The 57671-nt window shown below is 44.3% G+C and carries 43 protein-coding genes and 1 pseudogene (2 of these 44 running past the window's edge); 25 read left to right on the forward strand and 19 right to left on the reverse strand.

Annotated features, from left to right (window positions below; translation table 11 throughout):
- From OCV52_RS20430 to dsbD, 11 genes are all read left to right on the forward strand, one after another.
- Window positions 1–542, forward strand: the 3' portion of a protein-coding gene (locus OCV52_RS20430) for a type II secretion system F family protein (protein ID WP_137407147.1). It extends 367 nt beyond the left edge of the window; 542 of the gene's 909 nt are visible here — the last part of the coding sequence; the start codon falls outside the window, past its left edge; the stop codon is at window positions 540–542.
- Entirely contained in the window at window positions 539–1390 is an 852-nt protein-coding gene (locus tag OCV52_RS20435; protein WP_137407146.1) for a type II secretion system F family protein, read from the forward strand. Before OCV52_RS20430 ends, OCV52_RS20435 begins: the two co-directional genes overlap by 4 nt.
- The gene (locus OCV52_RS20440) at window positions 1387–2127 is read left to right on the forward strand and encodes a tetratricopeptide repeat protein (RefSeq protein ID WP_137407145.1); all 741 of its coding nucleotides are present in this window, start codon (window positions 1387–1389) and stop codon (window positions 2125–2127) included. Before OCV52_RS20435 ends, OCV52_RS20440 begins: the two co-directional genes overlap by 4 nt.
- On the forward strand, window positions 2127–2570 hold the full coding sequence (locus OCV52_RS20445) for a TadE/TadG family type IV pilus assembly protein (RefSeq protein WP_137407144.1): 444 nt from the start codon (window positions 2127–2129) through the stop codon (window positions 2568–2570). Before OCV52_RS20440 ends, OCV52_RS20445 begins: the two co-directional genes overlap by 1 nt.
- On the forward strand, window positions 2560–3120 hold the full coding sequence (gene tadF, locus OCV52_RS20450; RefSeq protein WP_137407143.1) for a tight adherence pilus pseudopilin TadF: 561 nt from the start codon (window positions 2560–2562) through the stop codon (window positions 3118–3120). The genes OCV52_RS20445 and tadF overlap by 11 nt, the downstream gene beginning before the upstream one ends.
- Entirely contained in the window at window positions 3113–4318 is a 1206-nt protein-coding gene (locus tag OCV52_RS20455) for a vWA domain-containing protein (protein ID WP_137407142.1), read from the forward strand. The genes tadF and OCV52_RS20455 overlap by 8 nt, the downstream gene beginning before the upstream one ends.
- A gap of 72 nt (window positions 4319–4390) precedes the next feature.
- Window positions 4391–4855, forward strand: a complete 465-nt coding sequence (locus OCV52_RS20460) for a TlpA family protein disulfide reductase (RefSeq protein WP_137407141.1) — start codon at window positions 4391–4393, stop codon at window positions 4853–4855.
- Window positions 4855–5355, forward strand: a complete 501-nt coding sequence (locus tag OCV52_RS20465; RefSeq protein WP_063522939.1) for a DUF4266 domain-containing protein — start codon at window positions 4855–4857, stop codon at window positions 5353–5355. Before OCV52_RS20460 ends, OCV52_RS20465 begins: the two co-directional genes overlap by 1 nt.
- Before the next feature lie 88 nt (window positions 5356–5443).
- Entirely contained in the window at window positions 5444–6670 is a 1227-nt protein-coding gene (locus OCV52_RS20470) for a DUF3570 domain-containing protein (RefSeq protein WP_137407140.1), read from the forward strand.
- Window positions 6660–7637 (forward strand): FAD:protein FMN transferase, encoded by a 978-nt coding sequence (locus OCV52_RS20475; protein WP_137407139.1) that lies wholly within the window; start codon window positions 6660–6662, stop codon window positions 7635–7637. The genes OCV52_RS20470 and OCV52_RS20475 overlap by 11 nt, the downstream gene beginning before the upstream one ends.
- A complete protein-coding gene (dsbD, locus tag OCV52_RS20480; RefSeq protein ID WP_137407138.1) occupies window positions 7634–9430 on the forward strand; it encodes a protein-disulfide reductase DsbD in 1797 nt (598 codons plus the stop codon). The genes OCV52_RS20475 and dsbD overlap by 4 nt, the downstream gene beginning before the upstream one ends.
- Window positions 9431–9502: 72 nt before the next feature.
- Here dsbD and OCV52_RS20485 read toward each other — a convergent pair whose 3' ends face one another.
- Together OCV52_RS20485 and OCV52_RS20490 are read right to left on the reverse strand one after the other, a co-directional pair.
- The gene (locus tag OCV52_RS20485; RefSeq protein ID WP_137407137.1) at window positions 9503–10621 is read right to left on the reverse strand and encodes an oxidoreductase family protein; all 1119 of its coding nucleotides are present in this window, start codon (window positions 10619–10621) and stop codon (window positions 9503–9505) included.
- 11 nt (window positions 10622–10632) lie between these two features.
- On the reverse strand, window positions 10633–10917 hold the full coding sequence (locus OCV52_RS20490; RefSeq protein WP_137407136.1) for a GNAT family N-acetyltransferase: 285 nt from the start codon (window positions 10915–10917) through the stop codon (window positions 10633–10635).
- Window positions 10918–11189: 272 nt separating this feature from the next.
- Between OCV52_RS20490 and OCV52_RS20495 the strand changes: the two genes are divergently transcribed.
- Window positions 11190–11936 (forward strand): PilZ domain-containing protein, encoded by a 747-nt coding sequence (locus OCV52_RS20495; protein WP_137407135.1) that lies wholly within the window; start codon window positions 11190–11192, stop codon window positions 11934–11936.
- A gap of 100 nt (window positions 11937–12036) precedes the next feature.
- On the opposite strand, the gene OCV52_RS20500 is transcribed toward OCV52_RS20495, so the two are convergent.
- A complete protein-coding gene (locus OCV52_RS20500; protein WP_137407134.1) occupies window positions 12037–14397 on the reverse strand; it encodes a Lon protease family protein in 2361 nt (786 codons plus the stop codon).
- A 241-nt stretch (window positions 14398–14638) separates the two neighbouring features.
- Between OCV52_RS20500 and OCV52_RS20505 the strand changes: the two genes are divergently transcribed.
- Together OCV52_RS20505 and OCV52_RS20510 are read left to right on the forward strand one after the other, a co-directional pair.
- Entirely contained in the window at window positions 14639–15133 is a 495-nt protein-coding gene (locus OCV52_RS20505; protein ID WP_008218112.1) for a hypothetical protein, read from the forward strand.
- Between the two features lie 12 nt (window positions 15134–15145).
- A complete protein-coding gene (locus OCV52_RS20510; protein ID WP_061032966.1) occupies window positions 15146–16774 on the forward strand; it encodes an ABC transporter ATP-binding protein in 1629 nt (542 codons plus the stop codon).
- A 389-nt stretch (window positions 16775–17163) separates the two neighbouring features.
- Here the strand turns inward: OCV52_RS20510 and OCV52_RS20515 are convergent, their stop codons facing one another.
- Together OCV52_RS20515 and OCV52_RS20520 are read right to left on the reverse strand one after the other, a co-directional pair.
- The gene (locus tag OCV52_RS20515) at window positions 17164–17703 is read right to left on the reverse strand and encodes a redoxin domain-containing protein (RefSeq protein ID WP_137407133.1); all 540 of its coding nucleotides are present in this window, start codon (window positions 17701–17703) and stop codon (window positions 17164–17166) included.
- A gap of 10 nt (window positions 17704–17713) precedes the next feature.
- Window positions 17714–18466: a hypothetical protein gene (locus tag OCV52_RS20520; RefSeq protein WP_137407132.1), complete on the reverse strand. Its 753-nt coding sequence runs from the start codon at window positions 18464–18466 to the stop codon at window positions 17714–17716.
- 92 nt (window positions 18467–18558) lie between these two features.
- Between OCV52_RS20520 and OCV52_RS20525 the strand changes: the two genes are divergently transcribed.
- The 5 genes and pseudogenes from OCV52_RS20525 to OCV52_RS25690 all read left to right on the forward strand — a co-directional run.
- A complete protein-coding gene (locus OCV52_RS20525; protein ID WP_137407131.1) occupies window positions 18559–19131 on the forward strand; it encodes a MarR family winged helix-turn-helix transcriptional regulator in 573 nt (190 codons plus the stop codon).
- A gap of 754 nt (window positions 19132–19885) precedes the next feature.
- The gene (locus OCV52_RS20530) at window positions 19886–21097 is read left to right on the forward strand and encodes an alpha-xenorhabdolysin family binary toxin subunit A (RefSeq protein ID WP_137407130.1); all 1212 of its coding nucleotides are present in this window, start codon (window positions 19886–19888) and stop codon (window positions 21095–21097) included.
- Window positions 21098–21110: 13 nt separating this feature from the next.
- The gene (locus OCV52_RS20535) at window positions 21111–22382 is read left to right on the forward strand and encodes an alpha-xenorhabdolysin family binary toxin subunit A (RefSeq protein ID WP_137407129.1); all 1272 of its coding nucleotides are present in this window, start codon (window positions 21111–21113) and stop codon (window positions 22380–22382) included.
- A 67-nt stretch (window positions 22383–22449) separates the two neighbouring features.
- Window positions 22450–24855 carry a hypothetical protein gene (locus OCV52_RS20540; protein WP_137407128.1) on the forward strand — a complete coding sequence of 802 codons (2406 nt, stop codon included), beginning with the start codon at window positions 22450–22452 and terminating at the stop codon, window positions 24853–24855.
- Between the two features lie 331 nt (window positions 24856–25186).
- A pseudogene (locus tag OCV52_RS25690) lies at window positions 25187–25383 on the forward strand (hypothetical protein); the annotation flags it as partial.
- Between the two features lie 67 nt (window positions 25384–25450).
- Here the strand turns inward: OCV52_RS25690 and OCV52_RS20545 are convergent.
- Window positions 25451–26464: a LacI family DNA-binding transcriptional regulator gene (locus OCV52_RS20545; protein ID WP_137407126.1), complete on the reverse strand. Its 1014-nt coding sequence runs from the start codon at window positions 26462–26464 to the stop codon at window positions 25451–25453.
- Window positions 26465–26561: 97 nt separating this feature from the next.
- Window positions 26562–29636, reverse strand: a complete 3075-nt coding sequence (locus OCV52_RS20550; RefSeq protein WP_137407125.1) for a GH116 family glycosyl hydrolase — start codon at window positions 29634–29636, stop codon at window positions 26562–26564.
- Between the two features lie 64 nt (window positions 29637–29700).
- Here OCV52_RS20550 and OCV52_RS20555 point away from each other — a divergent pair, with 64 nt between their 5' ends.
- The gene (locus OCV52_RS20555; RefSeq protein ID WP_137407124.1) at window positions 29701–30648 is read left to right on the forward strand and encodes an aldose 1-epimerase; all 948 of its coding nucleotides are present in this window, start codon (window positions 29701–29703) and stop codon (window positions 30646–30648) included.
- Window positions 30649–30770: 122 nt separating this feature from the next.
- Here the strand turns inward: OCV52_RS20555 and OCV52_RS20560 are convergent, their stop codons facing one another.
- The 11 genes from OCV52_RS20560 to OCV52_RS20610 form a co-directional block, all read right to left on the reverse strand.
- Window positions 30771–33185 carry a GH36-type glycosyl hydrolase domain-containing protein gene (locus tag OCV52_RS20560; RefSeq protein ID WP_137407123.1) on the reverse strand — a complete coding sequence of 805 codons (2415 nt, stop codon included), beginning with the start codon at window positions 33183–33185 and terminating at the stop codon, window positions 30771–30773.
- A gap of 108 nt (window positions 33186–33293) precedes the next feature.
- Window positions 33294–34385, reverse strand: coding sequence for an ABC transporter ATP-binding protein (locus OCV52_RS20565; protein WP_137407122.1), 1092 nt, complete (start codon window positions 34383–34385; stop codon window positions 33294–33296).
- Window positions 34385–35734: a GH1 family beta-glucosidase gene (locus OCV52_RS20570; protein ID WP_137407121.1), complete on the reverse strand. Its 1350-nt coding sequence runs from the start codon at window positions 35732–35734 to the stop codon at window positions 34385–34387. The genes OCV52_RS20565 and OCV52_RS20570 overlap by 1 nt, the downstream gene beginning before the upstream one ends.
- A 17-nt stretch (window positions 35735–35751) precedes the next feature.
- Window positions 35752–36600 carry a carbohydrate ABC transporter permease gene (locus OCV52_RS20575; RefSeq protein ID WP_017061568.1) on the reverse strand — a complete coding sequence of 283 codons (849 nt, stop codon included), beginning with the start codon at window positions 36598–36600 and terminating at the stop codon, window positions 35752–35754.
- Between the two features lie 46 nt (window positions 36601–36646).
- Complete coding sequence (locus OCV52_RS20580; RefSeq protein WP_105023945.1) at window positions 36647–37633, reverse strand: carbohydrate ABC transporter permease; 987 nt, start codon at window positions 37631–37633, stop codon at window positions 36647–36649.
- A gap of 67 nt (window positions 37634–37700) precedes the next feature.
- Window positions 37701–38948 carry an ABC transporter substrate-binding protein gene (locus OCV52_RS20585; protein ID WP_137407120.1) on the reverse strand — a complete coding sequence of 416 codons (1248 nt, stop codon included), beginning with the start codon at window positions 38946–38948 and terminating at the stop codon, window positions 37701–37703.
- An 18-nt stretch (window positions 38949–38966) separates the two neighbouring features.
- A complete protein-coding gene (locus OCV52_RS20590; RefSeq protein ID WP_137407119.1) occupies window positions 38967–39974 on the reverse strand; it encodes a LacI family DNA-binding transcriptional regulator in 1008 nt (335 codons plus the stop codon).
- Between the two features lie 446 nt (window positions 39975–40420).
- Entirely contained in the window at window positions 40421–42439 is a 2019-nt protein-coding gene (locus OCV52_RS20595) for a methyl-accepting chemotaxis protein (protein WP_137407118.1), read from the reverse strand.
- A gap of 200 nt (window positions 42440–42639) precedes the next feature.
- Window positions 42640–43929 carry a carbohydrate porin gene (locus OCV52_RS20600; RefSeq protein WP_061032954.1) on the reverse strand — a complete coding sequence of 430 codons (1290 nt, stop codon included), beginning with the start codon at window positions 43927–43929 and terminating at the stop codon, window positions 42640–42642.
- A gap of 373 nt (window positions 43930–44302) precedes the next feature.
- On the reverse strand, window positions 44303–46363 hold the full coding sequence (locus tag OCV52_RS20605; RefSeq protein ID WP_137407117.1) for a prolyl oligopeptidase family serine peptidase: 2061 nt from the start codon (window positions 46361–46363) through the stop codon (window positions 44303–44305).
- A gap of 11 nt (window positions 46364–46374) precedes the next feature.
- Window positions 46375–47292, reverse strand: a complete 918-nt coding sequence (locus OCV52_RS20610) for a LysR family transcriptional regulator (protein ID WP_102426077.1) — start codon at window positions 47290–47292, stop codon at window positions 46375–46377.
- Between the two features lie 233 nt (window positions 47293–47525).
- Here OCV52_RS20610 and OCV52_RS20615 point away from each other — a divergent pair, with 233 nt between their 5' ends.
- From OCV52_RS20615 to OCV52_RS20625, 3 genes are all read left to right on the forward strand, one after another.
- Window positions 47526–49220 (forward strand): L-lactate permease, encoded by a 1695-nt coding sequence (locus tag OCV52_RS20615; RefSeq protein ID WP_137407116.1) that lies wholly within the window; start codon window positions 47526–47528, stop codon window positions 49218–49220.
- 202 nt (window positions 49221–49422) lie between these two features.
- Window positions 49423–50562, forward strand: a complete 1140-nt coding sequence (gene lldD / locus OCV52_RS20620; protein WP_137407115.1) for an FMN-dependent L-lactate dehydrogenase LldD — start codon at window positions 49423–49425, stop codon at window positions 50560–50562.
- Between the two features lie 194 nt (window positions 50563–50756).
- Window positions 50757–53612: an FAD-binding and (Fe-S)-binding domain-containing protein gene (locus tag OCV52_RS20625; protein WP_137407114.1), complete on the forward strand. Its 2856-nt coding sequence runs from the start codon at window positions 50757–50759 to the stop codon at window positions 53610–53612.
- Window positions 53613–53747: 135 nt separating this feature from the next.
- Here the strand turns inward: OCV52_RS20625 and OCV52_RS20630 are convergent, their stop codons facing one another.
- Window positions 53748–54077 (reverse strand): hypothetical protein, encoded by a 330-nt coding sequence (locus OCV52_RS20630; RefSeq protein WP_137407113.1) that lies wholly within the window; start codon window positions 54075–54077, stop codon window positions 53748–53750.
- Between the two features lie 450 nt (window positions 54078–54527).
- Between OCV52_RS20630 and OCV52_RS20635 the strand changes: the two genes are divergently transcribed.
- Both OCV52_RS20635 and OCV52_RS20640 read left to right on the forward strand, forming a co-directional pair.
- Window positions 54528–54851, forward strand: a complete 324-nt coding sequence (locus OCV52_RS20635; protein WP_137407112.1) for a hypothetical protein — start codon at window positions 54528–54530, stop codon at window positions 54849–54851.
- 444 nt (window positions 54852–55295) lie between these two features.
- A protein-coding gene (locus OCV52_RS20640) for an RHS repeat-associated core domain-containing protein (RefSeq protein ID WP_170222429.1) crosses the window boundary here: on the forward strand, window positions 55296–57671 show its 5' portion. 2928 nt of this gene lie beyond the right edge of the window; only the first 2376 of its 5304 coding nucleotides appear in the window; it begins with the start codon at window positions 55296–55298; the stop codon falls past the right edge of the window.

The following is a 57671-nucleotide window of genomic DNA, read 5'->3' on the forward strand; positions in this document are numbered from 1 at the left end:
AATTCGAGAAAAGCATTATCAGTGTGCTTGGTTTAATTTCTAGAGCCGTTTCTGCAGGCTTATCTGTTCCACAAGCTATCGACCAAGTCGCGCAAAATGAACAGGGGTTACTCGGTCGTGAGTTCTCATATATTCGTGACAACTTGGCACTTGGGCTTAGCTTAAGAGACACGTTAGAGGACGCGTGTATTCGCCTTCCTTACCATAGCTTTCGTTATTTCTCTGTTGCTCTCATCCTAAATCAGTCGAATGGTGGTCAACTACGTGACATTCTTCAAGGCCTGAGTCGAACGATGCATGACAACCGAGCGATGAGAAAAAAGGTGAAGAGCTTAACCTCTGAGCCTCGAATGACTGCTCTATTTTTATCTCTATTACCCATCGGCTTAATTGGAAGCATAGCTTGGATAGAACCCACAATGGCCGATCGATTGATCAATACTGAATCGGGACAAAATGTACTTATTTACGTACTGAGTAGCATCTGTTTTGGCACCTTGATTCTAAACTCCTTAACACGCAATAAAAGGTTCTCTTCATGACCTACTTTGCCTCATTGATGATAGGGACAGGACTACTACTGGCCCTGATTGCGCACCTTTATTCATTTAAACGAGATATCGTCAAAAATAGGCTCATGTCTGTTTCTGCTTATTCTAATAAATACTCAACAACCTCAAGCGATTGGGGCTTTCAGGGTCAAGAATCTCGACGTCGAAAGCTGACCCTAATTGGTTTAGGATCACCAAATGCAGAAACTTATTTTCTCGTAATAAGGTTCACCCTAATGACCGTTGGCGCCATGATTTGGCACATGACTCAAATCTCGGAGTCGAACGTGTACTCAATAGCGGAATGTATCGCCATCGCCATCGTCACCGGCATTCTTATCGATCGGATTCTCGATTGGTGGGTAAACCAAATGCTAATGCAAATTAGTCGTGTCGTGCCTGACGCAATTGATTTGATGGTGATCTGTGTTGCATCAGGTTTAACACTCGAAGCGGTATTCCGCTGTGTTGGTGAAGAGATGCGTTCGATCTCTCCTGCATTGTCACGCGAGTGGCTGTTAACCGCGACAGAGATATCGGTTCTCGATTCACCACAAACGGCACTTAACAACTTAGACAAACGAATACAACTGCCTGACATCAACAATGTCGTCACCACGATGAATCAAGCACTTCAATACGGTACACCGCTTGCTGACGCTCTGAAGCTTATCGCTTCTGATAGCCGTCAATACTACTTTCTCGAACTGGAGGAGTGGGTCGGAAAAATACCAGCAAAAATGTCGTTCCCTTTAGTGGTCTTTATTATGTTGCCAGTAGTCGCCATCATCATTGCACCAATTATGCTTAATTTAATGCAAACATTGGGGGGAATATGAGACACACCATTCTATGTTGCCTACTTGCGATACTCACAGGGTGCCAATCAACAAACAAAACACAAAATGAGCACGTAGAGGACATGAAAGTAGCTGAAGTTGCGCTAATGAACGGTAAGCCTGAGAGCGCCATGGATCTCTATCGCAAAATGTTGGTAGCGAAACCCAATGACCCGCAGTTACTACTGTTGATGGGCTCCGCAGCCAATCAAGCCAGTCGTTATGACGAAGCACTGCATTACTTAAAGCGTGCTATCGAGCTTAATCAATCCAGTGCGATTTACCGTGAGTTAGGCCGTTCATGGCTAGCTTTAGGAGAGCTTGAACAAGCAACCTCGGCTCTTGAAGAATCTGTTCGACTGGAGGCTTTCGATGACGTTGCTCAAAATAGCTTAGGAGTCAGTTACTCGCTCAATAAGCAGTATTCCAAAGCCAGAGAGTGTTACTCAAATGCACTTAGCTTAATGCCTTCAAGCAACGAGTACAGAAACAACCTCGCTATGGCTTGGATACTCGATGGTAAACCAGAGCAAGGGATTCGAATTCTGCACCCGATCTTTGTTAGAGGTGAAGCGAGCGTAAAACTCCAGCTTAACCTTGCTTTGGCTTACGCGCTTTCTGGTGACAGCGAGTCTGCGAAAGCGATCGCTCGTGAGCATCTGTCGCAACCGGAATACGCGAACAATAGCTTGTATTACCAAGCCCTAGCCGCACACGCTAAGCGAGGAGAACAATAATGCTCTCTCGTCAGAAAGGTGCGAATAGCGTTGAGTTTCTAATGATCACCCTACCGTTTCTATTGCTGATACTAGGGTTCTTTGACATCTGCCGTCTGCTACTGGTCAACATCATCTTCGATGTCGCCGTTAATGCAGGTGCTCGAGAAGTCAAAACTAGACCAGTTGGCCCTTTATCAAATCAAGTTTTCATCGACACTATCGACAAGTTCCCGCTGATCGATCGCAGCAAGATCAAGTTGTCGCAACCTTTGTACGTTGAAAACCTACCGGACTTAGTTAACGAGAAGGCGGCACCAATAAGCAAAGCAGTATTAGGGGAGTACACGGTGTCTTACGCATCCTCATTCGCTCTGCTGCCTAGCCTTTCAACCCGTTTTTTAGAACGTACCGGCAACATAACAACCTTGGAAAAAAAGGTATTGGTGAGTTATGACGGTTAATAACACACACACCAAAAAACAAGCGGGATCAGCCGCCGTTGAGTTCCCATTTGTCGTGCTCGCGATGATGTTCATTCTGTGGGGGTTGGTTGCTATCTACCGCTTATTCAGTATGCAGACTCAGTTAGACAATGTTACTTACAACCTAGTGAATGCGATTTCTTCAACTCAACTCAAACCAGAGCAAGGGAAGAATGGTTTACCCGAGACTCTGAAAGGTCCATTACTCGTGCTCGCTGAACGTTATCTGCCGAGTAGTATTGCCCGCGGCGATATTGGGATTTTACTTGAAAGTCGTGTCTTTGATACTGCTGCTTCGACGTGGGAATACGAATATCTTTATGCAGGAAGCAACTGCCAAAGTGACCCACCTATTGAGGACCTTACGGACATGCTTGTTGTAGGCAACGGTGATCCTGCATTGAATGGAACACCATCCACTTTGATTCAACTGACCATATGCGTAAAGACACCATTTGACTACGAACGACTTGATCTTCCAAAAAGCCTAAAAAGCTCATCAGTAGTGGTAGGTAAGCACTATGGTTAACTCAATGTTTAGCGGCCTAGCCCGGCAGCAAAAAGGTTCCATCACTCTTTCCTTTCTTGCACTACTGCTCCCTGCACTATTTATCGCTGTTGGCACTCTGATGATCTGCGCGCAAGTGATGGTTTCTAATCGAGCTGCGCAAGCCGCTGACTCTGCCGCACTGGCTTGTGCTTTTGCTGATGAGGCGACTTCGAAAATGATGCGCGCATACCAAAGTTACTACCACCCAACATTGAAAGGTGTGAGTGGATTAACGCCAGAAAACCAAGGCTGCCGAATTAGCCTAGGTTACTCCGTTACACCGCTACTACCGCATTTCAGCTATGAACGCTATGACCAAAATGTGACTGCAACAGGTGGTGGCTTTAAGGGGGTGGTTGAAAGCAAACACTCTACGATTCCAACAGAGCTGGTATTGGTACTCGACGTATCTGGCTCCATGAGCTCAAACATACAGTCACTAAAATCTATTTTGTCGAATGCCTTGAATACAATTCAATCTCAGAGCAATAACGCTAACGATTTAGATTCAGTAAGGATTTCGATCGTTCCCTTCGATTCTGGAGTGGCAACACATCGCCCGCCTTGGTTATCCGAAGAAAGAGCCGGAATCTACTGTATCGATGGACTTAGCTATCGTAATGGCGATTTCTCTGCGGCGCTGACCGTAGATAACCTCGCGACGCTGCATTCAGAGCGACCGGTGAAGTTTACACCGCCAAGTAAGTGGTTAAGCGACTGTAATCAAGAGTCACCAATGCTGCCCTTGACCAATGTCTTTTCCCGCGTCCAAAACTCGATAAACAGCCTGAAAGCAAATGGCGGTACTCGCTCTTATCAAGGTTTGGTATGGGGAGTGAGGCAGCTTATCCCAAGTTGGCAACAAGCATGGGGAATACACGTAAGCACGGTAGCCGAAACTAGAAGAAAACTGGTGTTATTCACCGATGGCGCTGACGAAGGAAACGCGTTCAATCAACTCGTAAACGCTGGGTTCTGCACTAAGGCTATCAAGCAATACGGCATTGAAATGAATTTCATCGGCTATGGCGTCAGCCCAACTCGAATTACTCAATTCGAGAACTGTGCAGGAAATCCTTTACGCGTATTCAGTGCCACCAATACGACACAACTTAACGAGTACTTTTCCGACATTTTGGCGGTTGAATACTCAGCAAGCATCCAACTCACTCGCTAATTCAAACAAAGCGTGTGACTCAAAACATCTGAAATTAAAACAAACAAATTTAAAAACAATATGGAGAAATACATGTTTACACGAGCCCTAGCGTTATTAGCGCTGTGCCTTTCTTTACCTGCAATGGCTTATCAAGAAGGCGATGCTTTATCGCAAGACGTTGTCAAGAAACTGCAACTCAACAACGAGGAGCTCACTATTGTCGACTTCTTTGCTGAGTGGTGCGTTTCTTGCCGTAAAGAACTTCCAGAAGTAAACCAACTCTACAAAGAAGTCAAAGGCACTGGCGTGACATTCAAAGGTGTTGATGTCGATGAGGATGTTGAAGTTGCTCTTGAGTTTCAAAGGCAACTCGGATTGGAATTCCCAGTAGTCAACGATCCAGAGCAAGCATTGATCGCAGAGTTTAAACCTATCGGTATGCCTGCACTTTATTACATCTACCAAGGCAAGGTTATCAAGATTCGCTTTGGCGCAATCAACCACATTGGCGACGTCATTACTGATGACCTAGTGAAAATGGGAGTGCAGTTATGATGTTGATGAAAGCCACTCTTGTTGGATTGCTCGCTATTCCAATGACCACGAACGCGGCTCTTGAACTCGACCTTAGTGGTTTAGGAAAAAAGTCCGTTGAACAGCAAACCAGTAATAACAGCACTAATAGCGATGGCCCTATCGTAGAAGAAGAGATCATTTCCGGCACGGTTTACTCCAGTGGCGGCACGCACTCAAACCAAACCACCAAAAGCGCAACTAGACGCAACATCGACATGGTGACACCAAAGGCAAAACAGCTGGTTATCAAAAAAAAAGAGCCAGAAGAGACTAACAAGCCTTCAGCGTTAGCGTTTGTCGATGAATTTCTTGGTATTGAGCCGGTAAAGCCTTGGGAGAAAGGGACGCTAGCTCAAAAAGAGATGAAACCGGGCGGTCCAGTACCAGAATTCGATGTTTTCTCTGAAAAAGTCTTTGCCTACAAACAGGGCTCTGTGGGTGGCAGCGGTGTTGGCGGTGGCGGCTGCGGCTGTAACTAACCATTAAATCGATCCAATAAACTCAATCGACAAAAACACTCAATCAATAAAAAAATATTCAGTACTTCAAAAACAAAATAAGAACAAAATGAAAAAACTACCAATTACGCTGCTAAGTGCAGCGGCAGTGGCTAATGTGGCATTAGCTGAAGATCATGTCTCTGTGCATTACCTTAACTATGAAGAGTATGACGACAGAGTTTCAGCCAAGGACACCATGGTTTCGATTGAAAAAAGTATCGGCTTAGATTGGACCCTAAACGCAGAAATAAGCTACGACAGTGTTTCAGGTGCTTCTCCAGCATGGGGCCCTACGACGCCTACAGCTTCGGAGGCCGACAAAATAAATCGCGCCCTGAAAACCCAGCAAGCTCAAGACAAAACTGACGAAGTCATCCGTGCGGGTTACGATCCTTACCGAGACAGTTATGAGGTCCAGAAAGTCGGCCTAGAAGACACAAGAAAAGCACTCAGCTTGAGTGCCACCTACCGTGACAGACTGCGTAATGAATGGACCTTTGGTGGCAATATATCTCAAGAAGAAGACTACGAGAGCATTGGTATCAATGGTAAAGGTTTGATTTATGCCGATAGCGCTAAAAACCGTTCGTACAGCCTAGGGGGATCTGCTCTTTTCGACCAAACTCAGGCATTTGGCAAATACGTTATTGGCTCTTCTAATAGCCAGAGCTGGGAAGACATCTTCACTGGCAGCTTAGAAGCGGGGTTATCTCAAACCTTTACACCAAATCTGTACAGCATTTTTACCGCTTATGCTGGCTACCGTAGCGGTTACTTGAGCAACCACTATTTGACGGTTCTTCGCGAAGTCGACATTAATGACGATGGCAAAATAGATGATGACGAAGTGTTCTTGGGGCAAGACTCTAGACCAGATACCCGACTGTCTGGCGGTATTAACCTTCAGGCCTTCTACTCGCTGTCCGATAGCATCAAAATCCGACCACGTTACAAATGGTTCATTGATGACTGGGGCGTGATGTCTCACCAAATTGGCGGCAAATTATCTTGGCGTGTCAGTGAGTGGCTAACCTTAGCACCCGGTTATTTCTGGTATACGCAAGATGCGGCAGATTTCTATCGCGACCCTAGCAGCGCTGACCCTTCTTTTGCCTCGACAGGTTACGCAACTTCTGACCTTCGCCTAGGTAACTTCACCGCGAATGCTTATGAGCTTGGCGCGAGTGTTAAGGTCCATAAAACCGTGCATTTAAATGCGCTGGCGGCTTACTACGAACAGAGCAACGGGTTTGAAGCGCAGTGGTGGGCGGTTGGAGCAACATATGAATTCTAAGCTGCCCTTTGTCCATCGCTTCCATGCCATGACAGTACCATGTGAAGTGCAGATCTTATCGCTTGATTTGACCCACTTCCCAAAGGCGTACGCAAAAAGCATCGCTGATGAGATAGAGCAGAACACACACCGCTTAGAAGACAAATATAACTTCTACAGCGATGATTCATGGCTAACGCGACATATAAATCAGCGTACAACCAGTGAAGTCGAACTCGATTCAGAGTCTGCGGAAGTTTTTGAGCATCTCGACCGATTAAGCCAACTGACATTCGACACGTTTGATACCACCGTTGGCAGCATCAAACATCTTTTACAGCAGAAACCGAAGATGTCACACAGCCATGCCTTTCAAGCCCTCTCTTCCGCGCTGGGCAAGCAGGCATGGGAGCTAAAAGGGGCAATTTGTCTAGAAGAGACGGGCGATCTACAAGGAACAGTCGAACGACAAAGGGCTGTCGTTCGAAAAAGGACAAGGCTACACGTTCCTGATTCACGCACTCGCTTCGATTTTGGTGGCGTCATCAAAGAGTACGCGGTCGACCAAGCGGTAAAGATAGGCAAGCGACTTGGTGCAAGTTCAATGTTGGTGAATTTTGGCGGCGATATCTATGCATTAGGTACAAAGCCAGATGGTTCGCCATTTAACATTGCGGTTCTGAATCCAAGAGACAACAAGACACCTTTTTTTGCCGTTCCGATTACCGACGCGGCGCTGACCACATCAGCCCACAGTGAACGTCAAATGCAGTTCGGCGATAAAGCAACGTCTCATATTTTGTCGAAACAAGACGTAGAAAAGAAGATTCTGTCTGTTACGGCAATAGCTTCTTCCACTTTAGAAGCGGGTGTACTTAGCACTTCCTTGACGCTCAACCCGAACATTTCTGTACCGGAAGAAAGCGCCGTTATTTACATCGACGATCAATTACACATTCACCAAAGCACGGAGTTTTTGCATTCATGAAAAACTACCTACTCACGTTAATTCTATTGTTTAGCAGCTTTTTGCATGCTCAAGACAACGAGTTTCTTCCGGTTGAAGAAGCCTTCCCTGTTACATGGGAAGCCACAGACCAAGGCGCAGTTATCCGCTTTGATACACACTCGGGGTACTATCTTTACCAATCTCGCTTCTCGTTTAAAGAAGAGCCCTCATTATCGACATTAGCTGCTCAATACTCGCTGCCAGGTGAAGAAAAGCAAGACCCTAACTTCGGCAATGTAGTGGTATTTCACGATCCACTTACCGTTACCGTGCCTTACACCGGAAGTGGCAAGCTCACCGTCCGCTATCAGGGCTGTGCAGACAAAGGGCTTTGTTACCTGCCACAAAAACTAGAGTTGGATTTACCTACGCTCAAGGCATTGGCAGACGTCGCTTCTGAGAAGCCATCAAACTCTTTGGTTCAAACGCTAGGTAAGATCAGTGACGATACCAATGGCTTGTCATCGTTTCTCTCTCAAGCCGGTAAGTTGCAGGCACTGCTTGTCTTCTTCTTGCTTGGCTTAGGTCTGTCTCTCACGCCGTGCGTGCTGCCTATGATTCCTATCTTAGCCAGCATCATAGGTGGTGAAAAAGCGATGACAGGAAAGAAAGGCGCAGCCCTTTCTAGCTCGTACGTTCTGGGTATGGCGACCAGTTATGCCATGACGGGAATTCTGGTCACCACATTAGCAAAAGGCATCAATTTACAAGCAGCCATGCAACAACCTTGGTTGCTCAGCATTTTTGCCGCCGTGTTCATTTTACTAGCGTTAGCTATGTTCGGTTTCTATGAGCTTCAACTCCCTGCCGCACTGCAGCAGAAACTCAACAGTGGCTCAGACAAGTTGGGCGGCGGTAAAATTGCTAGCGTATTCGCGATGGGCGCGATATCTGCACTAGTGGTTTCACCTTGCGTTAGTGCGCCACTAGCTGGTGCATTGCTTTATGTATCCACCACTCAAGACTGGATGTTTGGTGGTGCTACCCTGTTTGTCATGGCTCTAGGCATGGGTGTTCCGCTTATCGCGATCGGTGCTGGTGGCGGTCGCTTACTGTTAAGAAGTGGCGCTTGGATGGTATCGGTTAAGCAAATATTTGGCGTACTGCTACTCGCGGTGGCTATCGTCTTATTAAGCCGCTTCGTAGACCCATCAATCATTATGACCCTGTGGGCGCTCCTTGCTATTGGTACGGGTGTACACTTCGGCGCGTTAGAAGCGGCACAACCGGGCTGGGCACGCACTCGTAAGTTTTCTGCACTATTGCCACTGAGCTATGGCTTGATTCTATTTGTGGGTTATTTCCTAGGAAATTCCGATCCTCTCAACCCGCTTGCGAACCGAGAGTCCGCACAACCTATGGCCATCACGTCTTTTGAGAAAACCGATTCAGTCACTCACTTGGAGCAGCAATTACAAGCAGCAGCCAATGCTGATCAAAAGGTACTAGTCGACCTTTATGCAGACTGGTGTGTCTCTTGTAAGGTAATTGAAACTAACGTGTTCAACGACCAACAAATCAGCCAAAAACTCAAAGAGTGGCAGACCATCAAGCTAAATGTGACAGAAAGCTCGCCAGAACAAATGGCATGGCTCAACAATAAGAACGTGTTCGGCCCACCAGCCATTTTCTTTTACTCACCCGCTAGCGGTGAGTTAGAACCAGCACGAGTCATGGGAGATATCGACAAAGCAGGCTTTAACAGTAAGCTCAAACTTGCTAATCAACTTGTAGCCGCCAGTACAGCGGAACCAGACAGCCTGACAAACTAGAGAGTCGTTCAATAATCAAAAACGCCCAATCAGTGATTGGGCGTTTTTATTTGGTCTGCTGACTGAAGAAGCTTACTTAGACATTTCCAACTGCTGAACCACCGCTTGAGTCAGCTGTTCAGTATAAGGATTGATCTTCCAATGCTCTGGGCTCCAACCTTTTACGAAACGTTGGAAATCAGCCCACGCAACATAAAACAGTGGTCGCCATGCGCGTTCGACGTCTTCAAATGAGAGCTGTGGTTGATAGTGTGCAAGCGCCTCTTTCAAGTGCTGGAAATAAGTATCTAACACCTCATTTTCATACTGTTGGCAATCTCGAGGCCTAATCGCGCTGCTCATGAACAAGGCAACGTCTTTCATTGCACAACCGTGACCAACGTATTGAAAATCGACTGCAGCCGCGTTTTCACTTTCAGGCTCAAAACAGAAGTTCGCGAGCTTAGAATCGCCGTGCACTAAGGTTGGATACGGGCACTCTTTCAATAAACGATCGATACGTTGCGCTTGTTGTTTCAAAGGTAAGTCCGCTAAGGCACTTAGCTCATCAGGACGAGTGTCTAAATGCCAATAAGTACCGACAGGCCACAATGATGCCGACTGCCCTTGATCAACATTGATGTGCTTTGCGTGAAAGTTAGCCAACCATTTTAAGCAAGCATTTCGCTGTTTAACCTCAACAGGCGTATAAGCATGATGCTGCTCGCCTGAGGTTGATTCATCAGAAGCGGCCAGTACATCAAACTGAGAGGTTAATGGGAAACCGCTATCGGCTAAGTCTTGCATCACGATAAGCCATTCGTTGTCTGCTAATTCACATTGTAAACCCACAGGCACGGGGCAGCGCTCATCCCATTGTTGAGTGAACGATTGATACCACGCTGTCTCTACTTGATAGGAATACACTTTACGCTGATGAGACAGCTTAGTGTTCCATCCTTTCGGGTGTTCACTTTTATCGGGCAACGCGACATGTTTAACGATAACGCTGTTGAATCCAGCATCACTACTATCTGTGAAGACTAAGCGTACTAACTCGCCATACCCGCCCCACAAGCGTTGAATCACGTGAATATCGAACCCTTGATGGCAACCGAGTGACGTGGCTATTTTTTGATAAAGCTCAGGAGGTTGCTGACTGGGATTAACATCGGATTCAACAGACTGTTTTGAAGGTATTGATTGAGACATATAACTCGTTGCTACGCTTTATCGGCTAAAAGGTGTGACCATTGTGTCTGTCTTTTCATGTAATGAACAACATAACTGCATACTGGGACAATTGTGTAACCCGCACGCTCAATTTCAGGGAGTACCGATTCCATCATCACCTTACCAAAGCCCTTGCCTTGCAGTTCATCAGGGATTCGAGTGGAAGTGATATGCAGTACCTCGCCATCCTTTTTATACTTAACTACCGCAAACTGATCTGGTTCTAACTCAACCGTGATCTGGTTCGCATCTTGATCCCATTTAACTGCCTGCATTCTCAACTCCTGCAAATAATGGATACGACAAACAATTAAAGTTTGAAGTATGAATTCCTTGTAATAGACTAACGCAAGTGCATATAAATAAAACTAAGTACTTACAATCAAAGAAAATATTATTATAGCGTGTGGTTATAAATAAAATTCAAACCAATTAAAAGCACTCTATAAATTGCGTTAGTACGCCTACTAAATCTAGCACGTAATAACCCCTTGTTAGCAAGTTATCAATATCTAACAGACGCATGTTGGCACATGGAGAACCTATAATGAACGCACCACTGAAGAAGCCTTTGGAGCATAATCAGGCACTGCAAGACCCTCGAAATCGAACCGTCACCACCATTAATAGTACCGATGCGCTGGCTATGATTGAGCATGGCAGTGAGCTGACGTTAAATGTCTCGACACCTGTTGGTACCAAGTTTCTCGCTACCACCAAATTTATCGGCACTCACAGTGATAACTGTATCCTGATTGAGGTGCCGGAGGTCTCTAGTGATGACCTACGCTTTTTCTTTCAGGAAGGCTTTGGGATGACGGCTCGTGCCTACTCTTTGCGAGGCGAAGGCGCTCTGATCCATTTTAGATCTCAGATTCACCACACCATTGGCGAACCCTTTCCGATCATAGTGCTTTCCACACCAAGTACCATGCAAGTGACGCAACTGCGTAAAGAAACGCGCTATGAAGTAAACCTCAGTTCTCGTGTGATCTTTGATGATCAACGCATGAACTGCGAGATTCGAGACCTCTCAAAGAGTGGTTGTCGCTTTGTCACACCACCAACCTCTCGACCAATTCAGGTAGCTGATCGAGTCTCTATCGAAATTACGCCTGAGAACTACAATGGTCCGTTGATTCCGCCACTACGAGGGATTGTGTGTAATCTACAAAGATCAACGCACTACGCACGTTATGGTGTCGAGTTTGATGATATCGGTAAGGCCAATGCCAAGAACCTGCTCAGTAAGCTGAAGTTCGACGGCACCAAACTTCGTTTGCGTAACGCTTAAGCGCTGAGATTATAAGAATCAAAAAACAGCCATCGATAATATCGATGGCTGTTTCGTTTAAGGTTAACGGTTATTTAGCTAATCTGCTTAAAGCGTTAAGCTATTTACGCAGTGCGTTGAGTTTAGCCTGAGCGATACCAAAGATAGTATCGATTGGGTAGCTTCCCTCATCACTCGGTTCACCAGCGGCTTTACCCGTGAACAGCTCAATCGCCTCTGTCACATGATCAATCGCCCAGATATTGAACTCGCCCTTTTCCACCGCTTTAACGATGTCACTGCGCAGCATCAGGTTATGAACATTAGAGCGCGGGATGATAACCCCTTGCTCATTAGAACGACCTTTGATTTCACACACATCAAAGAAGCCTTCAATCTTCTCGTTCACCCCACCAATTGGCTGAGACTCACCGAACTGGTTCATAGAGCCAGTAATCGCAATGTCTTGACGGTTTGGCTGCTTAGAAAATGCAGATACAACGGCACAGAACTCCGCCATACTCGCACTATCGCCATCAACGCCACCATAAGACTGCTCGAAGGTGATGTTAGTCGTAAGCGGGACTTTAGCCGTCTTACCAAACACAGAAGAGAGATATGCCGACAAGATCATCACCCCTTTCGAGTGAATGCTGCCGCCAAGGTCTACGTTTCTTTCAATATCAATCACTTCACCGTCACCATAAGCGGTGGTTGCCGTGATTCGGTTTGGCGCACCAAACATGTGATCCGTTGTGCTTAATACCGACAGCGCATTGACCTGCCCTACAGCTTTACCATCGACATGAATCAAAGTTGTGCCGTTGGTGAAGGTTTCCATTACGCTGTCTTGCAGTCGTCCAACACGCATCTGTTGGTTCGATAACGCTTGGTCGACGTGCGATGCACGAATCAGATTCGATTTCGAACCTCTCGCCACATAGTTAGATTCACGAAGCAGATTAGCAATGTGTGCTGAGTGCAGTGACAACTTACCTTGGTCACCCGCCTGACGAGAACTGTGTTCAATGATGCGAGCAATCGCCTTGCGGTCACAGTGGAGCATATTGTTGTCATGGACGATGCTAGAAATGAAGCGCGCATAATGCATTTCAGAATCAGCAGTACGCTTCATCTCATCCTCAAAATCAGCCGTCACACGGAACAGCTCACCAAACTCTGCATCATAATGCTGCAGCAGTTGGTATGTGCGGTAATCACCAAACAAGATGATCTTAACGTCCAGAGGAATAGGTTCTGGGTCGAGCGACACCGCTCCCGTTAACGTCACCTCTTTCTCTAATGAAGTGAAGCTTAACTGACGAGAACGCAGCGCACGCTTCAGGCCTTCCCATACGTAAGGTTGCTCTAGCACTTTTACCGCGTCCATCAACAGCACGCCACCGTTCGCTCGATGTAAGCTACCTGCACGAATCAATGAGAAGTCAGTAAATACAGTGCCTTTAAAGGTTGCCGTTTCTACATAACCAAACAAAGAGTGATAGTTCGGATTCTCCTCGACCACTATCGGTAGAGTGTCTTCCTTCTGGCTCACAATCACGTTTACTTTGTAACGACGCGGCATTTTCTTATCCAAAGAAGCCGTCGCAACTTCGGCCTGCTCAGTGCTCTCTTCTAAGAAAATATCAGCATTATCGACAATGTCTTTACGCAGTGCGGTTAGGTACTTTTTAATGTCTGGGTATTGGCTGTAATCCTTCTTCAATTGCTTGATGAAGTGCGTTATCACATCTCGCGCCGTATCATCATTAAGCTTTTGAATCTTTTCAGTATACGTCTCTTCAAGCTCCGTCAGTTCACGAGAAATGGTTCGCAGCCCAACTTCCAGCGCATCGATGGTTTTATCGAATTGGTCTTGCTCTTCCGGTGACAACAGGTCAAAGCTCTCTTCGGTATGAAGCTCATCGCCGTTCATCGCCACAAACTGGTAATCACCTTGAGTGGTGATCGTCAGGTTCACGCCGTTCTTTTTTGCTTCTTGGCTGATCGCTTCTAACGCTGCTTGTTGCTTGGCTGCTAGCTGATTCTTTAATCGATCAGCACGGCTGAAGTACATCTCATTGTCGAACGCGAGTGGCATCGCTTTGATGAGTTTGCGCATCAGCTTTTCAATATCTTGCTTTAAGCTACTGCCGACGCCACGCGGAAGTTTCAATACCTTAGGTGTACGGATATCCTCGAAATTCGCGATGTAACACCAGTCAAAAAGCTCCTCAACTTCATGAGGGTGTCGGTTGAGATAACGCAAGATCATGGTGCGCTTACCCAGACCATTGCGTCCTATCGCATAAATGTTGTAACCCTTTTCCTTAATTGACATCGCGAACTCAACGGCTTTTTGCGCACGTTCTTGCCCGACGATTTCGTCAATTGGAGCCAGTTCTTTGGTCGACTTGCATGGTAACTTTTCGAGTTCTGCTACCTGATACAGTTGTTCTGCATTGAGTCTTTGAATCGCCATCGCCGCCTCCTTAGTCCTTTACTTCTTGGGTGTAGATAAATTCAGTGTAGATGTAATTGCCTATAAATTTAGTGACTTACGCTACATCGCTGTTCAACCGAACAAATAACACACAATTTAATGCAATTTTACGAATAACAAGCTATTTAATTCACCAAACCTAACATCTGAATGATTTTAATTTGCAATTGATAATAAATATCATTAACATTTTAAAATATTATAAATCGAGGATGTGGATATGGAAATTGAACGATGCTGGATGCACTACCTAAAAGCTGAACAGTTAATGGAGCAAGGTCACTGGCCAGAAGCACAGCGTCTTTATGGTGATGTTCTCAATTCTCTTCCTCACCACATTCAAGATGCGGCATACCAAAGCGATATCAAGCCTTGCCAATTTGCCTGTCTACTTGCGGGACTCAGAGATGCAAGCGTGGCTCAATCTGAGATTCTCAACCGTTTAGGGCAACACCAACAAGCCTTTGATACATTGAATCAGTCTTATGCGTTAATGCAATTTATCTCTCTTGAGAGCACAGAGCTGATTCAACGCACCCACGGGTTACTGGAAAAGCAGAGTGAAGATCTACTTAACCACTTAATCGCATTTTGTAGCGCGCAACGCAGTTCGCATTGGATGCTCGAACTAGAACAAATTCAACGTGCTCATCACCATTTTGGGCAACTTAAAACAACGTCAGAAGTTCAATCTTCACCAAACGTCTTAAATTGATAAGGATATATCATGTCGGACCGGGCTCTTCTTAAAGTCAATAACCTCTCCGTTAGCTTCAAAACCAACGATGGAATCGTTGATGCGGTGAAAAAGGTTAACTTTACCCTTAAATCTAGCGAAACCTTGGCCATTGTTGGGGAATCAGGTTCTGGTAAATCTGTCTCTTCTAACGCACTGATGCGTCTACTGCCAGACAACGCCATTATTGATCCGCAGTCTCAAATTGAGTTTGAAGGCGAGTCTGTTCTCGAAAAATCAGAGCGTGAAATGCAGTCGATTCGTGGCGACAGAATCGGCATGATCTTTCAAGAGCCGATGACATCTTTGAACCCATACCTGCGCGTCGGTATTCAAGTGGCAGAAGCCATTATGTGTCATCGTAAAGTGTCGAAGTCTCAAGCCAAACAGCGTGTGATAGAGCTGTTTAATCTTGTGCACTTGCCAATGCCAGAAAAGTCATACACCAAGTACCCTCACGAATTTTCGGGTGGTCAACTGCAGCGCATCATGATTGCAATGGCACTGATTAATGAACCGGATATTCTGATTGCTGACGAACCGACGACAGCACTCGACGTAACGGTTCAAGCTGAAGTGCTTTCTCTTATCAAAGAGATTCAAGGCAAGATGGGAATGGCAATTTTGTTCATCACTCATGATTTAGGTGTGGTGAAACACTTCGCCGACCGCGTGCTAGTGATGTGTAAAGGTGAACTCGTAGAAGAAGGGATGACTCAATCTCTGTTCGATAGTCCTAAACATGACTACACACGAATGCTCATTAACTCGATACCTAAAGGGGCGAAAGATCCGGTAAGCGCCGCAGCGCCAGAGCTTCTGTCTGCTGAAGATATTCGCGTTAAGTTCTTGGTGAAACCGCACTTCATCAAGTCTAAAAATCAGTACTTTGAAGCAGTGAAAGGCATCTCGTTGAACCTAAAACAAGGTGAAACCCTCGGTATTGTGGGTGAGTCAGGTTCAGGTAAATCAACTCTTGGACGTGCGTTAATCGGCTTATTGCCAAGCTCAGGTCGTATTGTTTATAAGGGACAAGACGTCAGCTTACTCAACGACAAGCAGCGTCATAACCTGAAAAAAGATGTCCAAATGGTATTCCAAGACCCTTATGGTTCTTTATCGCCACGTATGACGGTTGGGGAGATCATCACCGAAGGCTTAACGGTGCATCAACCTCACTTGTCAAAACAAGAACGTTTAGAAAGAGCTCGTAAAGCACTGATTGAGGTTCGTCTGGAGCCAAATTCAATCAACCGCTACCCGCATGAGTTCTCTGGCGGACAAAGACAACGTATTGCGATTGCTCGTGCATTGATTCTTGAGCCATCTTTCATTTTGCTGGATGAACCGACTTCAGCACTCGATCGCTCAGTACAGCTGACCGTGATTGACCTGCTCAAAGACATCCAAACTAAACACAATATTGGCTTCCTGTTCATTAGCCATGACCTTTCGGTAGTGAAGGCACTTTCAGATCGTGTACTTGTGATGCAGAAGGGTGAAGTGATGGAAGAAGGCTCAGCTGAAGAGATTTTTAATGCGCCGAAAAACGACTACACCAAGAAACTCATCGCAGCGTCATTCGATTTAGAAAATAATTCGGAAAAAAATGCCGCTTAAAGGGAACTAATCAAGATTAACAGCGTCTTATAAGTACATTCTGAAAAAGCATCTAATGGATTGCACTCTAGAATGGATATAGCAAAACTGGTTTGGCCGCCAAAAGAGAAATGTCGCATGGATGCGACATTTTTCGTTTCTGACATATAAAGAAAATCAGTTTAGTGGTTGATAACGATGGTCACGTACATTTACTTGTATTAACAGTCTTTTCAGACTTTCAATTGAGTACAACCTCACTCCACCTACTGTAATCAATATCCAACCGAATCGTTAAAGTGGCTTCCTTATTTCAAATAGCGAGCCTTAACTAAAACAATCTTTATTGACTAGTCGATCGCATTATACGAACACGAATCCATTATCCAAATGCATGCCCGCAATGGCGTTCAACTTACTGAACATTTTCCACTACTCGACCTTAAATCATTGACGGTACAATTAAAGCTATCATCATTTGAAGTTACTTCCCCCAACAAGAATGACACCATTTTACTCAGCATCATGTCATCAATGGTGCCATGATGAGTAAATCGAATATGGCCCATTTTATCAATTAGAACCAATCCAGGAGTCCCCCCTAATCCATATTCGCCCATTGTAATAGGTATTGATCCGCCTGAAGGAGCATCAATTGCGATTGGAAAATCTAGACGGTATTCATGTACAAATGCTTTAAGTGAGTTAAGCTGCATAGCTTCATGGTGTTCGAAAACCGTATGTAGCCCTATGACCTCTAGCGCTTCATCCTTGAAGAAATGTGCTAACTTGGCAGCTTGTGGCAATCCATGACTTACACAACCAGGACAGAGCATCTGAAATGTGTGTAAGGCAATGACTTTACCTCTCAACTCACTAAGAAGCAAAGGAGTATCTGTATTTAACCAGCTCGATACTTTGAGCTCTGGGGCCTTTGACCATTGATTCATGTTAACCCTCCTACTGGTTCGTTTTACCCGGCAGTGATAGATCACCGGATGCAACATCAAAAACATCAACCACACAAAGCAAAGGTGAATGTGCACTAGCATTGACTCTCAGACCAGACGTAACTCCGTCAAATTGTGCCAAATTCAGCGCCTCTACATTGTCAAACCGAAAACTTACATTAACCGAATTTTCTTTGAAGTTGGGTTTATAATCAGGGCTATCAATCAAAATCGGTAAACCTGGCCAAGTTTTGGGTAAATTAGGCTTGGCTCCTTCAGGAATATTTACCACACCAAGTGCACCAACTCCGCACTGCTCATTAGGCTCTAAAACCACCCAGTGACTATGCCAGACATCACCATCATTCGCTTTATTACCATCACCATTCTCGTCATACAATGGCGTATCATCAAAATCTGGATGAGACGTCACAGCTAGCGCGAGTATTCCTGCATTATCGTCGAAACCAACCAGACTACTGTTGAGAGTTGTCGGCCAAACGTAAGAGAACACGTTACTACCTGCAAGTTTGCCTGTTGCCGTAGGCTTAACCTCTCCAGCTCGCTCAGAGACTGCCATATGAAAAGTCGCGATATTCCCTTTCGTCGTGACTTTGGTGTGAATGATGTCAAATGGTGCCAATATGCCAGAACTCACCTGAGAATTAATACCACCTGTGTGATTTGCGTGTGCGAACACCTGACCAGAGCTTGCCACTACCGATACTGCCAATATAGATAAACCTAGTTTAGAAGTTTTCATTTTCTTGCCTTTTAGTTTCGAGTCGATACCAAATAGCATAATCGTATAGAATCCCGCTTGTCAACATTGTTTTTAGTCGATACTATTAATTCATGAATACAGAAATTTTATATCACTTACTCGATAGAGTCGGTAATCTGCTTAGAAATGAAGTGCGGGCCGATTTAACGCCTTATGGCCTTCAGCCTATCCATTTTGAAGCATTGTACTACTTATCAATTTGCAATCGATTTTCTGACACACCAAAAGCCGTAACTGAATACTTGGGTTTAACAAAAGGCACGGTTTCCCAAAGTCTTAAAGTACTGGAAGCCAAAGGCTACTTAATAAAACAACCTGACGTAACAGATAAGAGGGTGACGCATTTAGTCGTATCGCAACAGGGCAGGAAGCTAATAAAAACCGTGTTCCCACCACCGTTGATGAAACGGGCAATAAATACGAATAAAAAGGAAAATACAGGCGTCGATGGCGCAGAATTACAACAGCAATTGCAACTTTTACTGCGTTCAATTCAGAATGAAAACCGTCTACACACCTTTGGTGTATGTGCCACATGTCAACATAATCAACCTTTATCTAAAGGCACCCATCTATGCGGCTTAACTCAATTGCCTCTATCAGATGAAGATATAAAATTGATTTGTATTGAACATCTTGAATAACAACAATATTTTTCCTCTAATGCCAAGGCTCTGTTGCCCCAACCTTGGTAAACTACACATAGCCACAATCAAATACATTACTCATTAAATGTAGTTCTTTCATCTTTTGGAACGATGAGGAGGAGATTAATGTGTGGACGCAAGTATACAGATTAATCATGGGACAGCGTGATAGATGAGACCTCAATGATACTCAAAGCGTTGGACAAGCTTACTAGGTTAAATATGACTAAAACTGTTCGTATTGACTAAGAACGATACGAATAGCTCTATCTGTAAATTTAATTACACGACAAAGTTTCCAAATCAGAAAAACTACTCCTGCCACATCATGTCGTTAGCCCCCACTCTATGATGTTCACAAAATCATATGAAAAAAGAAAGGTTAACAAAGCAAGCGATAACCCACAAAAATTGACAACACTATCAATTAATTGATTAAAAATCTTTAGCCACTAATCAAATTCAAACATTAAAACATATAGATTACGAATATTAGCACCTATTAATACCTCTGCTGATTTTAAATTATTATTTGTATGTGAAAGCTTATTTAAAATAATAATCAATAAATAAAGAAATCATATAACAAGTACTACGTTATATAAAAAACAAAAAAGCATAAACGCCTATCAATAGAAAAAATATATAATTAATTTTTATTAAAAGGATATTCTTGCATTGATTTTAATTTTATAAATAAAGGGGATTTGTATATATTAATAAAAAAAGCATTAAAGAATTAGAGAGACTTATGGAAAGACGATTTATTTTAAAAGGAATTACAGCCTCAATATTTTGCTCAACTTTACCTATGGAAGCATTATCTAAAGGCTTAAAAAATGGTGTTGATATTTATAAGGAAAATTCAGATGTAGATAGGTTTGCTGGAAAAGGGGTGTTTGTTGATGAATATGGAAAGTTCATATTGACTGATCATCACTGGCTACAGATACAGATGTATATCACACATGCTCTTTCACTGCCAACAACAGAAAAAGAGTTTACAACAGAGTTTTCTATACCTGAACACATAGATGTTTCTGGTTTTGATTGGTTAATGAGCTGCTACCAAGAACTCAAGCAATCCGCAGAGAAATGGAATAACAAAACATTCCGTAGTTTATTAGACAACATTCAAGCAATGTCTGGATGGTGTAGTTTCTCTGGAGGAATAATGGAATTTATTTATTGGTCGATAGAAAATCTTCAATATGCTGCAGATATAGGAAATTCAACGCTATTCGAAAATACAAAAGGGCCATTAGTGATGCTTCTCAGAGAGCAACTCAAATTCGCTATACCTCGTGCAGAAGAAGCTGAAAAATTAGCCAGGGAAATGATTGATTTTCAAACATTATTAATAGACCAACAGAGAGACTTAGAAACTTTAGAATCTAGGTATGGAGACTTAATTGGGAATTATGATGAAAACTCAATAAAAGAAGATATAGAGGATCTTAAAAAGGAAATAGATGCTTTAAATAAAGAATATGCGAGGCTTGTAACCATCGCTGCAACAACTCCAACATATGCCTGGGTACCTTTCTGGGGCTGGTTCATTGCGCCTGCTGTCGCAGGAGTTTACGGGTCGCAAGCCGCAGAAGTTAATCGCCAACGAGAAGAAAAAATACAAGAACTAAATGAGCTGGAAATCTCATTAGATCATGGGTTAAAAATCTTCAGGTCATGGCAACTAGCCAGACAGAGTATCCAATCAACCGATATGTTAATCGGACCAGCAACCAATAGCTTAGGCCATCTAATTGGGCAGTGGCAAGCCTTTGTCAGCTCTATGGAGCTAGTGATATCAACAATTGAAGAACTCGACTGTGATTTAAAAGATCCCACTGTGGGATATATCTTAGCTGAATACACAGCGGATTCACTTGGTGATAACTGGCTGGCATTGAGTGAGAAATGCCAAGAATTTATAAACAGCGTAACAATAAGAACATACCACTAAAAGGAAACTTAATATGAGATTTAAGAAAAAGATACTTTTAACAACCATTGCGATTGCAGCACTACAAAGTACTTCTGTATTTTCAGCACAAAACACAATGAACACCTATAAGTCACAAAATTATTCGGGGCAGACCCAATCATTTCAAATTGCCAATGAAGGTCTATTATTGGGGGACCCGACAGTATTTGAAGAAAACGGCGACTTCATACTTTCAACTGACGAATGGTCAGACATTCAATTTTTTGCACAAACGGCATATAGCTTACCTCATACAGAACAAGACATGAAATGGGAGTTTGAGCTAGGTGACTTACCGTTTGTTGGAGTATATCCTCAGCTATTAAGTAACTATCAAGATATACATAATATCTCGATCGAATGGCTAGGAACTAATGGTTATCGAGATCAAATGGTTAGACTGGCACATGACCTTAAAAACTATTCCTTACAAGTTAACTCTAAATCTAATGCTTTATCAAGTCTTGCAGAGTTAATGTATGATGCCGCCTTATATGATGATCAAGAAAAGTTTGATAGATATAAATCTGCATTTAAAAAACAACTCATAAAAATGAGTAATGAAACTCATGAATTTAATGATAAAGCTGGTTTACTTAATGAAAAATTAGGTGAATTCGTATTAACTTTAACAGAGTCCGAAACTAAGCTAGATCGATTAGAAGATGCTTATCAAGATGAACTTGGCAATAACGGAGATATTCTAAAATCTGAAATTGAACGCTTAATACTGGAAAAAGATGCTCTCAATGCAAAGTATGTAAAATGGAAAACCGTTTCTTGGACGACTCTTACATATGCGTGGATTCCACCTTGGGGTACGATTGCTGCAATTACCTGTGCTGCAAAATGTTCAGCAGAAGCAATCGCGTTTAAGGCTGAATTAGAAGCTAAAAAACAAGAGCTTGAAGAAAAACAGCAAGAACTTGATACTCAGTTAAAAGTGTACACCTCTTGGACACTTGCGACAGGTAATATGCATAATATTGAATCCTCTATGGGGGCTGCTCGCCAATCACTTGAAAAATTACAAGGTGGCTGGGCCGATATTACCAATACTTTAGATACGACGATACAAGCTATTGATGGTATTGACACTGACGATGTACTGAATGATCCAGATAACTGGACTGCAGCTTGGAATACGCAGACTGAAGTCGAAGCTGTTCAGGCACTGTGGGCTGAAGTTGGTAATGTCGCTAATAAATGGGCTGCAAATGCATTTATAAGTGAAGCACCAACTAAAAAAATCAATTTTAACTAAATAGCAGTTTGATAATTTTAATAAGCAAACTTAAGTTTGCTTATTTTAAGTTTATATTGAGAAAAAAATGTATAAAAAAACAATTTTAGCTTTAAGTATCATTTTAGCTTCCAATAGTTCGAGTGCGACTCCTTTTACAGACTATTACAATCTCACTGAAGATGAGTTGTACCCATCCTCTTATAAGGATATAGAACAAACAACATCCTACAAGGATGGTGTTATTCAAGGAATGCTTATTAACTCTGATTTATTAATTGAACTTTTAAGATCTAATAAGAATGCTAGAAACATTATTATTATTGCTGACACAATAAATATTGATTCTCCTGTTGTCTCGGACATATCAAATCAGTCAGTTTTAATCTTAGCTAGGAAGATAACTGGTGAACACTCAGTAAACTTATCAGCTTCTGAAGATTCAAGGGCTATGGTTAATGTTATATCAAATGAAATTGATACTAGAATTTCTATTAATACGTTAAATTCTTTTAACCAAGTACACCTAGAAAATGGCCGTCACTACAGATATGTAAAACAAAAAAACCAATCCCCTACGGATTATAATGATGAAAACTTAAACATCAACAGCTATTTAACATCTTCTAACAACAATCCTCAATTTATATTTGATCAAGCATTTGACATGAGTGTCTCTATTTACGATCAAGTACCTAATTTGAGTTTAGATATGTTATCTTGGTACTCAGATATTTTAGGTAAATCGCAATCTTTACTGGATAAAGATATTAACCTAGCAGGATTATACAATTCTATTCAAGCTATAAAAATATTTTTAGAAATGAACAATAATTCAAGTAATTATGTTCCAAAATTAAAAATGAATGTCTATTCTGATTCTTATCAGATAATCCTTGATTCAATGTCTTCATTTCAAGATGAATATAACCAGTTCGAAGATCATACATTAGATATCGAGACTCGAAAAGATGCAGCTCAACTAATGCTGGGTCATCTACAAAGTGCTTTAGAAGCGCAACAGGGAATAATAGATAACCAAAACAAAAAAATCGACAGCTACCAGAAAGTTATAGAAGAACGAAGTGAAGAATTTAAAAAACAAGAGTCTATTGTTGAGGTTCTAGAAAAAGACTTTCAAAAAGGCATACTTGAGTACCAAGCTAATTTTGTCATTGAAACCATGTTTAACTGTTTATCTATCCTAGCTGACCTAGGTCAAGCATTTATTGGAGCATTTACAGGTAATGTTGGTGGCGTTGCTGACTCTGCTGATCAAATAGCAAGTGATGTTAAAGAAACTGTTTTTGATGTTAAAAATTTAAAGAAGCTAGCTGAAAATATAGGTCATATCAAAAAATTAAGTGATAATATTACTGCTATTCTAAAAATGGTCAAAGAGCAGAAGTTTGGGGCTGATCTTCGTGAGCAGATGAATGATATCAATTTAGCCATTCCTGAACTAGAATCCTCTGCACTGAATTGGACACTCACTCAGCAAGATATTTCAGAAATGCTTGGAGCTGCCGAAGCGCTATCAATAAGAGGAGCTAAGGCTTATCGAGCATCTCTTGATCGATTAATGACTTGGGGCTCTGCTGTGACTGGTACTCAGTTAGCATTAATTCAAATGTCTGCTAGGGTTGTAGAGTTAGAGCTCGAAAAAACAGCTATTCTAGAAGATCTAGAACGTGTTGAAGCTTTAATTGAAAAAATAGAAGATGATGAGTCTAACATGTTAGAAGTTCAAAAGTACCTATTCAGGAGCTATAACTTTTTCAAAAGACCATTGTACACAACTCAATTAAATTATAACGCGGCCCTAAAATACAATACATTTAAAAATAGCTCCGTTGTTCCTAAGTTGAATTCCACATACGAGGAATATAATAAAAACTTGGTAACAATGAACCAAGATCTAATAGATCATCTAAGTAGCCTTAACTCTTATCCTCAAAATTATGAGTATACATTCCCATTAGAAAACGAAGATGTTGTCAAAAGCTTAAAAGAAAGTGGTGAGTTTACTATTAGTATTAATAACAATAAATATGTTAGCTTTCAAAGAAATCCATTTGAATATAATATTTCCAGTTTTGCTGGTGGCACATTGAAGGATAGAGATAGAATCAGAGTTAACAAAATTGGTATTCAACTAGTAGGTAATGACTTGCCCGATGGCTATTATAAGTTCCAGGTGAGCCATACTGGTCAATTCCAAGATACATACTTAGGGACTAGCTACACCTTCAACACTAGCCCACAGTATAAGTTTTATTCCTATAAAAGTGTGGGATCACACAACACTATAGTAGAAGATGGCGCCATTGATGAATACTTCGGTCCTTATTATTTTAAACCGACATTGTTATCTAATTGGACATTCAAGCTAAAAGATTTTGAAAGTCATGATCTAAGTAAGCTTCACGACGTGAAGCTCTCTCTGAGCTTAAACTCAATATCTACACCTTGGAGGAGCTCAAACTTATTCTGATTTAGAAAATTTTTATTAAACTCCTAACATACCAAGCTAGCTACTGTAGATTATTGAAAATCAGGTAGTTAGCTTGTATGAAATGGGAAGGTTTCAGTGATTTAAATCGTTGACAACCCTCTCACATAACTCCATCAAGCACACCTAATCAAGTTCCAGCCCTAAGATTCATTTGGAAAATTGCATAAAACAACATTCTAATTTCTTCTTATTGCTCTTATATTCAATCTTCGAATTGACCGCTTAACGAGCCGAGATCTACGTTGTCATGACATTAACTGGTACAAAGAAAATCAAATCGGTGCGAAATAAGAAGCACAAGGGAGAAAAGATGAAGACAAACACATCTCACCAGCAAGTAATCAACGCCAAAGCTTGTCAGCAGCTTCAGTTGATACTAGCCCAAAAATAGAAACGGAACGTATTGTCACGCAAGAGGTCAAGCGATTGGCTGGTAGCATCGACGCGAGTTTTTATCACTTGGTGCAGAAAATAGTTATGAGGCTTAAAAACTTAGCAGTCGTCGTACGACTCAATAACGGCAGTGTCGACTACGAGTACTTCAGGGCGTAACACCTTGGTGATCATCTTAAAATTAACGATACAAAGACTTGGTCGACTCTCTTACGATTAAATCTATCGGTGGTAGTCGTGCTTCATGCCTCTTACCTGAAAGTAAGTTCAAAATCGATTGGGCACACACCTCTCCAATCTCTTCAATTGGCTGTCTCAAAGTCGTCAATGCTGGCGTGAAATACTTCGACGTTGGCAAGTCATCTAAGCCAATTACCGACACATCTTCTGGCACTTTATAACCGTGATCGTGTAGCGCCTTAATCGCCCCGTAAGCGGTTTGGTCATTGGCTGCGAACAGAGCGGAAAAGTGAACCTTAGATTCAATCAATTCAACGGTTTTCTCATAGCCAGACTCGCTACTGAAATCGCCCTGTTTGACGAGTTTTGGCATCACTTTAATGCCCGCCTCTTGAAGGGCTTTCTTGTAACCTTCAAAGCGACTTCCCGCATCCGGTTGGCTTGAAAGCCCTTTGATATGAGCAATATTCACATGCCCCTGTTGGAGCAAGTGGAGGGTTGCTATGTAACCACCCAACACATTATCAATGTTAATTGAGCGAACATTATCTGCAACCATGTCATAGCCCACCGCAACCACCGGAATGTCTTGCGCATACTTCGCGATGTCTTCTTTGGTAATGCTGCCTGTCACGATGATCATGCCATCGACATTGCTCTTAGCCAGATACTCTAAAGCGTGTATCTCGAGCTTTTTTTGCCAATGCCCGGTTGCTATCACTAACGAATAGCCTTGAGCTATCAGGGTTTTCTCCATGTCGTTGAGGATACGACTGGTATAAGGGCTATCAGGATGTTGCACCAATACGCCTATCGTTAATGAACGGCGATTGATGTTCTCCTGCATCTGAAAATTGGGCTTGTAGCCGGTGTCTTTGATCGCCTGCTCGATGTTCTGGCTTTTATCATCCGACACATAGGTTGTTCGATTAAGAAAACGAGAAACCGTGCTTGGGGAAACACCTGCGAGCCTCGCTACATCGTATACGGTGGTTTTTTTAGTTTTAGTGCGCATCTCGATACCCTAATCCAGTGACATTTGGGGAGCCCCAGAGCTCCCCACCTATTTCAACGTGCATACCACTGCTTTTGTTGAAACTCGTGTCATTAAGTTAATACATGTAGGCGAAAATCATCCCCGGTCTGAAATAACGACCTGCGGTATATTTCAACCCAGTGCTCAACAGCCATTTGTGAAGAACCATAGCTTGCTCCGCTGAAATTTCACCTTGAACCATATTAACAAATTTATCATTGCCTTTCGTCAAGCTAGGATTAACCCGACCGTCAGACAGCACACAGTTTTGCAATTTAAGTGCATTAATCCACTTTTTCGCATCACTTTGTGACAATTTAAAAGACTCTGAAAGATCTTTCTCATCAAATGAGACAGAACAGTTGAACCCTTCTGGTGCGGCAAATGGAATTTTTGAATAGTCATACAGCGCGGTATACACAGTATCCATCAATGTTTCCGCTTGCTGCGACTTACCCGCTAAACTCAACGCTGTCGCGACACTAAACTGCACGCCGATCCACACGTCTTGCGCCTGAAAAGCCTCATGTGGTGAACCATCGGCGAGCGTCATGTTCGCTACCCCAAGTTTAGGGCTGTTAATCTCGAAGTTATGTTTATAAACATAGTCCAATGCACGCTGAATGCGCTGTTGTGGGAAAATACCCTCTAGGCCAATCAGTTTGAGATAGCTGTCGGCAAGCAGTGCATCACCAAAGCTATTGTCTGAATCGGGTACTAGCTGTAGATACTCTTGAGTAAAGGCTTGAGGCGCTGTCTCACTCAACAAGCGTTTCTTAGAGATACGTTGAGCTACCTTATCGATGTTTATTGAAGTATCGGTTTGGTTTAGATAGTCGTTAAGCATATTCTTATCAGCAATCGCATCCCCCGTTAAAGTCAGCCCGAGAGTTTCCAGAGCTTGATAGCCTTCGCCCGTTAGATGCTTGGCTTGGACTGGCGTCACGAAGAAGTGGTAATAACCCTCTTTCTCATCCCACAAGCTCTGATCAACTGTTGCTAATGCCTTTTTCGAACGTTTTAGGTAACCCGCACTTAGATCGTTTTCGCCCATCAATTGTGCCAACTCACTCGCGGCTTGAAGGCCGGCAACCCAAAGGCTCGCACAGTAAATAGAGATACCGTGAGACGCAAGGTTATCAAAGGTGTCGTCAGTACCTCGGGTTAGCGGTAAATCGTCACCTTCAGCAATCAAGTTCGATAAGAAGTCAATGCTCTCAGTCACAGCCTGCCAGCACTCTTTAACCACTGATATATCTTGTGTGTTTTGGTAGTGACGGTACACCATCAGAATGTATTTCGGTGCTAAGTCCTTCCATTCCTTAACATTATGCCAGCTATACGCATCTGGCTGAATGTCGAACGGGCTCCCCAAATCGTGGATGACTGCACCTCGAATCGCGCGCACACCTTGGTACTTTTCATCAATCAATTCAGCATTCGGTGTTGCTTCATATTCCCAGTAACGGCGCTGAGTAAAGTCTTCAGCCAAAATCGCTTTTGAGAACTCTTTCATCACGCAGCCATCAAGTTCAGGTAGCAAATAGAGCAATGAAAATGAGCCGTAGAAATACACATCCAGTGAATTGAAGAATGGGTAATCAACACACTCTTTCACCAGGAATTTATCTTCTTTATCCCATACTGTTGATTCAGAAAGGAATGATAGTGAATTCATCGCCATCGTCGCATAGCGCAGCGCTGATTCAGGCTGTGATATTTTGCTTTGAGCTTGCTCTAGGAAAGCGGTCTGTTGCTCAATAATCTTCTGCTCAATCACCTCAAGCTTTGGCAAAACATCTTGTAACATCGGTAAGGCAGGATTTGCTTGTGGGTAGAATTGCGTGTAAGCCTTATCTGAGTGCCAGCCATTGAGCATAACTTTACTGTGTGCCATCACCTGTGCGAAACGCAGGTCAACGGATTCACCCGGCTCCAACTCAACCTGAACCACGACCAATGCACTCAAAGCTTCGCGCCCAGTGTAGATGCCAGTTTGGAATTCTGTATTAGTACGGCCTGTTTTCAGTGCGAACTCGGTTTGCTGGGCCACTTTCGAAGTATAAAGCGTTGGCTTAACAGACACCGATACCTTACCAGATTTAGTCAAACGGTTTTCGGCTTGAACACCAAACACCACCTCACCCTCAATGTCACTTTGATAAGGGGACTGACTAGTGAGCTGAACACCAGTAAAACTGTGGCTTTCATCATTGACCTCCACCGCTTTATGCTGCTGAGCAATCGGGTTTTGAGATAAGGTACACGCCGAATCTTGAATCCCATCACGACCTTTTCGGTAGGTTGAACCAATCAAGTTTTGTAGAGGTTGGGCAAGCGTAATCACGCGTGTTTGCTGTGATTCATTAGTAATCTGGAAGTGGTTCCAGTGCATAGGCATAGAGCAGAGGCGCTTATCCTCTTTAACGATCGGCGAGACTACCTTTCGCTTTATATTAATACCATCAAAACTATTATATTGATATTCAGCTAATGGATATAAAGCCTTATATTCGATATCGCTGCCATTAACACTTTCTATATCACTATTATTTCCCGAAGTTAGTGATAGCTGTCTCGTTGTATCATTTATTAACAAACCATTAAAGAAATCTAAGGCTACATATAATTGACAATCAATCGACGATGAATCTGATTCTATTAATAATTGAGTCTTATTAGAAAATTCGACATTCCACTTTATAAACTTATCTTTATTTTCTTTATAGAAATTACCATTTTCTAATGCGGCACGAATGAGGTTAATCGCATTCGAAATGTTTTCTTTATCTATCTTCTTTCCATCGAATAGCGCTGGGTAAAAATTCAGATGAACACTAAGCTCTTGCTCGTTAACAACCTGAAGCGCTTCAATGGTCGGCACATCCATCACTGACGCATAAAAATCATTAAAATTAATAACTTGCTCTGAACAGTCGACAAATATTCCTGGAATAAAGCTGAAGTTTGGCGTGTTACCATTTGGCGTCAATGTAAAAGTATTACCGATACCACCGATCGCCATACCTGTATTTTCTGGTGTCGTAGAAATTGGCGTGTACCAAGGTTGAATAAATTCAACTGCGTCGCCCTTTTTACACAAGTGTTCTGAATTTCCTGAATAGCTTGAATATGGAATTTTATTATTCATGTTAAAACCGCCATTGAATATTTTTTTCTTCTTGTTAATATCTTTCAAAAATGGAGACATCAACATGTTTAAAATTATAAATGAAAAATTTGGAAATATTGACTCTGTCACATTAATAAATCAGCAGCATGGTATAGAACTTCAAATAATCAATGGGTTTGGTGCTGTTATAAATAAATACATTGTAAATAACAGTCCATTCTCTTTTATTTGTGGCTATCAGAATTATGATGAACTGATCAACCAGCATCCCTTCTTTTCCCGCAGTGCTAAATTATTTCCTTTTCCAAACCGTTTAAACTTAGGTCGCTACAGTTTCGACAACCAAAACCATCAACTCCCAGCTAACTTCCCTTGGTCTGATCACGCCGTACATGGCTTGCTCTACAACCAACCTTTTTCAATCAAAAACAGCGCAGCCAATGAAAAATCAGCCAGTGTGACACTGCAATATCAGACATCATCTTTGCACCCTGCTTTCCCGTTCGCTTTTAACCTTGAAGTCACCTTCACTATCGACACAACGGGTAAGCTCTCTTGCTCAACAACTGTCTCTAATTGTGGTGATTTCGCCTTCCCATTCGGTGATGCTTGGCACCCTTATTTCTCGCTCGGCAATGACCTAGAACAGTGTGAATTGACTATGTCGCCTTGCGCTGAGGTCGTACATGAGAACGACCTACCCAATGGTGAAAAACAGGCTTTTGACCGTTTGTCTTTGGATGACTCCCTGACCAGTCAAAGCCTAAACCACTGCTTTGAATTTGATTCTAAGACAACCAACCAACTGACTTTGACACGTTCAGATTCATCAGCCGCAATTCATTATCAACAAGATGCGAGCTACCCATTTGTTCAGCTATACACTCCGACAAGTGAGCAAAGTATTGCAATAGAGCCCATGACTTGCCCTGCCGATGCATTCAATAACCAGATTGGCTTATTAACGCTTAGTCCGAACCAGTCTCAAACCTTCACTTGGCAATGCCAAGCTACCTATCAACCACAATAAGGCGACCAAAGTAACCGCTGAATGCGAAATCAGCCCCCAGAGAACGCATTGCTAACGAAACAACGACAACGGATAACCAAACGAAAGAGCAATAAAGGGCGCATAAAGCGCCCTTCTCTTTGTTAACCTAAAACCACTTCTACCGTGTGCTCACCCGATGTAAATACCGGTGCTTTGTTGCCTGAAATCAGGTCACCATTGACCTTCATCTCAACCACGCCCTTACATACGTTATTCGGGTTCGTGACATGAATATGATACGTCGCCCCACGGAACTGACGACGAACTTTGAACTCTGGCCACTCTGCCGGAATACAAGGGTCCACCAGCAAGCCATCAATTTCAGGTCGAACACCTAGAATCCACTGCGTACCTGCCACGTATGTCCAAGATGAAGTACCAGACAGCCATGCATTACGACCTAGGCCGAACTGTTTATGTTCGTCGCCCAAGATGTTTTGTGGGTAGCAGTATGGCTCCGATTCGAAAGTATCAATATCGTCGTTCTTAGAAGCCGGATTAATTTGACGGTAGTACTCATAAGCACGCTCGCCGTTGCCCATTTTCGCTTCCGCGATCATCACCCATGGGTTTGAATGCAGGAAGATACCGCCGTTCTCTTTCGCACCCGGTGGATATGTGGAAACGCCACCAAGTTGTGCATCAAAGCCGTTGTAACCAGGAGTTGAAAGCTTGATACCATTGGTCGTGTTCAGCTTGTTGTAAACCGAATCTAGCGCTTGTGTTGCACGTTCTTGTGTCGCGAAACCAGAAATCACAGGCCAGCTTTGACCGTTGGTGTAGATCTGCCCTTGCTCGTTCTTATGAGAACCAATTGGCAAGCCTTGCTCATCAAAGTAACGAACAAACCATTCGCCATCCCAGCCGCACTCATTCACAGTGCTCTGCATCTGTTGATACTGCTCTTTGAACTGAGCAGTCAGTTGTTCCTCACCACGCAACTCACAAAGGTCCAGCATATCAAGCAGGGCTTTACCGTACATGTTAGCGACCATCATAGACTCTGCACCTGTTGGCAGGTTCACCGTGTCATTCCAGTCTGCAAAACCTAATAACGGTAGGCCGTGCTCACCCGTATTGGTGTAGGTAAACTCGATCGCGCGGCACAAGTGATCCCAAACGGTGCCTGTTTCCACAGGGTTGCCCGCTTTGTCTTTTTGATAGAACGGAATCACTTTGTTCAAGAAATCAGCATTGCCTGTCTCTTTCACATATTGAGTGACTGCGTAGATGATCCACAGATGATCGTCGCCGTAGTAATCCGGGCGATCTTCCTCTTCACGTGAGTCACCAGCGTTCGCTTCCATGGTTGATGGGAAGAACTGGTGCATCGCAGAACCATTGATGTTTTGCACTGATAGTAAGCGCTCAATGAACTCACGCGCCTCTTCTGGCATATGAGTAATAACGCCCAATGTATCTTGTGAAGAATCACGGAAACCGATGCCGCGTGCGCCATAGCCAAGCTGATATAGAGACAGGTAACGAGACCAGTTTTTGGTCGTGTGGCATTGACGTGGGTTGTGTACGTTAAGCATCGAGTTCATAGCTGGATCTGGCGTTTCAACCTGAACCGCTTGTAGGTAAGAATCCCAGTGCTCAGCCAGTTCAGCGAATGCCGAATCAACGACTTGGTGGTCACGGTATTTAGCCAGTAAAGGTTGCGCTGCATCTAGGCTCTGTTCTTGCGAAATTTGTACAACCGTACGTTCAGTCTGCTCTGGAGATAACCAACCTAAACGCAGGTTCAGCGCACCGATGTTGTCACCACGCAGACACTCGGTATTACCAAGCTCGTCGTTTTCTAACGCTTGTGGTGCAGCCCATGTACCGTAACCAAACTGACCAAGGAATGATTGGCGATCACCGTCAAAAGACGTCGCAGGGCGATCCGCTGTCATCAGGTTTACTGCATAGTCACGCTTCATGAATGCATACTGCTCAAGCACGGTGTGACCCGACTCTTGCTGGTGTGCTTTCAGTGTCATGGTTTGTGGAACCCAATCCGCATTCAATAGTTGCTTAAGTGCATCGAAGTGAGTGAATTCGTATACAGGCACAACATCAACGTGCAGCGCTTTGTCTGAAATGTTGGTGACTTTGATGTCTTGTAGTAGAACTTGGTCTGATTTTGGTGCGAAGAAGGTCGCTTCACAACGCACACCAAACGCTTCTGCCATGATGGTGGTGTAAGACAAACCCGTGTGGTTTTCAAACTTATCAAGCGGCTTCAGAGTCGGAGTGTAGAAAGGCGAGAAAATTTCTACGTTGCCCCCCTCATCACGCACCTTGAGGTACATGGTCGAACCTTTGAAATCTGAGTTTGGCAGCTGAGCGATGTACTTGGTAATACGGTTCAGTGCCGGGTCGCCCTTACACAACAACACGCCACCGTTGCTATCAACAATGCCACCGAAATCTAATGTGCCTACATAATTACACCATTTGATTGGTGTGCACGGCGTGGTTGCTACGTATTCTTTGTTTTTATCGTCAAAATATCCGAATTTCATCATCACTATCCCTAGCCCCTCCCAAATCAGGAGGAGCCAAAACAATTTGTCGTAAGTAGGTTGGTATCAGCTCGTTGGCTGACTTAAGTTGACCGGCTAGCTCGTAATTGACTAGCTCGCTAGCGAGTTCTCGCTCAATGCGTCAAACAGGTGGAAAGCATCCAAATCTAAGTAAAATGTCAGTTCCTTCACATCCACTTCAGCAGCTTGAGTCTCAACCATCAGCGGTTGGCCGCCGATTTCTGTTTTCAGAAGAATGCTCGCACCTAGCAGTTCCTTGTCTTTGATTTTCACAGGGAATGGCAGCACACGGTCGTGGTCAACTTGCTCAGCACGCAGGTGGATGTCTGTTGGACGAACACCAAAGTGAAGCGCTAAGTTTTTAGACGCCAGAGACTTAAAACGCTCCGGCAGTGGAATATGAACATCACCAAGTTCAACGAAGTATTCACCTTCTTTTTCAATCAGCTTAGCTTCCAACATATTCATTGACGGGTTACCAATGAATTGCGCGACAAACTTGTTAGCTGGGCGCTGGAACACCTCTGTTGGCGTACCTACTTGTGCCACATAACCGTCTTTTAGGATCACAATGCGATCCGCCAGTGTCATCGCTTCGATTTGATCGTGAGTTACGTAGATGGTGGTGGTTTTAAGCTCACGATGTAGGTGTTTGATCTCTTCACGCATCACGCCACGCAGTTTTGCATCTAGGTTAGATAGCGGCTCATCAAACAAGAACACTTTCGGCGTACGTACCATCGCGCGGCCCATTGCTACACGCTGACGCTGACCACCAGAAAGATCTTTTGGCTTACGGTTTAGTAACGGGTCAAGCTCTAGCATTTTTGCAGCTTTGCGTACTTCTACATCAATCTCTGCCTTTGGCATGCCCTTCAGTTTCAGAGCGAAAGCGATGTTCTCGTAAACCGTCATGTGTGGGTACAGTGCGTAGCTTTGGAATACCATTGCTAAGTCACGGTCTTTGGCGTCGACCTTGTTCATCACTTTGCCACCAACCACGATATCGCCAGAGCTAATGCTTTCTAGGCCAGCAAGCATGCGAAGTGTGGTCGACTTACCACAGCCAGATGGGCCAAGGAAAACCACGAATTCACCGTCTTCAACCGTAAAATCAAACTCTTTAACCACTTCAACATCACCGAATGATTTCTTGATGTTTTTGAATTCTACTTTAGCCATTATCTGTTCTCCTCAGCGCGCTCTTGAAGCATGTTTCGGTACGCAATTGCGCTCTGTTTCAGTGTTCTTTCTTGGGTGGTGTAATCAACATGGACGATGCCAAAGCGTTGGCAGTAGCCGAATGCCCACTCAAAGTTATCCATTAGACTCCACGCAAAGTAGCCATCAACTTTCACACCTGCTTCAACTGCGTTGTGAACCGCTTCGATGTGGCCTTGGAAGTAACGAACACGTTGGTCATCCATCACTTGTCCGTTAACACGCTCGTCGTTACCTGCGGCGCCATTCTCAGTAATGTAGATAGGCGGCATGTTTTCGTAGCGAGCGTCTAGTCTTACCAATAAATCGGTTAAACCTTGTGGGTTGATTTCCCAGCCGATGTAAGTGTGTTCAGCGTCAGTCTGTTTTACTGATTCAATGTCGCCATTCTCATTGAAGCGAGCGACATTGCGCGTGTAGTAGTTGATACCGATGTAATCAACCGGTGCGCTGATGATGTCTAGATCGCCTTCTAAAATCATCGGCATGTTCATCGCTTGACGGTCGACTACTGACTGTGGGTATTCACCTTTCAATACAGGGTCGATGAACCAGTGGTAGTTCTCTGCTTCACAGTAGTCTGCAGCGCCTTGGTCTTGCGGTGTCAGTGAGTAAGCCGGAGTCGCATTAAATACCACACCATGCTTAGCATGAGGCGCGTTCTTACGAAGAATCGGCATCGCCAAACCATGGCCTAGCATTAAATGGTGAGAAGCTAAGAAGCCTTCTTTTTCACCCTTGATGCCCGGTGCATGCTCGCCCCAACGGTAGCCTAAGAACGCAGATACAAACGGTTCGTTCAATGTGGTGTAAACATCAATTTTATTGCCAAAGTAGTTACTCACCACTTCTGCATATTCTGCAAACTTGTAAGACGTTTCACGGTTTAACCAACCGCCTTTGTCTTCAAGGTATTGCGGTAGATCCCAGTGATAGAGTGTCACGAACACCTTCATTCCACGAGCATGACATTCATCGATGATCTGCTCGTAAAACTCTAGACCTTGCTGATTCACCACACCGTCTTGCGGCAAGATACGTGGCCATGCAATTGACAGGCGGTAAGCATCAACACCTAAGCCTTGAATCATCTCGATATCTTGTTGCCACAAGTGGTAGTGGTCGCACGCCACATCACCACTATCGCCGTTATCTACCTTACCTGGCGTCTTACAAAACGTGTCCCAGATAGACGGTGTACGACCGCCCTCTTCAACGCCGCCTTCAATTTGGTATGAAGATGTCGCGACACCGAATACAAATTCCTTACTGCGTAACTTTGAATCACTTGGAAGTTGAAATTTATTCATTGTTATAACCCTTAAACCTAACCTTTAACTGCGCCGGACGTTAAACCACTGATCATCTGTTTCGATGCGAACAGGTATGTAATCACGAGTGGTAAAATAGAAATTGTGGTACCCAGCATTACCGCGCCCCATGGCGTATTCGGAATACCTTGAACACTTCGTAGTGCTTGTGTGATGACGTAATTGTCAGGGTTGTTCAGCACCACAAGAGGCTGCATAAACATGTTCCAGAAGAAGACGAACTGCACGATAGCGAGTGTTGCGAGTGCTGGTTTCATCAGTGGCAGTACCACACTCCAGTACGTTCTGAATTCACCTGCGCCATCCAGTTTCGCTGCTTCTAATAGCTCTTTAGGAATCGATGCAATCACGTGCTGACGCATCAAGAAGATACCAAATGGCGTGGTTGTGAACGGTAGCCATACCGCCATGTGGTTATCCAACAAGCCTAAGAATTTCACGATCATGAAGTAAGGGATCAAGCTAAGCACTGGCGGAATCGCCATTGAGCCAACCAGCATGCCGAACAACACGTTCTTACCGCGGAACTTAAACACAGCAAACGCGTAGCCACCCATGCTACAAAACAGCAGCGAGATGGTTGTGCCTAAGAAAGCCACGTAAATCGAGTTAAACATCGCTTTCCAAAACGGCATGATTTCCAGCAGTTTTGCGTAGTTCACCATTAGGCTGTCGCCAATCGCAAAGCTGATGCCAGAGCCGAAGATCTCCGAACGGTCACGTGTTGAAAGCAGTGCAGACCACACAAATGGGAATACCGTAATGATTGCGGAAACAATCAGTAATATGCCGAGCATGACCATCAAGATCTTAGTCATGATGTACATGGTGCGTTCGCTTGGCATTAGGCCACTTAGTGGTGAGGTATTTGTCTTAATTGATGTCGACATCTTAATGTTCCCCTAAGCCTTTCTTACCGAAGAATAGAAATTGAACCAAAGTACAAGACGCGATCAGTGCAAACAGAAGCCATGAAATTGCTGACGCTGTGCCCATTTCTAACCATTCCCAACCCACTTTGTAGAGGTACATAGAGATAGTTAAACCAGATTGACCCGTACCACCTGTACCACGCGTTAGAACGAACGGTTCTTCAAACATTTGCAGGTTACCGATGATGGTCATGGTGATTGCAAAAAAGATGAATGGACGAATCATTGGTAGTGAGATGTTCCAGAAGCGGCGGAAGGCATTCGCACCATCCATACGTGCAGCTTCTAAAATGTCTTTAGGAATCGTCATTAAACCTGTGGTGTAAAGGACGATGTTAAAACCGGTGTATTTCCAGAAAACCATGATCGCGATAGACGGCTTCACCATAGTGGCATCATCTAACCAGCGGATTGGTTGAAAATCGTTAACCCAAGCAAACGCCCAACCAAACAGCGTGCTATCGGCCAATGCCATTAGCGTTTGGTTGATAATTCCTGAGTTAGGAGAATACATATTGAAGAAAATCAGTGACGCTGCGACCGTTGATGTGATGAACGGTAGAAAGTACGCCGATGTTAGCCAGTGACGCATACGATCACCCATTGAAACCAACATGTAAGCCACTGGAATAGCGACTAAGTGCTGAGCAACACCCGATGTGATTGCTAGCCATAATGTGTTCTTTAATGAACGCCATAGCCATGGGTCAGTCAAGGCAATGTGATAGTTCTCAAAACCAACGAACTCCATTGCATCCATGCCCTGTACTGGGTTCCATTCGTGGAACGACAGGTAAACAGAGAACAACAGCGGGAAGATCCCAAATACAGAAAAAATGATCAGAAACGGCAGAAGGAATCCATACGGTGTAAGCGCTTTCAAATTCAGACGAGAAAAAAGGCTTTGCTCCGAAGGTTCTATCGTTGTGCTCGCTGTATGATTCATAGTAACGACCTCTTAAAAAAGGAAGCGCGTTATCCACGCTTCCTCACTTACTTAAAGTAAAACCAAATTAAAGATTACGCGTACGACGCTTAATTAGGCGCTCTGCCTCTTTAAGTGCAGTTTCGATGTCCTTACCTTCATCAAGCACTTCCATCAATGCGTTCTCTAAAATAATAGAACGTGCTACGTGGTCGCCTTGAGCTGGAGATACTGGCTTGATGTTCTGTGCCACTTCTGCAAATAGAAGACGTGCTTTCTGACCACCTAGGAACTCCATCTCTTCTTGAAAAAGCTCATCGTCATACGTCGTTACGTTCGCAGGGAAAGCCGCAATCGTTTCGAAGTGCTTAAGTTGAACTTCACGGTCCGTCGTCATGTACTCGATAAGCGCCCATGCTTCATCTGGGTTTTCAGATTGCGTTGGGATAGATAGGAACGAACCACCCCAGCTGCCGTAGATACCATCAGGAAGGTTTTCTACTGCCCACTTACCTTTGGTTTCAGGTGCAATCCAGTTGTTTAGGTGACCAAGTAGCCAAGCGCCAGAAAGTTGAGTTGCAAATGTGCCGTTGCGGAAGCCTTCGTACCATTCATTAGACCAAGCCAGAATGCGACCGTCTAAGCCTTTGTCGCGAATCTCTTTTGCTACTTCAAACGCGTGAACAAAGCGCTCTGATGTCACAACTGGGTTGCCATCTTTATCGAAGTAAAGACCTTCGCCTTCAGGAACTGTAGTAAAGATGATTGCTTGTGCTACGTCGGCTGCTGAAGCAATTAGCTGTACGTTTTGCTCTTTCAGCTTCTCACCTGCTGCGATGTATGAACCCCAATCTTTGATTGCGTCTTCAACATTGATCCCCGCTTTTTCAAATACATCGGTGCGGTAGTACATAACACCCGGACCAAGGTCGACAGGAATACCGTACATGTCGCCATCAGCACCTTTACCTTGTGCCCATGCGTAAGGTGCGAATCGTTCTTCGTATTTATCTGCACCGTAGTTTTCAGACAGGTTAACTAGGCCGCCAGAACCAACGAATGGACCGATTTTCTCAACGTCCACAACAATCACGTCACCCGCACCAGAGCCGGTTGCTAGGTTAGTGGTTAGTTTCGTGTGGTGGTCACCGTGATTGTTCATAAGGTAATCCACTTTGATCCCTGTTTTCTTTTCGAAATCAGGCAGTAATACCTTCAGGCTGCTATCGAAATCAGGGAAGCCATCGAAACGAATCTCTTTGTCAGCAGCATTTACCGCTGTTGCACTTAGTCCTAAAGCAACCGCGCATGAAAGCGCTAAGGTCTTAAATTTCATGTTCTATCCTTAATATTTTTATAGGGTAACCAGTAAATCCGATACCGAGTTTCTAGTGACCAACGTCGGCAGCAATTTAAAGTTCACGTCATGTTTAATTTTCTTTAGCTTTTGCAGAGTGAGCTGCACTGCTTCAATGCTCATCTCTTCAATGGGGAAATGTATGGTGGTCAAACTAGGGGTCAGATAGCGCGCGAAGATGGTGTTATCGAAACCCACAAGCGAGATATCTTGCGGAACCGACAATCCCTCGTTGTGTAAGACTTCGAAAGCGCCAAATGCCATGTGATCGTTTGAAGCAAATACCGCTGTGAAGTGGCACTTACGGTTGATCAACTTCTTCATAGCACTGGTGCCGGTCTCTTCAGTAAATCCCGCCTCAGAGACCAAGGCTTCATCGTATGGCACACCGGCTTCTTCCAGTGCCTTGCGATACCCCTGCAAACGCCCCCTAGCGTCTGCTTTATCTAAAGGCCCGGTAATACACGCGATATCTGTATGTCCCTTTTGCAAGAGATATTGAGTAGCGAGTAGCCCCCCGACTTCGTTATCAATATCAATGCAACTCATCGCCATTTCTGGGATGAAGCGGTTAATTAAAACCACAGGGGTCCCCTGTTCTTCCAATTCAATTAAATAGTCATCACTGAGCAGTTGAGTATGAAGAATCAAAGCATCGACACGACGCCCCAACAGAAACTCCACAGACTCGCGCTGCCCTTGTTCGGTGTTCGAACCCGCTGTAACCACAGCGTGGTAACCGAAGCGGCGTAGGTTTTCCTCTATGCAATGCAAGATGCCTGAATAGAAAGATCCGCCCAGTTCTGGAACAACAACCCCCACACTTCCGGTACGACTTGAAGCTAAAGCCTGAGCGATAGAGTTCGGGCGATAACCCAACTCTTTGATCGCCTTTTCAACCTTTAGCTTCTTATCGTGGCTCACTCTACTGGTGCCGTTAATCACTCTAGACACTGTCGCTTGAGACACACCTGCATGCTCTGATACGTGTTTAATTGTTGCCACTCGAACCTCGATACTTCATTAGCTTGTAACCGCTTACAAAACGATTATTAAGAAATTACGTTTTAGTTGAAGTGAGTGTCATCACACTAAACTTGGAGGTAAAAAGGCTGGATTTGGAAATCTTGAAAGCGCTTACAGATTCACTTCACGCCATGAAACTGTTTCATGAGATTCTTACTCACCCAATCAAAACGATGCCTGGTTACTTGCTGCCAGGGTGAAAGTAAGAACGCTTAAACTCCGGTTCTCAAAAGCACTATTCAGAGGTGAACCCGCAGCAGACGGTAATATACGGGGCTAAATTGACCCTATTATTTCAGTGTCTATGCTAAATTGTATGGGAACATTTCATAGGTACTTCGAATTCGCTTTGCAGAACCCGAAACTTGAAACAACAACGCCCAGCAAAGGCTGGGCGTGAAACAGTAGAGAGCTTAGAGTCGCCTCTAAACCTTGTTTTCTGATTGCTCGGCGAGCTTAAACTCTTGAGTTAGTGAGAATTGCTGCTGCGACATGGTTTCAAGCTGTTGACCATGAGAAAACAAAACCTGAGATCGTTGTGAGTTATCTTCAGCCAAGGTGTGTATCTGACTGATGTTTTGTGTAACTTGAGAGGCAACCACTTGATGCTCGGTAGTCGCTGTCGCAATCTGGTGACTTCTTTGCTCTACCTCGTTTAACAGAGTGGACACCTTTGATATTGAGCCATTCACCTCATCGGTTTGTTCAACACATTGAACCATCCCCGCTACGCATTGGTTGATTTGCTCAACCGCAAGCTTAGAACTGGTTTGCAACTGCTCTATCTTGTTGTGTATCTCTTGCGTTGAAGCGTTCGTTTTTGCCGCCAACACACGCACCTCATCAGCTACCACAGAAAAGCCTCGCCCCTGTTCGCCCGCTCGCGCCGCTTCGATAGCCGCATTCAGTGCCAACAAATTGGTTTGCTCGGATATCCCAGATATCACGTCCAGAATCGAGCCAATACTGGCACTATCACTTTCAAGCTGGCCGATGGTCGCTGTTGATTCTGCTAACTTACGCTCTAAACTGCCCATCAACTCGACGCTTTTGTCCATCGTCTGTTGGCCATGATTGGAACTCGACACAGCTTCGGTCACCAAGGTTAACGTTTGATTAGCCGCTTGAGTTATTTCGGTCACCGAGCACTCGATCTGCTCCATAGCTGTTGCCACCATCACGGTCTGATTGGTTTGGTCTTGCATCGCCTCGCTCAATGAACGGCTCGTGCTTTGATTCTCTATGGACGCCTCTTTTAAGCACGTCGACGAATAACGCATGTTCTCAATCATTTGAGTCAGATGACTGATCACTAAGTTGACCTTGTCGCTCACTGAGCCAAACTCATTATTGGCTTGATACTGCACCATCGCGCTCAAGTCTTTATTGGCAACTTGGTCGAGTGCACTTTGTAGCAGCTTGCTTGGTTTACGGATACCTTTGGCAATATTCAACCCGATCAACAGAGCAATAAGCACGGAAGCAAGTGCAATAAAACCCTGCATCACAAGGGCTTGCTGTGAAGAGTCCATCGATTCGTGATACAGGCGTGTCGCGGTGTCTTCAGCGTACATTGAAAGCTCATCAAAGTGACTTAACTGTTGATCGATTAGCTGTTCAATTTCCTGCTTTTGAAGGGAGATAGACTCATCGAGTTTGATAGTTTCTTTATGGGTAGCGACTGAGCCACTGGCTGAAAACGCGTGTGAAGCGAGCAACGATAAAGACTGTTTACTGCGGCGCAGCAAAGATGAATCCAGATTATCTATATCTGCGACCGCTTGTTCGAATCGCTCTTTGCGACTTTGTAGGCGACGCTCTACCCCACGAACCTCCGAAGATGTTTGCAGTGAAAGTGCTTCGTTGGCTTCCGCGGCAATCAAACTCAATTGCACCAACAAAGCTTCGACTGCCTTTTGTGTCTGCTCTGAATCTGCACTCGCGAGTTGATTCACCAAAGTATTATTGAGCTGTCCCACCACCGATTGAAATTGCGCTTGTCCCATCGAACCGAGATCTTTGCTATCCAAATACTCAACATAAAACTCTAATACCTGCTCTATCTTATCGATAGTCAACAAACCTGTTTGAGTGATGTTGTTAAGCATGGCTTCCATTTGTGAACCAGCTACACCCTTACCTTGGAACCAGTTTAATTGCTGCTGATATAGCTCGATGTTGTTTAAGACGGTTTGTTTCAGTGGCTCAAGTTCATCAATATAGTTAGCGGATAAGTAGGGTGTGGTGCTGCGATTAATGTCCAGAAATCGGATGGTTAACGTTGAGGATTGAAGCATTAATGGCGTAGCTTGCTGGGTGATGTTTTCGATTCGAGTGGTGATGTCTTTATTGCTACTGATGCTTAGCCATGCGGAACCTAGCATGATCACAATCAGTACGAAGAAACCTAAATAAACTCGAGACACGATGGAAGAAAGTCTCATAGTAAATCCCTGATCTAGTGGCGAAAAAAAGGGCACAAAAATGTGCCCAAGAATGGAGTTAATTGAAACGTGCCCTAATCAATCTGCCTTTAGGGCTAAAATGGACAGTATTTACGTACTATTGAAAAGCATGGATATTCGAAAGCATGGCTCTTTGAAAATATGCCGAATTCAAAGAGCCGCTCTTTCTATATCGGTGATTACCACCAAGCTTCAAACATTGCGCCGAACGACAATGTGTCAACATTCGTTGTCTTCACTGTGTTGCCTTTGGTTTCTACATCACCCACGGTTGTGTAGAAACGAAGCATTGGACGGCTCCAAGGTAAGCCACCTAGAGAAACGTTTTGAGAAAGCGTTACTTTCCATGCGTTCTCTTCACCGTCGTCATCGTAATCAACCATGCCGTAGCCCGCTTCTAACCATGTAGAATGAACATCATCCCATTGGTACTGTGGACGAACGATACCTGCGTATTCTGTGTTCTCGCGGTCTAGATCTGAACCAGAGTTGTCTTTGTACGACACTAAGTAATCGATGATGAAGTTATCTGTTGCTGCGTAGCTACCTTCAACACTTGCGTACAAAGTTTGGTAGTCACCTTTTAGGTCAAACACTGATGAATCCGCACCGTCACCATACTTAACAACCAACTTGTTAGACTCACCCAAGCCTAAGGTTGCACCTACCAGGTATGCCGTTTCGTCACTGACTTTTGGAGCACCCGCTACGTCAGAGTCTGCTTCATCTGAAGCAAAACCATAGTTCGCATATAGGTCTAGTTGGCCGATACCCGCATTAATAGAGTGCAACTTAGAAGTAATTGCGTATCGACCGTTGTCGTTCACTAGGCCGCCTTTCACTTGGCCTACGAAGCCCATGTCTAGCTTGGCACCACCAAAGTCTAAGTTGTTAAAACCAGCACCTTGACCATCGTGCGTCATCCAGAAGTAATCGTTCAAACCTTGTTGCGGACGTTGATGGAAGTCACGACCAGCCCACATGTAAAGCTCAGGCTGACTTTCAAAGACGTTGGTTACACCAGCGTACATTTTTTTCATGCTTAGGCCGCCGTCATCAGCCCATGCGTCAGCTTCCCAGTGGTCAGCCATGAATACGATGTCCCAGATAGCACCGTTGTCTGCCTGGAAAAGCTTAGCTAACTGAACTTCACCGCCGTTTGCTTCGTTACCTAAACGACCAACAGAGCGACCTGTTGTACCAATGTCTACGTAACGCTCATCACCACTTTTGTAGTGAGCGCCGTAACGAGCATAACCAGAGAAGACGATACCGTCTGGTACATTGGTTTCTGCAGTCAGAACCGCTTGTTGTTGATCATCAACATACTTGATATCACCAACTTGAGATTCCAGCTCTTGGATTCGTTGTTCCAGAGCGGCAAGATCCGTTTCTGCAGCAAAAGAAGAGATTGAAGCAAGCGAAGCCGCCACTGCGACCGTTATTGGCAAAAGCTTAAATTTTTGCATTGTAATTCCCTATTATTTTTTTGAGTTTTCATCGAACAGGGAAATATTAAGCAATGAAAGCGTTGAAAAGTTAGCCGCTGTTCACATTGATAAATTAGCTTGAGAGCCATGAAACTTTTAGAAAAGTCACACCCAAAACTATTAATTTAATATCAAAAACTTAGGACGGGAAACACGTGAAATATCAGCTTGAAATCGCTTTCATTTCATCAATAATGGCGGGGTCTATCACGGAAAAGTGTATGTAAAAATGAAGGAAATATGGTGCAGTTTTGACGGTTTTTCATATATATGAAAAGCCTCAAAATCTAAGGTCGATTTTGAGGCTTTTTAGTCTGAGTCAAACACCCAATTATCTAGAATCAAGCATTATCTAAAACGAATCTAGAGATTCAACGCCCATATTAAACAGCGTAAACGCATAAATATCGGCAGTGAGATCGATCGCTTTACTCAGTGGCATTCCGGCGCCATGGCCCGCATTTACGTCGATACGAATCATCACAGGCGTACCACCTTCATGCTTATCTTGCAGCTCTGCGATAAACTTATAAGAGTGTGCTGGCACCACGCGGTCATCATGATCCGCGGTCGTGACCAAAGTTGCTGGGTAGTCGACACCGCGCACAACGTTATGAACCGGAGAGTAACCAAGCAGGTATTCACACATCTCTTTGCTTTGCGCGGAGGTACCATAGTCGTACGCCCAGCCTTCGCCAGACGTAAAGGTATGGTAACGCAGCATGTCTAGCACCCCAACAGCAGGTAGAGCCACTTGGAAAAGCTCCGGCCTCTGTGTCATACACGTACCCACCAGCAACCCACCGTTAGAGCCGCCACGAATCGCCAACTTGTCACTACTGGTATAGTTCTCGGCGATTAAGAACTCCGCAGCAGCAATGAAGTCATCAAACACATTCTGCTTTTGCTGCTGAGTACCCGCTTTATGCCACGCCTTACCGTACTCACCGCCGCCTCTCAGGTTGGGAACTGCGTACACGCCACCCAATTCTAACCAACTGCCCACCGTCCCCGAGAAAGAAGGCGTTAGGCTGACATTAAAGCCGCCATAGGCGTACAACATGGTTGGGTTATTACCGTCCAGTTTTAGTCCCTTCTTATAAGAGATAAGCATCGGAACCTGAGTGCCATCTTTTGAGGTATAAAAGACCTGTTTAGACTCAAACTTATCCGATTCAAACGGTGACTCAGAGCGCTGATAAACTTCTGAACTGCCCGACTCAATATCAAAAGAGAAAATGGTTGGCGGCGTAACATAGTTGGTAAAGGTGTAATAAAGCTGAGTTTGCTCTTTCTTACCACCTAAGCCACTGGCCGTTCCCAATCCAGGCAAATGGATTTCCCGAACTAGGTTGCCTTGGTAATCCAGCTGATCAATTTTGGATACTACGTCCACCATGTAGTGCGCGAACAAGTACCCCCCACCTGTACTGATGTCTAACGGCTGCGGCTTTTCTGAGATGATATCTCGCCAATGCTCAGTGCCGCTATCAAAGCTCACAACCTTGCCATTCGGCGCATCAAGGTTGGTGTATAGAATGAAGTTCTCACCTTGATTATCGATGAGATACGTATCGCTATCCACATGATCAATCAGTGTGTTCAAAGACTGCTCTGATGATTTTAAATCGATATAGAACAGTCGATTACCTGAAGTCGACTCCTTGCCGAGGATGATCAAGTATCGATCGTCTTCAGTGGTGTAGCCAGACACATAGCGGTGTTGCTCATCGTTGCTTTCGCCAAAGATCACCTTGTCGCTAGCTTGCTCTGTGCCCAACTCATGGAAGTACAGCTTGTGTTGTTCTGTACGAGCTGAAAGTTCACTACCGTCAGGCTTATCGTAACTGGAGTAGTAAAAACCGCGATTGCCTAACCAAGAAATGCCAGTAAATTTGGCGTCGGTAATTTCCGTTTCGAGCTGCTGCTTAGTCTCAGTTTCAATCACGAAGATCTTACGCCAATCACTGCCACCCTCAGAAATACTGTACGCCACTAAGCTATAGTCTTTCGAAAACGATACCGAGCCCAGAGATGTCGTGCCATCTTCCGAGAAAGTGTTCGGGTCTAGGAATACTTCAACCGGCTGCCCCTCTCTCTGACGATAGAGAATGCTGTGGTTCTGCAAGCCATCATTCTTATAGAAGTAGGTGTAGTCACCTCGGACAAACGGCTGCGAGCTCTTTTTGTAGTCTTGCGCTTTTGCCAGTCGCGCTCGCAGTTCCGCGCGATACGGAATTTGAGCAAGGTAATCAAACGTGACTGCATTCTGGTTCGCTACCCACTCTGCAGTTTGGTCACTTCTGTCATCTTCTAACCAGCGATATGGGTCTTCGATTATCTGACCAAAATAGTCATCGCTGACGATCTGCTTATTGGTGATTGGATATTGATACTCTTTTAAATAGCTCATCGTGATCCTTATTAAAAATAGTGAGAAATCGTCAGATAACGAGTTCTGATGTGTTCAATCAATAACTTAATCTTGTTGGGCGGCTGGCGCGTAAAAGGGTACACCGCATAAATACCGAGCTTCTTACCCACTAAGTCAGGGAAGATATCCACCAGCTGACCGTTACGAATATCGTGATAAACCAGACAACGCGGCACGTACGCAACGCCATGTCCACCCAGCGCAGCTTTTCTTAATGCAGTCGCGTTGTCTGTCGAGAAAGAGCCCGAAACACGCACGATATATTTGTCGTTGTCTGTACAACCGTCTTTGCTATACAGAAACTGCCACTCACTCGCCCCTGTGGTTTGATAGGCGTATTGCAAGCAGTTGTGCTCCACTAAGTCTTTGGGCTGCATCGGTTTACCGTTCTTGGCGATATAAGAGGGCGAGGCACACACCACCCATTGAGAATCCAATATGTGTCGTGCAATTAAGCTGGAGTCTTCTAGGTAACCGGTACGAATCACCAAGTCCAAACCATCTTCTACTAAGTCAACAAAGCGATTGTCCAGTGACATATCGACTGTTAAACCTGGATGCATATTACAAAACTCAGCAACGGCGTCTGCCAGAATCAAATCTCCAGAGATAGTAGGCACTGACATTTTGATATGACCGCTGACATTTTCACCAAAGCCTGAAACTGCGTCCATAGCCTCTTGAGTCGCCTGCTTCACATTTTTGGCTCCGTGCAAAATTGCCTTGCCCGCCTCAGTCAGGGTCAATTTACGCGTCGTTCGATATAATAATTGCACGCCAATTTCTTCCTCTAGGCGTGCAATTCTTTTACTAACTACAGAATTTGTAAGGTTATTTTGCTCTGCTACCTTACTGAAACTGCCCAGTTCTACTACCTGTGAAAACAGGATCAAATCATCTGCTCGCATCTGATTATGCCAATTTTGGAATTAATTATTTTCATTATTTCCCTATATCAATAAAAAATAAAGGGGTAAATTCACGCCAAATTAACAAAACAATTACAAAAGAGTCATTCCAATTACAAGATTCGCAACCAAATGGTTCCCGCTTAGAGGCCAATAGCGAATCAAAAATGACAACCCATAACGTGTTATCTACTTCAAACATGAACGTTTGAAAACAGTACGAGGAAGTACCCATGAGTGAAACTCTACTAGCTCTATTGGCCTTTTCACCAATAGTTGTTGCAGCGATTCTGCTGGTCGGCCTGAACTGGCCTGCGAAAAAAGCGATGCCAGTGGCATTTGCATTAACCGTTGCTATTGCCCTATTTGCTTGGGATATGTCTGGCACTCGCGTGTTGGCCTCTGTATTCCAAGGTTTCGGTATTACCGTGTCGGTTCTCTGGATTGTGTTCGGCGCCATCTTCTTATTAAACACTTTGAAACACACCGGAGCTATCACCACCATCCGCAACGGCTTCACGGACATATCCGCTGACCGTCGTGTTCAGGCGATCATCATCGCTTGGTGTTTCGGCTCCTTCATTGAGGGCGCATCTGGCTTCGGCACACCTGCAGCTATTGCAGCACCGTTACTGGTTGCGATCGGCTTCCCTGCGCTTGCTGCGGTACTGATGGGCATGATGATCCAATCGACACCAGTATCGTTCGGTGCGGTAGGTACACCTATCATCGTTGGTGTGAACAAAGGTTTGGACACGCACAACATCGGTGAAAGCCTGATTGCTCACGGTTCTACTTGGGACGCTTACCTGCAACAAATCACCTCAAGTGTGGCACTGATTCACGCCTCTGTGGGTGTGATGATGCCAGTACTAATGGCAATGATGCTGACTCGCTTCTTCGGTAAGAACAAAAGTTGGACAGAAGGTTTAGACATTCTACCGTTCGCACTGTTTGCTGGTACAGCGTTCACCATACCTTACGCACTAACAGGTGTCTTCCTAGGTGCTGAGTTCCCATCTCTAATTGGTGGTCTAGTCGGCCTAGCCATTGTGGTTACTGCAGCAAAACGTGGCTTCCTAGTACCGAAATCAAAATGGGATTTCGAGAGCGAAGACAAGTGGCCAGCAGAATGGTTAGGTTCTCTGAAAATCGACCTTGATGACAACAATCAAAGCCATAAGAAAATGAGCATGGCGATGGCATGGGCACCATACGTGCTACTGGCTGTGACTTTGGTTGCGAGCCGCGTAAGTCCTGAATTCAAGGGCCTATTAAAGAGTGTTAGCCTATCGTTCAGCAACATTCTTGGTGAAACCGGTGTGAGTACTGCGATTCAACCTCTTTACTTACCGGGCGGTATCTTAGTATTCGTGGCATTGGTTGCTGTTCTGATTCAAGGCCGCAGCGCAGCGCCACTGGCAAAAGCGTTCGGTGAATCAAGCAAAACACTAATCGGTGCAGGCTTCGTACTGGTGTTCACCATCCCTATGGTTCGCATCTTCATCAACTCTGGCGTCAATGCAGCTGACCTAGCGAGTATGCCTGTAACAACAGCCAACTTCGCCGCGGACTCAGTTGGCAGCGCATTCCCTGCATTGAGTGCGACAGTGGGTGCACTGGGTGCCTTCATTGCGGGTTCGAACACAGTATCAAACATGATGTTCAGCCAGTTCCAATTCGAAGTAGCGCACACCCTGACTATCTCAAGTGCAGTCGTCGTTGCTCTACAAGCTGTTGGTGCAGCAGCCGGTAACATGATTGCAATTCACAACGTGGTAGCCGCTTCGGCAACGGTAGGCCTGCTAGGACGTGAAGGTGCAACACTACGTAAAACCGTAATCCCAACATTCTACTACTTGGTGATGACAGGAATCATCGGCCTATTGGTTATCTACGGCTTCAATATGACAGACGCACTTATGTAAGCCATAAGTCGCCGCCAAAGCACTTGGCGTTAATACTCAATTCCCCGACAGCAACACCGTCTAATAAGACAGTTGATGAGTTCCGGGATGGACACTAGAACACATCAACACCCACGAGTATTAACGCCATTTTCCCGAATTAAAGCAGCCCAAACCAAGCTCTCATAGAAGAACAACATCCCAAGAATTTAGGACTGAAATTATGATCATATCCGCATCGACTGATTACCGAGCCGCAGCAAAATCAAAATTACCTCCGTTCCTTTTCCACTACATTGACGGTGGTTCTTACGGAGAACACACATTACACCGCAACACGGCTGACCTTGCTGAGATTGCGCTAAAGCAGCGCGTACTCAACGACATGTCGGATCTAAACTTAGAAACCGAGCTGTTCGGCGAGAAGCTTGCGATGCCAATCGCACTGGCGCCTGTTGGTTTAACGGGTATGTATGCACGACGCGGTGAAGTACAAGCCGCAAAAGCCGCAGACAACAAAGACATCCCATTTGCCATGTCGACCGTGTCGGTGTGCCCGATTGAAGAAGTCGCACCTAAGATTGAGCGTCCAATGTGGTTCCAGCTTTACGTACTCAAAGATCGCGGCTTCATGAAAAACGCGCTTGAGCGTGCCAAAGCGGCAGGTGTGACCACATTGGTCTTCACCGTTGATATGCCGGTACCCGGTGCACGCTACCGTGACATGCATTCCGGAATGAGTGGACCAAATGCAACACTACGCCGAGTATTCCAATCTATGCGTCATCCTAGTTGGGCAGTTGATGTCGGCTTGCTGGGTAAACCACACGACCTAGGCAACATCTCTACTTATCGTGGTTCTCCTACCAAGCTGGAAGACTACATCGGTTGGTTGGGCGACAACTTCGATCCATCGATTTCATGGAAAGACTTAGAGTGGATTCGTGATTTCTGGGACGGCCCAATGGTCATCAAAGGCATTCTCGACGAAGAAGATGCCAAAGACGCGGTGAGATTTGGCGCAGACGGTATCGTGGTTTCAAATCACGGTGGTCGTCAGCTTGACGGTGTTCTATCGAGTGCTAAAGCGCTGCCTTCGATTGCTGATGCAGTTAAAGGCGACACCAAGATTCTGGTCGATTCAGGCATTCGCACTGGCTTAGATGTGGTTCGCATGATAGCACTTGGCGCAGACTGCACCTTGCTTGGCCGCTCTTTCGTATACGCATTAGCAGCTCAAGGACAAGCAGGCGTTGAGAACCTACTCGACCTTTACGACAAAGAGATGCGCGTTGCCATGACATTAACTGGCGCAAAGACAATCAAAGACTTAACTCGTGAATCTTTGGTGGGGTTAGATTAAGTCCGTTGATTCACTGTAATGCTTGGGTCTACTTAGACTGAAGTTCAATCGGTGTCACAGCAATTCCACTGCCGTTGTGACACCGTTTAAGCACTGGAAAATAAAACAAAAAAACAAAAAAACAAAAAACAAAAAACAAAAAACAAAAAACAAAAAACAAATCAGTGCCAAATAAGAAGCACAAGGAAGCAAAGATGGTAACAAACACATCCCATGAGCGAGTAATTGACGTTAAAGCTTATCAGCAGCTTGAGGCGATACTGGCTCAAAAAATAGAAACGGAACGCATTGTCACGCAAGAGGCAAAGCGATTGGCTTACGGCACCGATGCGAGTTTTTATCGCTTGGTGCCGAAAATGGTTCTAAGACTTAAAAACTTAGAGGAAGTGATATTCACTATTCAAAGCTGTCGTGAACTGGGCATTCATTTTACCTTCCGCGCGGCAGGCACCAGCCTTTCAGGGCAAGCGGTTTCAGATTCCGTACTTATCACTCTGACCGACGATTGGCGCGGCCATGAGATCGTCGATAACGGCAATCAAATCATTCTTCAGCCGGGTGTGATTGGCGCCGATGCCAACAAATACCTTGCCCCCTTTCAACGTAAAATCGGCCCAGATCCAGCTTCCATCAACACCTGTAAAATCGGTGGTATCGCCGCGAACAACGCCAGCGGCATGTGTTGCGGTACTGCGCAGAACTCCTATCGCACGGTAGAAAGCATGAAAGTCGTCCTAAGTGATGGCACCCTGCTCGATACCGCAAACAGTGCTAGCATTGAGGCATTCAAACAATCACACAAAACGCTATTTGATGGCATTGTTGAATTGCACCGTCAAACCACCTCGAATCAAGAACTCACCGACAGAATCCGCCACAAGTATCGCCTTAAAAACACCACGGGCTACGCGCTCAATGCATTGGTCGATTACCACGACCCAATCGAAATCATCAAACACCTGATGATCGGTTCAGAAGGCACGCTAGGCTTCATCGCCGAGATCACTTACAACACGGTGATTGAACACCCGAATAAAGCCTCTGCACTGCTGGTGTTTGCCGACATCGAGCAAGCCAGTAAAGCCGTAACTACATTATCTAAGACTCCGGTTGCTGCTGTTGAATTGATGGATGGTAGAGCGCTGCGTTCTGTCGCGGATAAGCCGGGTATGCCTGCGTTTATGCCAAACTTGGATTTAGAAGCAGCGGCTATTTTGGTGGAATCACACGCCAGCTCCCAGCAGGACTTAGATTTACAATGTAAATCAATTTTGGATGCATTAGCTGATTACACGATTGTCGAATCTGTCCCTTTCACGTCCGATCCTAAGACTGTCGCTACCCTGTGGGGCATCCGTAAAGGCATGTTCCCGGCCGTTGGCGCAGTGCGTGAAGTCGGCACGACGGTCATCATTGAAGATGTTGCTTTCCCAGTCGACAATCTTGCAAATGGCATTCGAGAGCTGCAAGAGCTGTTCGATAAATACGACTACAGCGAGGCGATCATTTTCGGCCACGCCCTAGAAGGCAACCTGCACTTTGTATTTACCCAAGGCTTTGATAGCCAAGAAGAGATCGACCGTTACGGCGGATTCATGGATGACGTAGCCGAGCTTGTCGCCGTGAAATATCAAGGTTCTCTGAAAGCGGAACACGGCACAGGCCGTAACATGGCACCTTACGTGGAGTTGGAATGGGGCAAAGATGGTTACGCCTTGATGCAACAGATCAAAGCGCTGTTCGACCCAGAAAGGTTGCTCAACCCTGGCGTTATCATCAACGACAACCCAAACTCCCACATCACAGACTTAAAGCCAATGCCAGCTGCCGACGATCTTGTCGACCGCTGTATTGAGTGTGGATTCTGTGAGCCAGTCTGCCCGTCTCGCACACTGACCTTGTCACCTCGCCAACGCATCGTGTTGTACCGAGAACTGCAACGTCGCCGAGAAGCAGGTGAAGAGATAGAAGCCAGCGAACTAGAAAAAACCTTTGAATACCAAGGCATTGATACCTGTGCGGTAACAGGCCTGTGTGCCGAGCGTTGTCCGGTAGGCATTAATACGGGAGACTTGGTGAAGAAACTTCGTGTTGCCAAGTATGAGAAGTTCACACCAATCGCCAAATGGACAGCGGATCATTTCTCGACCACCACGAAACTGACCAAGGCAGGTCTCAAAACCAATCAAGTAGCGAGTAAAGTTCTGGGCGCAAACACGGTCGGCAAGCTTACCAATGGCCTGCGCTCAGTGACCAAAGGCGCAACGCCAGTTTGGATGCCAGAGATGCCGCAGTCCAACAGTCACACTCTCACGGCTTCACCAGTGACAGCCGCAACGTCTAATGACGCAAAGAAAGTGGTTTACCTCCCGTCGTGTGCTAGCCGAACCATGGGTCAACAAAATGATGCGGGTGATCAACGCCCTCTTACTGAAGTGACCATGTCTCTGCTCAACAAAGCTGGATTTGAAGTCATCCTGCCGAAGAAATTAGACGAGCAATGTTGCGGTATGCCTTACGACAGCAAAGGGATGAACGATATAGCCCAATCTAAAGCACAACAGCTCGAAGAAGTGTTGTGGCAAGCGACTCGTCAGGGTGAATACCCAGTATTGATGGACACCAGCCCATGTGCCAAACGCAGTATTGAGCAGTTCACTAAGCCCTTAGAAGTTCTGGAGCCGACAGGCTTTGTGAATCAATATTTACTTGAACATCTGACGCTTGAGCCACTGAAAGAGACCGTGATGCTTCATGTCACTTGTAGCTCTCGCCGAATGGGCTTAGAGGGCGCGATGTTAAACCTCGCTAAAGCCTGTACTGAAGAAGTGATTGTTCCTGAGCATATTCAATGTTGTGGCTGGGCGGGTGACAAAGGCTTCACTACGCCTGAACTGAATGAAGCAGCGGTGCACCCACTTAAGGAACAAGTACCGAGCAACTGTACTCGTGGATTCAGTAACAGCCGAACTTGTGAGATCGGTTTGTCGCATCACAGTGGCATTCCATATCAATCAATCTTGTATTTAGTGGATGAAGTCGCGCAATAGATACATGTTAAATGCAATAACCACAAAGAGTCTGAGCTAACAAAGCCTCTTTATTTTTTGCCATCAAGCTAAATATGTTGTTTTAAATTAGTATAGAATCTTCTTCTTTAAATACTAGAAAAAGAGAATATAGCATTAAAGTAAACGAACTTTCTTTATAATACATCTCTTACCTTGTTCTGCATCATAAGTAGTTTCGATTCTAACTTTCTTTTGAGCCACATAAGCTGCTAATAATGCACTATAGATTGCATCGAAATTATTTTCACTAGATGCAAGGTAGGCATTATCAGGGTACTGAACATCATTTCCTGAACAAAACTTGTTACCTTTATTCTCACCAAAACTAACTTGTAAATCTTGATGGTTGTTGCGAGTTTCCAGCTCAATAAGATCAATAATACCTGAATCATGACCAGCTAAAACATTACTTGAAATTAAACCAAGTAAAATATACTTTTTCATATATGAACCATCCCGATGTTAAGTTAAAGTTAATAGAAGTAATGGCAATATTTAATTATCATTTGACGCTAAAAAGAAGGCTACTCACAAATCACCTCTTAATTAGCGACCGAGCTGAAAAATCACTATAGAAATTCTCCACACCAGTCAACGACAACAATAGAAAAGTCAATTAAAAATTCACCTAACGCCAAATTGCTCCCAAAAAATCAGGGCCATACGCCCAAATCTAGGTGTTCCAATACTACTTTTTAACCGTAATTTTGTAAACTTTTTTCTTTTTTATGACATTCTATAAAATTTAACTGACATTTACAATTGCATCATGTAGCATACCGCCCGTTTTTTTATGGTAATCATGAAGCAACAATAACAAGTTCTTAAGAATTCTCTTTATCCATTCTGGGGCCCAGAAAATAATATTATTAAAGGAAAGGAAATGAAAAAACAATGATTTCAGCTGGGTTGGCATTAATAACGTCAATGGCGGCACACTCCGCGACTACTTGGAAGAGCTCCCCTTGGGTTCATATTAAACACCTCTATCCTCACGACAGCGGTTTAATTGTGATAGTTGACTATAAAGATGAAAATGTTTCTAGCTGCGACAACGGAGCCCGATTTGGCATTTTAATTACTGACAAAAACTACAATGTCAAAGCAAGTGCTCTGATGGCTGCCTTTTCATCACAAAAAAAAGTGTTATTACGTTATGACCCACAACAAACTAAACAATGTGAAGCCAATATCAATCGATTTTTGGTTAGGCATTAAGTAGGCCAACACTCTGCGTAATAAAAGTTAAGCCATTTTAGTCGGCCTAGTTTTAGGCTCCTCCAGTCTAATAATTTCAACTTTAATCAACTATTTCGAATAATCATAAAGGAAATAATACTCTCGTATTAATTAATATCTCCTATGAGAATAATAAAAATAATTATATGTTTACTCCTTGCAGTAACATCATATGCTCGTTCAGCCACGCTTGACGTCTATCTGAAAGATGTAAGCAAAGACAATTATCAGTTCTATGCCAAGGTTATAGAATCGACCGATCGCCCCTTTGTTATGATTCATGGCGAAGTGGCAGTCCCTGTCCCAATTGGGCCTGGGTCTTCAGTACAATCCCGTACTCGATACTTGCGAGTATGGAAAGAAAATAAACATTGGAAAAGTGAACTCTTTACCAATAAAAATAAGACACGTTACAGTGACTTCGTGAAATGGAGTCGCAGTAATAAGCTTCCTCGTAACAGTTATAGTTACGATAAAACTGCCCAGTCAATATCTTTGGCGATGGGGGCTTATAAATTTAATATAAGTAACTATAAAACATCACCTAGGGTTTCTCAGTCTTATCGTGCCGTCACATCTGGTCTTATTAGAGGGTACTTCTCTTATCCATACTCATCATTTTCCCAATCTGACCAGGCGATTAATCTAGATTCATATGTTACCGACCAAGGTCAAGCTGGTTTGTCTCTATCAGTACCATATGAGAATAAATCGGCACGTCTTACTTTTGTCAAAAACACCCATCAGATCGAGGGAATTAAAGCTTTAGAAGCTAGCGCTTCAGTCTCGGTGACCAAAAAAGGCAGCTTAACGCAAGTGGACGTTGATCACAGCGATAAACTTGTTTCTTATTTCTTTAATACTCAGACTTGGATTGATCACAATTCTGGGGTCAAAAACCCTAATGGTTCTGGCTGGAAAAAAGCACCGTACCAAGCAGAATACTTATCAGCGATTGGTCAGTGTGAACGCCGAAAAGACGAGGTGGAGCCAACGTGCGCCCCTATTATCACGCTTGATTATGGGCGTGATGCTAACCTAGACGCCTTCCCGCATTTGAGTGGCTGGAGAGACAGTACACAAACCGTCAAACATCATTATGAGAAAATGGGAGGAGTACTCGCAATTATCAACAGTGATAACTTGCCACGCAATAAAACTCAATCCCAAAAATCAAATTACACCTACTCGTTAAATAGCAAGGGACAACCAACTTCTGTTCGAGAAGAAAGTACTTTTGATCCATTAGCTCGTGTCCGCACAGTAACCAGTTATCTTACTCACGGTGCATACGCAGGCTTGGCTAATAACATTACCCGTTTTGGTATGTTAGATAACGTCGAGTATCGTCTCTCCAACACAGCCACAGAATGGCATTTAACCTCCTCAGGCCATGCTCAAAAATCAAGAGTTGTTGAATCCGTTTACGCTGAAGATGGCTCTCTCAGTCAAGAGGTAACAACAGAAAACGACTATGACGACAAAGATCGTTTAGAAAAGCGTTTAACGGTAACAAATAACGGCGAAGGCCAACAAATAGAAGAGGAAGTTCAATACCAGTATGCGAATGACTACCTAGTAGGGAAAATTGAAAAACGATCTATTGTTAGCCCAGCCTACGAAAATGGCGTCAGTGATCTACTGGTCAAAGAGTTCGAATATGAGTATGACAATGACAAGCTCATTGAGCAGCTGACACGTCAGGGGCGCTACGAAACACGGGATCACGTAATACAAGATAGCCAAGACCGAGTTATCTCGAGACGCCGAACGGTTAACGGAAAGCGTGTACTCGATGAAAAAATTGTTTATCAAGGCGACGATGTTATTCAGCGCTGTGAAAACAACCATTGTATTGATTACCAGTACCAAACAACAAGCGAGGGGCGTCTAGAAAAATCACTCATTAATGGCATCATTTACGATGAAACCCAATATGATGATCAACATCGTATTACGAGTAAAACCGTACGAGGTATTACCAAAAAAACCCAGTATTACCCAATTGATGAAGTACCAGCGCGACTTCAGGAATGGGTAGGCGTTTGTCCTACTGATACCACGTTTGTCACCTATTACTCATTGCCGGAATCAGTGACTTGTACCACCACTCGTGGTGAATTCAATGTTAGAAAAGGGTTGAATGATCGATTCATCATCACAGGTGAAACTAGAGATAATGACAACGCGAACCTAATCACTCTTCCTCATTTTGAAGGTGAAACCGCTGTAATACACACTGTTACTGGGGATCTTGATAGACAAAATATCGAGCACGAGGTTAATGGGCAGCTCAAAAAGCGTTCAGACATTTCAAAGAATCTGACCGAAACTTATGATCAATGGGGCAATGCAGTACGTCGCTACTACGACATCACAGGCCTTTTATACCGAGTAGAGGACCACTTAGGCAACGAAGTCACCTTCACTTATAACACCGATGGTAAAATAACGTCGTCTGAACTGAACGGAAACTCAGCCACCAGAATCATACACAAGTATGACGAACGTGGTCTTAGAACCGATACTATCGATCCAACGCGTGGACATTGGCAGTACCATTACAACGTCAACAAGCAATTGGAATGGCAGCAAGACGCCAATGGGGATCGTTCTGTGTTCAGTTACGATCAATTGAATCGTATCACTCAATTGAACACCGCCAATTCAACCATCTGTTATCAATATCCAACAGAACTACCATTAGCTGAACCAAGCCAAGTCATTCAAGTGGCGGGCAACCAAGATGAATGTGTCGGTCACCCTGTTCAATACCAAGAGAACAACACCTATCAGTGG

It is taken from the genome of Vibrio chagasii (genome assembly GCF_024347355.1).
Taxonomy (GTDB): domain Bacteria; phylum Pseudomonadota; class Gammaproteobacteria; order Enterobacterales; family Vibrionaceae; genus Vibrio; species Vibrio chagasii.

Bases quoted from the DNA above. Each gene is read 5' to 3' on its own strand.
- OCV52_RS20435 (WP_137407146.1), top strand. From the start codon at position 539: ATGACCTACTTTGCCTCATTGATGATAGGGACAGGACTACTACTGGCC.
- OCV52_RS20440 (WP_137407145.1), top strand. From the start codon at position 1,387: ATGAGACACACCATTCTATGTTGCCTACTTGCGATACTCACAGGGTGC.
- OCV52_RS20445 (WP_137407144.1), top strand. From the start codon at position 2,127: ATGCTCTCTCGTCAGAAAGGTGCGAATAGCGTTGAGTTTCTAATGATC.
- tadF (WP_137407143.1), top strand. From the start codon at position 2,560: ATGACGGTTAATAACACACACACCAAAAAACAAGCGGGATCAGCCGCC.
- OCV52_RS20455 (WP_137407142.1), top strand. From the start codon at position 3,113: ATGGTTAACTCAATGTTTAGCGGCCTAGCCCGGCAGCAAAAAGGTTCC.
- OCV52_RS20460 (WP_137407141.1), top strand. From the start codon at position 4,391: ATGTTTACACGAGCCCTAGCGTTATTAGCGCTGTGCCTTTCTTTACCT.
- OCV52_RS20465 (WP_063522939.1), top strand. From the start codon at position 4,855: ATGTTGATGAAAGCCACTCTTGTTGGATTGCTCGCTATTCCAATGACC.
- OCV52_RS20470 (WP_137407140.1), top strand. From the start codon at position 5,444: ATGAAAAAACTACCAATTACGCTGCTAAGTGCAGCGGCAGTGGCTAAT.
- OCV52_RS20475 (WP_137407139.1), top strand. From the start codon at position 6,660: ATGAATTCTAAGCTGCCCTTTGTCCATCGCTTCCATGCCATGACAGTA.
- dsbD (WP_137407138.1), top strand. From the start codon at position 7,634: ATGAAAAACTACCTACTCACGTTAATTCTATTGTTTAGCAGCTTTTTG.
- OCV52_RS20485 (WP_137407137.1), bottom strand. From the start codon at position 10,621: ATGTCTCAATCAATACCTTCAAAACAGTCTGTTGAATCCGATGTTAAT.
- OCV52_RS20490 (WP_137407136.1), bottom strand. From the start codon at position 10,917: ATGCAGGCAGTTAAATGGGATCAAGATGCGAACCAGATCACGGTTGAG.
- OCV52_RS20495 (WP_137407135.1), top strand. From the start codon at position 11,190: ATGAACGCACCACTGAAGAAGCCTTTGGAGCATAATCAGGCACTGCAA.
- OCV52_RS20500 (WP_137407134.1), bottom strand. From the start codon at position 14,397: ATGGCGATTCAAAGACTCAATGCAGAACAACTGTATCAGGTAGCAGAA.
- OCV52_RS20505 (WP_008218112.1), top strand. From the start codon at position 14,639: ATGGAAATTGAACGATGCTGGATGCACTACCTAAAAGCTGAACAGTTA.
- OCV52_RS20510 (WP_061032966.1), top strand. From the start codon at position 15,146: ATGTCGGACCGGGCTCTTCTTAAAGTCAATAACCTCTCCGTTAGCTTC.
- OCV52_RS20515 (WP_137407133.1), bottom strand. From the start codon at position 17,703: ATGAATCAATGGTCAAAGGCCCCAGAGCTCAAAGTATCGAGCTGGTTA.
- OCV52_RS20520 (WP_137407132.1), bottom strand. From the start codon at position 18,466: ATGAAAACTTCTAAACTAGGTTTATCTATATTGGCAGTATCGGTAGTG.
- OCV52_RS20525 (WP_137407131.1), top strand. From the start codon at position 18,559: ATGAATACAGAAATTTTATATCACTTACTCGATAGAGTCGGTAATCTG.
- OCV52_RS20530 (WP_137407130.1), top strand. From the start codon at position 19,886: ATGGAAAGACGATTTATTTTAAAAGGAATTACAGCCTCAATATTTTGC.
- OCV52_RS20535 (WP_137407129.1), top strand. From the start codon at position 21,111: ATGAGATTTAAGAAAAAGATACTTTTAACAACCATTGCGATTGCAGCA.
- OCV52_RS20540 (WP_137407128.1), top strand. From the start codon at position 22,450: ATGTATAAAAAAACAATTTTAGCTTTAAGTATCATTTTAGCTTCCAAT.
- OCV52_RS20545 (WP_137407126.1), bottom strand. From the start codon at position 26,464: ATGCGCACTAAAACTAAAAAAACCACCGTATACGATGTAGCGAGGCTC.
- OCV52_RS20550 (WP_137407125.1), bottom strand. From the start codon at position 29,636: ATGAATAATAAAATTCCATATTCAAGCTATTCAGGAAATTCAGAACAC.
- OCV52_RS20555 (WP_137407124.1), top strand. From the start codon at position 29,701: ATGTTTAAAATTATAAATGAAAAATTTGGAAATATTGACTCTGTCACA.
- OCV52_RS20560 (WP_137407123.1), bottom strand. From the start codon at position 33,185: ATGATGAAATTCGGATATTTTGACGATAAAAACAAAGAATACGTAGCA.
- OCV52_RS20565 (WP_137407122.1), bottom strand. From the start codon at position 34,385: ATGGCTAAAGTAGAATTCAAAAACATCAAGAAATCATTCGGTGATGTT.
- OCV52_RS20570 (WP_137407121.1), bottom strand. From the start codon at position 35,734: ATGAATAAATTTCAACTTCCAAGTGATTCAAAGTTACGCAGTAAGGAA.
- OCV52_RS20575 (WP_017061568.1), bottom strand. From the start codon at position 36,600: ATGCCAAGCGAACGCACCATGTACATCATGACTAAGATCTTGATGGTC.
- OCV52_RS20580 (WP_105023945.1), bottom strand. From the start codon at position 37,633: ATGAATCATACAGCGAGCACAACGATAGAACCTTCGGAGCAAAGCCTT.
- OCV52_RS20585 (WP_137407120.1), bottom strand. From the start codon at position 38,948: ATGAAATTTAAGACCTTAGCGCTTTCATGCGCGGTTGCTTTAGGACTA.
- OCV52_RS20595 (WP_137407118.1), bottom strand. From the start codon at position 42,439: ATGAGACTTTCTTCCATCGTGTCTCGAGTTTATTTAGGTTTCTTCGTA.
- OCV52_RS20600 (WP_061032954.1), bottom strand. From the start codon at position 43,929: ATGCAAAAATTTAAGCTTTTGCCAATAACGGTCGCAGTGGCGGCTTCG.
- OCV52_RS20605 (WP_137407117.1), bottom strand. From the start codon at position 46,363: ATGAGCTATTTAAAAGAGTATCAATATCCAATCACCAATAAGCAGATC.
- OCV52_RS20610 (WP_102426077.1), bottom strand. From the start codon at position 47,292: ATGCGAGCAGATGATTTGATCCTGTTTTCACAGGTAGTAGAACTGGGC.
- OCV52_RS20615 (WP_137407116.1), top strand. From the start codon at position 47,526: ATGAGTGAAACTCTACTAGCTCTATTGGCCTTTTCACCAATAGTTGTT.
- lldD (WP_137407115.1), top strand. From the start codon at position 49,423: ATGATCATATCCGCATCGACTGATTACCGAGCCGCAGCAAAATCAAAA.
- OCV52_RS20625 (WP_137407114.1), top strand. From the start codon at position 50,757: ATGGTAACAAACACATCCCATGAGCGAGTAATTGACGTTAAAGCTTAT.
- OCV52_RS20630 (WP_137407113.1), bottom strand. From the start codon at position 54,077: ATGAAAAAGTATATTTTACTTGGTTTAATTTCAAGTAATGTTTTAGCT.
- OCV52_RS20635 (WP_137407112.1), top strand. From the start codon at position 54,528: ATGATTTCAGCTGGGTTGGCATTAATAACGTCAATGGCGGCACACTCC.